We start from the raw sequence: 57549 nt of genomic DNA, 5'->3' as shown, positions 1-57549 counted from the left end.
AAGTATTCGCCGACCGCCTGAATTGGAAGGTCAATGTAAACAACGGCATCGAGTTCGATGAATATGACAACGAGCGCACCACCTACCTGATCGGCACCTGGGAGAGCATTCCCCTGGCCGGCCTGCGGCTGATCAACACCCTGGACCCCTATATGGTCGAAGGGCCGTTCCGTGATTTTTTCCGCTGTGAGCCGCCAAAACATGCGCTGATGGCCGAATCCAGCCGCTTCTTCGTCGACAAGATCCGCTCACGCCACCACGGCCTGGCCCAGGTCCCGCTGACCGAAATGCTGCTTTTGAGCATGCACAACTACGCCGCGGCCAAGGGCCTGGAGTCGATCATCACGGTGGTCAGCAACGCCATGGGGCGGATCGTGCGCAACGCCGGCTGGCACTACGACGTGCTGGACACCGGCGAAGCCTCGCCAGGGGAAAAAGTGCTGCTGCTGGACATGCCGGTCAACGAGCTGAATCGCCAGCGTCTGCTAGCCACTATCGCGCGCAAGCAGCCCCTGTCAGCCGCACAGGCCAGCCTGTGGCCGCACCCGCTGCCGGCTGGCGACAGCCCGCTCGGCGTGCCCGAGCGGGTCAGTGCCTGAGTCAGAGGATGCCTTGGCGCTGAGCCTCATAAACCGCCTGTTTGGCATTGCAGACCTGTAGCTTGCCGGCGATGTTGGACATGTGAAATTTTACCGTCCGCTCGGAAATCGCGCAGATCAGCGCGATTTCCCGGTAGGACTTGCCCATCATCACCCACTTGAGCACCGCCATCTCCTTGGCCGAAAGCGGGCCGCTCTGCAGCTTGGCAAACCACTCATCGACCGTCCGCAGGCTCAGCAGCCGGCGATGAAAGCGGATCAACGCCATCTGGATCTGCGCTTCCTGGTCGGCCATGCGGCGCTCAAAATCGGCTTGCGGCCCTTTGTTGCAAAGGCTCAACGAGCTGAACAGGCCGCAGGGGTCATGCAGGATAAAGGTGGCGCCGGAGCAGATCCGGTGTTGGCTGGAACGGCGAAAAAACTCCCGACTCTTTTCACAGGACGCGCTTTGCACCGCATCGTCCCAGGAAAAGGGCGCACAACTTTTAAGCGCGTGATGAATGATCGGATCGATCAAATGATAGCTGGCGTCCTTATAGGCTTTAAGCCAGGGCAAAGGGTAGTTTGAAACAATAAGCGGGGCCGCCTCACGATTACGAGGAACCGCAAAGTAGGCATAACTTAGCCCTTGCAGCTCCCCCAGCAGCGTTTCAAGTTCAGATTGTAAACAGACGTTTGAATGACCTTCGTCGACGGGGACGAAATCAGCGTATTTGAATTGACTATCCATGTCATGAGCTCATTATCCATCAGGATTAAGCGAACTTTGCTCAAACATTGAAGACAATGCAAGATTTTTCATTACGTTGGGCAAGTACGTACATACCACTGACATACAAGACGTTAAATGCCGGTACAAGCGGACAGACGGTATTCGACCAAGGCCTAATATAAAGCGACGAGACTAACTAGACGGTTTGTTTAGCAAGCGGTTGAAGTAAACACTTGCTTTTAACAACCTTGCTGTTTGAGCTTGAAAAGCGCTGCCTTAATCCAAATCCGGAGCATTGCTGCTCGCGGTTCGGTGATTTTTTCCGAGCTGTTCTGCTCAAGTCGCGCTGGTGATTTTTAACATAAGTTGATCATCTTTGGATCATCTGCCTCACGCCTCCAGCAACAAAAGCCCCATGGCCTTCCTAACAGTCCACACCAGAATATCGGCGATCTCTAGCGCGACCGCCACGGATGCATCCTGCCGGACGGCCCCCGGGTCATGCTGAACACCGCCAGCGCCATGGACATTCGCTGCGACCAACCGCGCCCGGTGCGTCTGGAAGCCGGCCAGCAGACCGATTGCAGCCGCGCCCTCATTTCGCCCGTCGTACCCTGAATAAGACGCGGATGTGTGGCGTTGGACTGCGGGGTGAGCCGCATTTGAGAAACAAGAAACCTGTGGCCGTGGAGAGTTTGGAGGTCTACCTCAGAATGAAGTAGCGATCGCCAGGGCCAATTGTTGGTCGGTCATCAAGGGCGGGGCGTATGTCGAACGGTAATACCGCACTGCTTGCTCAAACTGCGCGCCGCGAATCTCGCCATCAGAACCGACGAACGCAAGTGCGTCGGCTTTTGCAGGTTTGAAATTTTTAGTAGCCAGCTCGGAAAACCCAGTGGTTGCAGAAAGGACCGTGGTTGGGGCTAGCGTTATCATGATCATCGATTTTTCATAGGAATTATCGGTCCGCTCAGTGGCATGAGCGCTGATCGATAACGTGAGGGCGGCGACCATCATCTTCCATGAGTCCATTCTTCGTTGCTTCCATTGCGATCCGAGGTCGCGACGATAGCAAATTAGGGTATCGCCAGAAACAACAAGCCCGCGCAGTGGCGGGCTACAGGACACAGATCGATGGGGCATCAGTCCGATTCCCAGGCCTTCAACCTGGTCAAGCCGAACTTGAGTAGCGGGATAGCGGCTTCTATCGCAATACAGTCAACTTGCTTTGGCCACAAACCAGCGGCTCGAAGTGGTGATGAGTCTCGGCTCCCATGACGAAGCCACAATCCAGCGTCACCCTGGTTCCATTCGGCAAGTTTTCTCCGTCGTCTAACGCGAACTGCACACGATCTGCAGTGACTACATTTCCGATATCGGTCCGAACGGTCTTCTGCTCATCCAGAACCAATGCGGTATATCCAATTTTTGCAGGAGGTTTGATTTGCCCCAGCGGGTCGTTTGCCGCAAGCGTAAAAACGCGTCCTGTAAATTGCATGGGATTTGGTCCCGGCGGCGTAGGTGTCTCAGCTGCTGATACCGCAAGTGAAAACAGCGCCGGAATGAGCAAAAGTGATTTCATATTTTCCCTTCACAGGTCGAAGCCAAGCGGCATGTATCGAATATATGGCTATAAGCCACCTATCGAGTCAATAGCCTGCACCGGAGTTCGCGGTGTGTGGCGGGCACCATCCATGGGTCAGCAAGCTTATCGAGAGCATGCCCGTACGCGTACCTCAAAGCCCTACTGATGCGCCTGCTTAGCTGCAAGGTTCAGTTGGGGGGCATCGTATTGTCCTGCGTTAGCAAAAGCAGATTGCTCTGTGGGCTTGCCAGGTTTGCGTCAGGGCATTTGCCTGCCGACCTTCACGCGCGGTCGCAATAATTAGCATGCCCTCGACTCGGTTGGAAAAAAGGAACACCCAGCGTGCCGATCAAGTCGGGCTGACTTGTTGCGGCATTACATACCCACTAAAAATGCTGTCATTAAGCTGGCATAACCGAGCCAAAGCCACCCATTCAGGCACAAAAAAGGCACTTGCGATAAACGCGAAGTGCCTGATTTGTGTAGCTTGTTTGGTGGAGCCGGGGGGATTTGAACCCCCGTCCGCCAGTACTCCGCTGTCGGTACTACATGCGTAGCCGTGTCTATTAAGTTAACCCTCAGCGACCCGACGGGCAGGGTGCTTTGGGCGAGTTGTGTAAGTTTTAGCCGCTTCGTCCACAACGTACTGCACGGCGATTCTGTTCTATATGACAATCACTTTGGGTTTACAGACATCCCCTGATGATTGCTGGACCCGAAGGTACCAGGAGGGAAGGGCTAAGGCTGCTTACGCAGCGAGAGCGTATTCCCCGTAGGTTTCGTCATTGGCAACTATAGGAAGTTGCAACAGTGGATTTACGAGTTCTGTTACCAACTCGGCATGCACCTAAAGTTTCGCAACCGGCGTCGAATCCTAAACGGCCCCGAACCTGCTGTACGTAACCAGCAGGTCGACACAGTGTACGCCAACCGGGCTCAGAAGGCCAACCCGAAGGTTGACCTTGAGCGGTTGCTTACTGATCGCCCTTGGTGTTGTTCTGGATTTTCTGGATCGCCTGGGTGGTCAGCGAGATGCAATTCTTGGTGCCTTCCTCGGTGCCTTTGGCTTTCTCGGCGGTTGCCTGTTGAACCGACGCGTCGATGTCGTTGCTCAGTTGTTCGCTCATGGCTTCAGTGCTGACTTTGGCGTCGCGGATTTTTTGCAGGTTGATCTGACACAGGTCTTCCTGCGCGGCCGCGAACACCGGGGAGGCCAACATTGCCGCAGTAATGAACAGTCCAGCCAATGCAGAACGCTTCATAAGGTATCTCCTTGAACGATGAGTCTCGGTGCTGCCGATCAATCAGGACAACCTGCCGAGGTCGGTTATAAGCCTCATTCACTGGGGCCTAAGCAGATGACTATAGCCGCGCGCAGGAATTCGGTTTTTTTTGCCCCGGGTATGAAAAAACCAACCGGCTGGTACTGGGGGCACTAAAAAGGGGCAAAAAATGCCCCTTTTCAGTCAGGTTGATGCCTCAGGCCACCTTGGCCCGGGTCACCCTGTCCACCAGGTACACCAGCCCGTGATAGTCGATGCCGCCATGCTGGCTGAGGCCGATTTCACAGGTGCGGCTGGTGGAGATCCCTTCGCTGCAATACTGCACCGCGTCCTTGAGGCTGCGCAGTGAGTGGGCATTGAGTTCGGGGGTGGTGAAGCCCTTGTCGCCGGCGAAACCACAGCAGTGGATACCCTCTGGAATCACCACGTTGCTGCTGCAGCGCCGGGCGAGGTCGATCAGGGCCTGGCTTTCTCCCAGGTGCTGGGTGCTGCAGGTGACATGCACTGCGATAGGCGCTTCCTGGGGGGTGAATTCCAGCCGGTCCATCAGGTGGGTGCGGATGAAACGCACCGGGTCATAGAGGTCCAGGCGCACGTCGCCCAGGTCCTGTACCAGGCGCAGGGTGCACGGGCTGGTGTCGCAGTAGATCGGGTCGAGGCCGCCACGGCTGGCGTGGAGCAGGGCGCCGATCAATTCCTGGCGCTTGTGTTCGGCCTGCTCCGCATAGCCTTTGGAGGCGAACGGCTGGCCACAGCAGAGGCTGTCCGGGTTGTCGGGGATCACCACCTGGAAGCCGGCTTTTTCCAGCAGACCCCGGGTCTTGTCGTAGAGCGACATCTGCTCCTTGTCGCCCGCTGCCGGGCCCATTACCCGCGACACGCACGCCGCCAGGTACACCACCCGCGGGCGTTGATCGCTGACGCTGGGGCTGAAACGGATGGCTTTTTCCGGTTGCGGCATGGCGCTGGTCCATTGCGGGACCTGTCCCTTGGACAGCTTGCTCAAGGACGCCGACAGCCTGGCCAGGCGCGGAGCCCCCAGCAGCATGCGCGCGCCGTTGGCCACGTGCAGGGTAAAGCGCGCGCCCTGCAAGGTGGTCGCGAAGTGATTGCCCAGCCAGTCGGCGGTCTTGCCGTGGGTGGCGTTGCGGCTGCGCAGTTGCTTCACCAGCTCCCCGGTGTTGATGCCCACCGGACAGCGTTGCGCACACAGGCCCGTCGCGGCGCAGGTGTCGATGCCCTGGTACTGATAGGCCTCTTCCAGCTCGCGGGTGTCGACGCCGGCACGTTTTTTCGCCTGGATATCGCGCCAGATGACGATGCGCTGGCGTGGACTCAAGGTCAGCCCCTTGGACGGGCACACCGGTTCGCAGAACCCGCACTCGATGCACTTATCCACAATCTCGTCCGCCGCCGGCAGCGGCTTGAGGTGCTTGAGGTGGATTTGCGGGTCATCGCTGAGCACCACGTCCGGGTTGAGGATGCCGTTGGGGTCGAGCAGACGCTTGAGTTGCCACATCAACTGGTAGGCGTCGCTGCCCCATTCCAGCTCGACAAAGGGCGCCATGTTGCGCCCGGTGCCGTGTTCGGCCTTGAGCGAACCTCCGAACTCCACCGCCACCAACTGCGCCACGTCGTCCATGAACGCCTGGTAACGCGCCACTTCTTCGGCACTGTTGAAGCCCTGGGTGAAGACGAAGTGCAGGTTGCCCTCCAAGGCATGGCCAAACAGGATCGCCTCGTCGTAATGGTGTTTGTCGAACAGCTCGATCAGGCGGTTGACGCCGATCGCCAGCTGTTCGACCGGGAAGGTCACGTCTTCGATGATGACCGTGGTCCCGGTTTTACGCACCGCGCCCACGGCGGGGAAGGTGTCCTTGCGGATTGCCCAGAGCTTGGCGTTTTCCTGCGGGTCTTCGGTGAAGTCCACCTGCTTTTCCACCGGGAAGGCGGCCAGGGAATTCATGATCTGCGCCAGTTGTTCGTGCAGCAGCGACGACGACGCGGCGCGGGACTCGATCAACAGCGCGCAGGCACCGGCCGACAGTTGCTGGACGAAGGCCGGCATCCCGGGTTTGTCCTGCACCGAACGCAGGCTGCGGCGGTCCAGCAGTTCCACGGCCGAGACCGGTTGGCTTTTGAGCACGGTCACGGCGTTGCAGCAGGTTTCCACATCGGGGAACACGATCAGCGCCGACGCCTTGTTCGGGTGGTCGATCACCGTGTCGTAGGTCACTGCGCTGATAAAGCCCAGGGTGCCTTCGGAGCCCACCATCAGATGGCTCAAGATATCCACAGGCTCGTCGTAATCCACCAGGGCATTGAGCGACAGGCCGGTGGTGTTTTTCAGGCGGTATTTATGGCGGATCTTGGCTGCCAGCTCGGCATTGGCCCGGGTCTCGCGGCCCAGGGTTGCCAGGCGCTCCAGCAGTTCGCCGTGGCTGCTGCGGAAGGCGGCCACGCTGTTGGCGTCTTCGGTGTCGAGGCGGCTGCCGTCGGCCAGCACCAGGCGGATCCCGGCCAGGGTGTGATAGGTGTTTTGCGCGGTGCCGCAGCACATACCGCTGGCGTTGTTGGCGACGATACCGCCGATCTTGCAGGCATTGATCGAGGCCGGGTCGGGGCCGATCTTGCGTCCGAACGGTGCCAGCCAGGCATTGGCCTGGGCCCCGATCACCCCCGGTTGCAGGCGGATCTGCATGCCTTGCCCGCGGATCTCTTTCGCGTTCCAGTTATCCCCCAGCACGATCAATACCGAGTCGCTGATGGCCTGCCCCGAAAGGCTGGTGCCGGCGGCGCGGAAGGTCACCGGCACACGGTCGCGCTGGGCCAGTTCGAGCAGGGCGACCACTTCGTCTTCGGACTCGACGCGGATCACCAGCTTGGGGATCAGCCGATAAAAGCTGGCGTCGGTGCCAAAGGCCAGGGTCGAGAGCGGGTCGTCGAAACGGCGCTCCTGGGGAATCAGTTGCTGAGCATCACGCAGGAAAGCGGCCGGTAGGCTCATTGGTCCTCCAGGATCAGTACCACCAGGTCTTTCGGGCCGTGGGCGCCGTACGCCAGGACTTGCTCGATGTCGGCAGTCTTCGACGGGCCGGACACCAGCAGGGCATTGGTCGGCATGCCGGCAGCCCAGTTCATCTGCTGCTGGACCTGATAAAAGTTGTCGCGAATTTCACTGGCCTTGAGCAGGGCAAAATGCACCGGCGGCACCAGGCTCATCAGCCGCGGTTCTTCCCGGGTCGGCCACAGGATCAGGCTGCCGGTGGCGGCAATTGCGCCCAGGGTGGTGGTGAGGCTGGCCGGGGTGTCGTTGAACAACTCGGCTTTCCACTCCTCCACCGGCCGGTCGTAGGCCTTGAGAGTCGGCAGATCCGAGTGCTCCGCCCAGTACGCGGTGACACGCTGGCCGTGGGCCGTGGTGGGGGCGATCAACAAGCTGGGCAATTGCCGGTCCTGGAGCAACCGGGCCAGCAGCTCGGGCCAATCGGTACCGGTGCTGAGGTGGATTTCGGTGTGCACCGCTTCCATCAGTTTGCGCAGCTGCGGGATGCGTTGTTCCGGGCTGTAGGTGTAGGGCTCGGTCACCAGCGCTTCGTCGAAGTTGTCCGCCACCGGGGTGGTGCCGGTCAGGCTGTGGCGCAGCTTGGCGAGGATGTTCTGTTTGGCGCTCATCGACGGTCCTCCTGTTTGGCCAGGTGCTCACGGGCCAGGTCATGCAGGGAGCGGGCGGCAGGTTTCGGCGCGCTGTGGTTTTGCGTCCAGGGCCCGACATTGCTTGGCGTCAGCCCACGCAGGCGAGTGGCGGCCAGGAGAAACAGCCGATAGAGCGTGGGCGAGCTGTTGAGCCGGGCCCAGGCGTTCCAGATGAAGCGTTCCTTGCGCGAGTACTTGCTGCCCTGGCCGCGCATCACCTGATGATGGCTGTCCGGGGCCTTGACGTTTTCTTCGCGCAGGCGCCGCAGCAGCGCCGGGATCGGGATCTTCACCGGGCACACTTCACCGCAGGCGCCACACAGCGACGAGGCGCTGGGGTGATCCGGAACCTTGGCCAGGCCGACCATGTGCGGGGTGATGATTTTACCGATCGGACCGGGGTAGACCTCACCGTAGGCGTGGCCGCCGATGCGGGTGTAGACCGGGCAGTGGTTCATGCAGGCGCCGCAGCGGATGCAGTTCAGGGTCTGGCGCAGCTCGCTGTCTGCAAACGCCTGGCTGCGGCCGTTGTCCAGCAGCACCAGGTGCACTTCCTGCGGGCCGTCGAGCTCGTGCGCCTGGCGTGGCCCGGAGATCATATTGACGTAGGTAGTAATGGGCTGGCCGAGGGCCGAACGGGTCAGCAGCGACAGCAGCGGCACCACGTCGCGCAGGTTTTCGACGACTTTTTCGATGCCGGTGACGGCAATGTGCACCGGCGGCACGGTGGTCGACATGCGCCCGTTGCCTTCGTTTTCCACCAGCAGCAGGGTGCCGGTCTCGGCCACCGCGAAGTTGACGCCGGAGACGCCGATGTCCGCTTCGAAAAACTTCTGCCGCAAGACCTTGCGACCGATCTGAATGAGTTGGTCAACGTCCTTGGTGTACTCCACGCCAAGTTTGTCGTGGAACAAGGACGCGACCTGACCGGCGTTCTTGTGGATCGCCGGCATAATGATGTGTGAAGGCTTCTCGTGGTCGAGCTGGACGATAAATTCGCCCATGTCCGACTCAAGGCATTCAATGCCTTGTTCAGCGAGGACATGGTTCATCTCCATCTCTTCGCTGACCATCGATTTGCCCTTGATCACTTGCCGCGCCTCGTGAGCGCGGATGATCGAGAGGACGATGCCATTGGCCTCGTCCACCGTTTCCGCCCAGTGCACTGTCACACCGTTGCGGGTCAGGTTCTGTTCAAGTTGCTCGAGCAGGTCTGGCAGCTTGGATAACGCACGGGCGCGGACAGCATTGCCCAGCGCTCGCAGATGTTCCCGCTCGTGGGCATCGCTGAACGACGCCGCACGCTTGGTCATCAATGAATCCATCGCACTGCGAAAGTTATTGCGCAGTTGCGTATCACCCAGGGCCTGGTGGGCCCGGGTGCGAAAATCTTCCGACACGGCAACGGTCGGTATCAGCTGCGGCGTGCTCATTGGCCACCCCCGGTACGCTGCCAGAGGAAGCTTGCCAGGTGTTGCCCGCGCAGCGCGGCCTGTTGTTTCTCCAGCGAGCCGTTGATGTTCATCAAGCAGCCACAGTCGGCGCTGAGCACCTTGTGCGCGCCGGATTCTTTCAGCGAGCGGGTCTTGTCCGCCACCATCGCACCGGAGATGTCTGGCATTCGGACGCTGAAAGTCCCGCCGAAGCCACAGCATTCGCTTTCATGGCTGTGTTCGACCCGTTGCACATTGTCCAACTGCGACAGCAATTGGCGGCCATGCAGGTGGGTGTTCATTTCCCGGCGCGCCGAACACGAGGTGTGCAGCGCGACCTTGATCGGCTCGCCGCTGTCCTTGAGTTGCACCTTGCACACAAACAGCAGGAACTCCGCCAGCTCGTAGGTCCGCGCCGCGAGGGCCTGAACCTGTATCAGCATCTGCGGCTCATCCTTGAACAAATCGGCGTAATGCTCGCGCAACATCCCGGCGCAGGAGCCGGACGGCACCACTACCGGATAGTCCCCGGCAAACAGCGCCAGTTGCGCGCGCGCCACGGTCCGTGCCTGCTCGGTGTAGCCCGAGGTGTAGGCCGGTTGTCCGCAGCAGCTTTGTCCTTGCGGGTACTCGACGCGAATGCCTTCGCGCTCCAGCAGATGAATCGCGTCCATCCCGGCCTCGGGATAGAACAGGTCGACCACGCAGGTTCCGAACAGATAGACCTGCTGCGGTTTTTCGCTGGGGTACTGGCGTGGTTCGGCCAGCGGCGGTGCGACGCGGGTCGCATTGGGCACGGCGTTGTAAAAAAGCTCGCTCATCAGGCGTGTCTCCGGGTGGTCCCGGTTATCCGTCCGCTGAGGCTGCTGATAGTAGAGAGGCAAACTTTCAGCAGCCTTGCAGACCCGGTTGTGAATTGCTTGCGCCGGGGGCTGGCCCGGCGCAGGTTCTTGCGTCTACGTGTCGCGCTTAGTGCACCAGCATGCCGGTCAACCAGTAAGCCTGGGCCAGGGTGATGAGACCGACAATAGTGGCAAAAAACAGACTGTGCTTGAGGGTAAAGCGGAACAGGTCGGATTCCTTGCCCACCAGGCCGGTCGCGGCGCAGGCCACGGCGATCGATTGCGGGGAGATCATCTTGCCGGTGACACCGCCACTGGTGTTGGCCGCCACCAGCAGGGTGTCATTGACCCCGATCTGGTGCGCGGTGGTGGCTTGCAGCGAGCTGAACAGGGCGTTGGACGAGGTGTCCGAGCCCGTCAGGAACACACCGAGCCAGCCGAGGAACGGCGAGAAGAACGGGAAGGCCGCGCCGGTGCCGGCCAGGACCAGGGCCATGGTCGAGGACATCCCGGAATAGTTGGTGACAAAGGCGAAGGCCAGCACCATGCCGATCGACAGAATCGGCCAGCGCAGCTCGTAGAAGGTCTCTTTCAAAGTGGTAAGACCAGTTTTGAAATTGATCTTCAGCACCAGCATCGAGATCAGCGCCGAGAAGAAAATCGCGGTGCCGGTGGCGGAAATCGGGTCGAGCTTGAACACCGCCGGAATCGCGGTCGGGTTGGTGACGATCGGGGCGACCTTGATCACCATCTGATCCAGGTGCGGAATCGCGAAGTTGAACACCCAGCTGTACATCGAGCCGCCCGCGGCGAACATGGCCTTGAACGGCTTGAGGGTCCAGATGGTCACCAGCACGGTGAGGATCAGGAACGGCGACCAGGCCTTGAAGATTTCACCCAGGCTGTAAGGCGAGGCCACGGTGCTGCGCGGCAGACCGAAGCCGCCGGCGCTGGCAGTGACTGCGGTACCCGAGGTCGCGCCGGCGATTTGTGCGCCCGCGCTGCGTTTTGGCTGCCAGACCTTGAGGAACAGGGTCAGGGAAATCAGGCTGGCCAGGGCCGAGGTGATGTCCGGCAGTTCCGGGCCGATGAAGTTCGAAGTGAAGTACTGGGTGATGGCAAAGCTCAGGCCGGCGACCAGCGCGGCAGGCCAGGTTTCTTTGACCCCGCGCATGCCGTCCATCATGAACACCAGCCAGAACGGCACGAACAGCGACAGCAGCGGCAACTGGCGACCGGTCATGGCGCCGATCTTGAACGCGTCGATACCCGTCACCTGGCCGGCGACGATGATCGGAATCCCCAACGCACCGAAGGCCACGGGCGCGGTGTTGGCAATCAGGCACAGGCCGGCGGCGTACAGCGGGTTGAAGCCCAGGCCTACCAGCAGCGCGGCGGTGATCGCCACCGGCGCGCCGAAGCCGGCCGCACCTTCGAGGAAGGCACCGAAGCAGAAGCCGATCAGCAGCACTTGCAGGCGTTGGTCGTCGGTGATCGACAGCACCGAGCTGCGGATGACTTCGAACTGGCCGCTTTTTACGGTCAGTTTGTACAAGAAGACAGCGGCGACAATGATCCAGGCGATAGGCCACAGACCGTAGGCAAATCCATAGCCAGCGGCAGCGAGGGCCATGTCGACAGGCATCTGGAAGGCAAAGATCGCCACCAGAATCGACAAGGCCAGGGTAATGCTCCCGGCGACGTGTCCTTTGAGGCGGAACACGGCCAGGGCCAGGAAGAAGAACACGATCGGGATAACGGCGGCGAGGGCGGAAAGGCCGAGGCTGCCAAGCGGACTATAGAGCTGTTGCCAGGTTTGCATATGGGGTGGCCCCTAATTGTTGTTGGTCAGGCACTTCGAGGTGATGCGGTAAATTGGTAAGACCAATTTACAATCACTGTTGGCTAGGGTAAAAGCCTTGTGTGGGATGTGTCAATTTGCCGCCCTAAAACTTTTGTCGAATGCGCTATGTGGCGAGCATCTGATCGGTTCAATCGAGCAGCGTCTGGTAGGTGTGGGCCCGGCCTCAATAGGCCAGAATAGAGAGCCCGGCACATGGTCGGGATGGTGGAGAGTGGGTTATGGGGTTTGATCAGATACGTCAGCGCCGTTTGTCTGACGATATTGTCGAGCGGCTTGAGGGCATGATCCTTGAGGGCACTTTGACGTCAGGTGAACGCTTGCCGGCCGAGCGGGCCTTGGCCGAGCAATTTGGCGTGTCACGTCCGTCATTGCGCGAGGCGATCCAGAAACTGACGGCCAAGGGCTTGCTGATCAGTCGCCAGGGGGGCGGCAACTATGTGGTCGATTCCCTCGGCTCGACCTTCAGCGATCCGCTATTGCACCTGCTGGAAAGCAACCCTGAGGCCCAGCGCGATCTGTTGGAGTTTCGCCACACCCTGGAAGCCTCTTGCGCTTATTACGCGGCCTTGCGCGCCACCGAGGTGGACCGCGAGCGGCTGACGGCAGCGTTTGAGGAACTGCAGGACTGTTACAGCCGGCCAGGCGATAGCAACCGGGTCGAAGAGGGCGCCGCCGATGCCAAGTTTCACCTGGCCATTGCCGAAGCCAGCCATAACGCGGTGTTGCTGCACACCATTCGCGGGCTGTTCGACCTGCTCAAGCGCAACGTTGTGACCAACATCGGCGGCATGTACAAGCAGCGCACGGAAACCCGCGACATGCTGATCAGCCAGCACCGTGATTTGTATCTGGCGATTATCGAAGGGCGTGCGGAACAGGCGCGGGAAGTCTCCAGCCGGCACATTCTGTATGTGCAGGAAGTGCTGGAGGAAGTGCGTCAGGAAGTGCAGCGCATGGCGCGCGCCGAGCGGCGCAAGGGGATGTAGGTGGGATAAACGCCAGCAGCCAGCTCCTGGATCAGGAGCCGGCATGCCGGTGGCGGTGCAGGTCGAGGTCTTACTCTTCCTTGCCCTTGTTGCGCACGGCGCGGTGCAGCTCACGATTGGAGTCGCGTTCGCGCTCGGTGTCACGCTTGTCGTATTCCTTCTTGCCCTTGCCCAGAGCGATTTCGCATTTGATCAAATGCTTGCTCCAGTACAGCGACAGGCAGACACACGCGTAACCCTTCTGCTGCACCGCGGCAAACAGCTTGGCTAGCTCGCGCTGGTTGAGCAGCAGCTTGCGCGTGCGTACCGGGTCGGCAATGACGTGGGTGCTGGCGGTGGTCAGTGGCGTGATATGGCTACCCAGCAGCCAGGCCTCGCCATCCTTGAGCAGCACGTAACTGTCGACCAGTTGCGCCTTGCCCGCCCGCAGACTTTTTACTTCCCAGCCGGCCAGGACCAGACCAGCCTCGAACCGATGTTCGATGAAGTAATCGTGTCGCGCCTTTTTGTTTTGCGCGATGGTCCCTGTTGGGTGTTTCTTCTGATTAGCCATAGGGGCGGCATTATAGGGAGTTGCAAGGCTGTCGGCTACGGTGAAGCTGCGTGCTTGAGCCCTATGAGTGAATCCCGGACAATGCGCCCTCTTTTTTTATCGGTTGGGCGCGTTAACGATGTCGTCAGACAAGGTTTCTGTCCACGGCGGCTGGGCTAGCCGTTGGGTCTTCATACTCGCCGCGACGGGTTCTGCCGTGGGCTTGGGCAGTATCTGGAAGTTTCCCTACATGGTCGGCGTCTACGGTGGCGGTGCCTTTGTCCTGATGTTTCTGCTGTGCATTGCGCTGATCGGTATCCCGGTAATGCTGGCGGAAACCCTGATCGGCCGCCGCGCCCGACAAAGCCCGGCCAATGCCCTTAAAGTGCTGGCGACCGAAGCCGGGCACTCGGCCAAATGGTCTTGGGGCGCCTTTGCCGGAATGATCACGGCGCTGCTGATTCTTTCTTTTTATAGCGTGGTCGGTGGTTGGTCGCTGGACTACATCATTGATATGGGGCGCGGTGATTTCCAGGGTGTGACGGCTGATCAGGTCGGTGCCTACTTCGCTTCGGTCACGGCCGACCCCTGGCGCCTGACGCTGTGGCACAGCTTGTTTATGCTGCTGTCGGCCCTGGTGATCGCCAAAGGCGTGGTCGCGGGGCTGGAGCGCAGCCTGCGGATCATGATGCCGCTGCTATTCGTGATGCTCCTGGTGCTGCTGGGCTACAGCATGACCACCGGGCATTTCATGCAGGGTGTGCACTTCATGTTCGACTTCAACCCGGAAAAGGTACTCGACGGGTTGCTGCCGGCCATGGGGCACGCGTTCTTTTCCCTGAGCGTGGGTGTTGGTTCGATCATGATCTATGGCGCCTACATGCCGAAGCATGCATCGCTGTCCGGTACTGTAGTGGGCGTCGCGCTGCTCGATACTTTTGTGTCGCTGGTGGCTGGCCTGGCGCTGTTTCCGATTGTGTTTGCCGCCGGGCTCAACCCCAGCGAGGGCCCGGGGTTGATGTTCGTCAGCCTGCCATTTGCTTTTGGTAATGTGGCGTTCGGCCAGTTGATGGGCGTAGTGTTTTTTGTCCTGGTGGCCATTGCTGCCTGGAGTTCGGCGATTTCCTTGCTCGAACCCATGGTGGCTTATCTGGTTGAGAGGACTAAAATCCGCCGCGCCTGGGTAACATTCTGGCTGGCCTTCAGCTGTTGGTTCGTGGGATTGGGGACGGTTTTCTCCTTTAACATCTGGCAGCAGGCCAAATTTTTCGTGAACGAAGGCGGGGTTTTTCATCTCTACCAGTGGGGGGCGGCCAGCGGCCTGGACCTCTTTGGAGTGATCGACTTCTTCACCTCGCGGATCATGCTGCCCCTGGGTGGTTTGTGTTTCGTGGTGTTTGCTGGCTGGGTGATGGGGCGCGATGCGGTTCGTGATGAACTGTCGATGCGCAGCCCTGTGTTGTTCGCCCTGACCTTGTTTTTGATGCGCTATGTAGCGCCCATCGGCATTCTTGTAGTGTTTGCCGCCCAGCTGTGGAAATGACGCTGACATGACGACCCATATTCAACGCTCGGCCCTTTTGCCTTATCCGGCACAGTTTCTCTATGAGCTGGTCAATGACGTGGCGCGTTATCCGGAATTCTTGCCCTGGTGCTCATCTGCCGAAGTGCTGGAAAGTAGCGATGAGCATATGCGCGCCAGCCTGGCGGTGGCCAAGGGCGGACTCAGCCAGCATTTTGTAACGCGCAATATTCTGGTCCCGGGGCAGTCGATCGAGATGAACCTGGAGGAGGGGCCGTTCAATCAGTTGCACGGGGTCTGGGTTTTCAAGCCGTTGGGTGAGAAGGCCTGCAAGATCAGCCTGGACCTGTCGTTCGACTATGCCGGGCCGCTGGTACGGGCCACCCTCGGGCCCTTGTTCAACCAGGCGGCGAATACGCTGGTTGATGCATTCTGTCAGCGCGCCAAACAATTGCATGCTTGAGTCAACAATCGAGATCGAGGTGGTGTATGCCGCCGTCGACCGCCAAGTGTTGCTCAAGGTCTCGGTGCCTGCCGGCTCGACCCTGCGCGCGGGGCTGATGGCTTCCGGCATTGCCGCGCAGTTTCCCGAGCTGGATTTGCAGTCTTGCCCTGTGGGGATTTTTGGCAAAGTGATTGCCGATCCTGATCGTCACCTGCTGCAGGCGGGTGAGCGGATTGAAATTTATCGTCCGTTGCTGGCAGATCCGAAAGAGGTCAGGCGTTTGCGCGCGGCCAAGGCAGCGCAGGCCCGTCTGCAGGATTAGCGCTCCTGGCTAGAAAGCACGCAATAAAAAGCCCGGACATGCCGGGCTTTTTTATTTCGACACAACTTATTGTGGCGAAGTGTCCAGTGGCTCCGGTGTCGGAACCGGGACGGCTTTCACACCATCCACGTCTTTCTGGATCTGATCCAGCAGAGAGCCAGGCTTGACTGGTTTCTCCGGTTTTGGCTTCTCGGTGTTCTCGGCCGGTGCGGTCACGGTGGTGCCGCTGTCCTTGCCCAGCAGGGCTTCGTCGCGGCTTACGCCCGGCATGAAGTCGCCCGAAAGGCTGACGAGTTGGTCATTGCCATTGAAGATAACGCTGACGCGTTCCTGTTGGCGCTCACCGCCCCCTGGTTGCAGGCTGTACAAATAATCCCAGCGATCGGCATGGAACGTGTCGGTCAGCAGAGGGTTGCCCATAATAAACCGTACTTGCCGGCGGGTCATTCCCGGGCGTAACTGGTCTATCATGTCCTGCGTGACGACATTGCCCTGCTGGATGTCGATTTTGTAAACCCCGGGGAATGAACAACCGGCGAGTGCGAGCAGTCCCACGAAGGTGAAACTGGTTAGCAAGAGCTTGGTGTTTTGCATCGGTGGGCGACTTCCACTATCTTGGCTGGGACAACGTAAACCCCGATCATACCCGCATTAAGAGAAGCTGCGAAGCAGCATCCGCGAGAAAGCTGACCATGGTTGAAAATAGCGAACTACGTAAAGCCGGCCTTAAAGTGACTCTGCCACGGGTCAAAATTCTACAAATGCTCGATTCCGCCGAGCAGCGACACATGAGCGCCGAAGATGTTTACAAGGCGCTGATGGAAGCTGGCGAGGATGTCGGTCTGGCCACGGTTTACCGTGTACTGACTCAGTTCGAAGCTGCAGGCCTTGTGGTTCGCCACAATTTTGATGGCGGCCACGCTGTATTCGAACTGGCCGACGGCGGCCACCACGACCATATGGTCAACGTGGAGTCTGGCGAAGTGATCGAATTCTTCGACGAAGAAATCGAAAAACTGCAAAAGGCGATCGTCGAGAAGCATGGCTTCGAGTTGGTGGATCACAACTTGGTGCTGTACGTACGCCACAAGAAAAAGTAAGCATGTCGCGCGGGCCATGTCCGCGAAACGAACGAAGGCGACCCTAGGGTCGCCTTCGTGCTTTCTGGCTTTCGAGTAACGAACGCTTAGATTTTTGCGGTCACTACCATCTTTTTCGCATGGGCCAGCGACTCTTTAGTCAGGTCGATGCCGCCCAGCATGCGAGCGACTTCTTCGACCCGCTCGGTCTTGCCCAGTTTGGAGACAGCCGTATGGGTGGCATCGCTGCCGCGCACCTTATGCACAAATAGATGCTGATGCCCCTGCGCGGCCACTTGCGGCAAGTGGGTGACGGTGAGTACCTGGCCTCGTTCGCCCAGTCGGCGCAACAATTGGCCAACGATCTCTGCGGTCGGGCCACCGATACCCACATCCACTTCGTCGAAGACCAGGGTCGGTACGCGGGAGGTTTGCGCGGTGATCACCTGGATCGCCAGGCTGATACGTGACAGTTCGCCCCCGGATGCGACCTTGGCCAGCGCCTTGAGCGGTTGCCCCGGGTTGGCGCTGACCAGCAACTCCACCTGTTCCAGGCCGTAGGGCAGCAACTCATCGCTGGTGTTGGCGTGCAGCTCGATGGTGAAGCGTCCGCCAGGCATGCCCAGGCGCTGGATCTCCTGTTCTACCGCACTGGCCAGGGTGGTAGCGGCTTGCTGACGCAGGCGGCTCAGTTCCTTGGCTTTCTCCTGGTAATGCCGGGCATATGACTTCAACTCGTCGCCAAGGCGTTCGATGGATTCGTCATTGGCGTCCAGCGCTTCGATTTCATCCAGCAGTTGTTGCTGCATGGCTGCCAGCTCGGTTGGCTGGATTCGGTGCTTGCGGGCCAGGGTATAGATGGCGTCGAGGCGCTCCTCCAGTTGTTGCAGGCGTGCCGGGTCGGCATCGAAGTGGTCGAGAAAACGGTTCAGCTCGCCTACGGCTTCCTCGACCTGGATCTGAGCACTGGCCAGCAGGTTGGTGGCTTCGCCCAGGGCGGTCGGCGAGTTGCCGACGCTCGACAGGCGATTGAGGCTGGCGGTCAGGGCATTGAGGACATTGCCGGAATCGCTTTCACTGCATTGCTCGACCACCTGTCGGCAAATGCCGAGCAGGGTTTCGGCGTTGGTCAGGTTTTTGTGTTCCTGCTCCAGTTGTTCCAGTTCGTTGTCGCCCAGGCCCAGGTTTTCCAGCTCTTCCATTTGATAGCTGAGCAGTTGATGACGGGCGCGTTGCTCGTCGCCGGAGTTGGACAGGCGTTCAAGCTCCTGACGCGTCTGGCGCCAGCGTTGCGCGGCAAGCTGAACCTGGCGCGACAGGTCGGTGGCGCCGGCGTACTCGTCGAGCAGGCGCCGATGGGTCTCGGTTTTCAGCAGCGACTGATGTTCGTGCTGGCTGTGGATATCGATCAGCAGTTCGCCGAGGGCCTTGAGATCTCCCAGCGGGCAGGGCGAGCCATTGATGTAGCCGCGCGAGCGGCCCTCGGCCGTGATGACCCGGCGCAAAATGCACGGGCTCTCGCTGTCCAGGTCGCGTTCGGCCAGCCAGGTGCGGGCTTCAGGGATGTCCACAAGGTCGAACGTCGCGAGGATGTCGGCCTTGTCTGCGCCCGGACGCACCACGCCACTGTCGGCGCGATCCCCCAGGGTCAAGCCCAGGGCGTCGAGCATGATCGACTTGCCGGCGCCGGTTTCGCCCGTGATGACGCTCATCCCGCGATCCAGTTCCAGATCGAGATGTTCAACGATGGCGTAGTTGTGTACGGACAGGTGCACCAGCATGACGGCCGCTCCCAGGCTTTAGGTCTGGTTATTTATACAGTGTTTTGTTTCTGGCTGACAATGCCCTCCCTTAGCTCGATTTGCTTGGGTGGAAAACTTTTTTAGCGCAACCAGGAATGTCGAACCCGGGTCTGTTTCCAGTCTTGAAAGGTTTTGCCATGGGTCGAGCCCTTGAACCTGAGAAATGCGACCCCATATACCGGGGCAGAAGCGTGAGTTGAGCTCACGGACGTTATTGAAAGGAGAATTTCATGGCTGACGAACAGACGCTGGATACGCAAAATCTAGACGCCAATCAGGCTCCCGAGACCTCGGGCGAAGACCTGGTGGCTCGTGTAAAAGTGCTCGAAGAGCAGCTGGCCGGCGCTCAGGATCAGGCTTTGCGTGTTGCCGCCGATCTGCAGAACGTCCGCCGCCGTGCCGAGCAGGACGTGGAAAAAGCGCATAAATTCGCGCTGGAGCGCTTTGCTGGTGACCTGTTGCCAGTAATCGACAGCCTCGAGCGTGGCCTGGAGCTGTCCAGCGCGGATGACGAAAGCATTCGTCCTATGCGTGAAGGGATCGAGCTGACCCTGAAGATGTTCCACGACACCCTCAAGCGCTATCAGCTGGAAGCCATCGACCCGCACGGCGAGCCGTTCAACGCCGAGCATCATCAGGCGATGGCCATGCAGGAAAGCGCCGATATGGAACCCAACAGCGTGCTCAAGGTGTTCCAGAAGGGCTATCAGCTCAATGGTCGCCTGCTGCGCCCGGCCATGGTCGTGGTCAGCAAGGCTCCGGCTCCGGTTTCGCCTTCTATTGATGAAAAGGCTTGAAATCAGCCGTAAGGCCCCCATTTAGAAGTCAAGCGTTTAAGTGCTACCGCAGTTGGCCACCACCGCTGCGGCAACAAAATCCAAAGTTTCGGGAGAGTTAACATGGGCAAAATTATCGGTATCGACCTGGGGACTACCAACTCCTGCGTCTCTATTCTTGAAAACGGCAACGTTAAAGTTATCGAAAACGCCGAAGGCGCGCGTACCACGCCGTCGATCGTTGCGTATGCCAACGATGGCGAAATCCTGGTTGGTCAGTCGGCCAAGCGTCAGGCAGTGACCAATCCGCATAACACCCTGTACGCGGTGAAGCGTCTGATCGGTCGTCGCTTCGAAGAAGAAGTGGTACAGAAAGACATCCAGATGGTCCCTTACAAGATCGTCAAGGCTGACAACGCCGACGCCTGGGTTGAAGTGAACGGCCAGAAAATGTCGCCGCCACAGATCTCGGCTGAAATCTTGAAAAAGATGAAGAAGACTGCCGAAGACTACCTCGGCGAGCCAGTGACCGAAGCGGTGATCACCGTTCCGGCCTACTTCAACGACAGCCAGCGTCAAGCCACCAAAGACGCCGGTCGTATTGCTGGCCTGGACGTAAAACGCATCATCAACGAACCAACCGCGGCCGCTCTGGCTTACGGCATGGACAAGGCCAAGGGCGATCACACCGTGATCGTTTATGACCTGGGTGGCGGTACCTTCGACGTTTCGGTGATCGAAATTGCCGAAGTTGATGGCGAGCACCAGTTTGAAGTGTTGGCCACCAACGGTGACACCTTCCTGGGTGGTGAAGACTTTGACATTCGTCTGATCGACTACCTCGTCGACGAATTCAAGAAAGAAAGCGGCATGAACCTCAAGGGTGACCCGCTGGCCATGCAGCGCCTGAAAGAAGCTGCCGAGAAAGCCAAGATCGAGCTGTCCTCGAGCCTGCAGACCGACGTCAACCTGCCGTACATCACTGCAGATGCCACCGGTCCTAAGCACTTGAACGTGAAGATTTCTCGCGCCAAGTTGGAAGCTCTGGTTGAAGACCTGGTTCAGCGCACCATCGAGCCTTGCCGCATCGCTCTGAAAGACTCGGGTATCGAAGTTGGCGCGATCAACGACGTGATCCTGGTCGGTGGTCAGACCCGTATGCCGCTGGTACAGAAGCTGGTGACCGAGTTCTTCGGCAAAGAAGCACGTAAAGACGTCAACCCGGACGAAGCGGTTGCCATGGGTGCTGCTATCCAGGGCGCGGTACTGGCCGGTGACGTGAAAGACGTTCTGCTGCTCGACGTCAGCCCGCTGACCCTGGGTATCGAAACCATGGGTGGCGTGATGACTGCGCTGATCGAGAAAAACACCACGATTCCTACCAAGAAATCGCAAGTGTTCTCGACTGCCGACGACAACCAGGGCGCTGTGACCATTCACGTGCTGCAGGGTGAGCGTAAGCAAGCGGCCCAGAACAAGTCCCTGGGCAAGTTCGACCTGGCCGAGATTCCACCAGCACCACGTGGCGTGCCACAAATTGAAGTGACCTTCGACATCGACGCCAACGGCATTCTGCACGTAGGCGCCAAAGACAAGGCCACCGGCAAGACTCAGTCGATCGTGATCAAGGCCAACTCCGGTCTGTCCGAGGAAGAGATTCAGCAGATGATTCGCGATGCTGAAACCAACGCCGACGAAGACCGCAAGTTCGAAGAGCTGGCCAGCGCGCGTAACCAAGGTGATGCCCTGGTTCACTCGACTCGCAAAATGATCGCTGATGCCGGCGACAAAGTGACCGCTGAAGAGAAAACCGCAATCGAAGCGGCTGTGGTTGCCCTTGAAGCCGCCGTCAAAGGCGACGACAAAGCGGCCATCGACGCCAAGGTTGAAGAGCTGTCCAAAGTCTCGGCTCCGGTTGCTCAGAAGATGTACGCCGAACAGGCCCAGCCTGCAGAAGGCGCGGCTCAGCAAGGCGAGTCGGCTGAAAAAGCTGACGATGTAGTCGACGCTGAGTTCGAAGAAGTAAAAGACCACAAGTAACTGCTTGTTGGTCGGCCGGTTGACTGCCTTTGTGCGGTGGCTGGTAGGATGTCGCCGCGCGGGAGCTTGCTCCCGCGTTGGCGTGTCTGGAGCAAGCGAAATTTTTTACTCGGCGTGACCTGTTGCGCGGGGGTGGCGGTATGGCCGGAAATGCTCCTGCTTTCCGAGCGGGATTACCGCAATGGCCGGCCACTGCTGGCTGGTTTTTTCAAAGACCAGGATCGTTGAATTGACGTGAGTTGGGTCCGGGCCTGTATTGGGGCTCAACGAGTTTGGTGAGGCTCAGGAGAGCTTGGCCGGACGTCCTTAAGAGTGCAAAGACTTATGGCAAAGCGTGACTATTACGAAGTGTTGGGTGTTGAACGAGGCACCAGCGAGGCCGACCTGAAGAAGGCTTACCGGCGCCTGGCGATGAAGCATCACCCGGACCGTAATCCTGACGACAAAGCGTCGGAAGAGCTGTTCAAAGAGGCCAATGAGGCCTACGAAGTACTCTCTGATTCGAGCAAGCGTGCCGCCTATGACCAATACGGTCATGCCGGTGTTGATCCGAGCATGGGTGGCGGCGGTGCTGGCTTCGGTGGTCAGAATTTCTCCGACATCTTCGGCGACGTCTTCAGTGATTTCTTCGGTGGCGGTCGTGGCGGTTCCCGTGGCGGCGCTCAGCGTGGCAGCGATTTGCGCTACACCCTGGAGTTGAACCTGGAAGAGGCGGTGCGCGGTACTACCGTGAATATCCGCGTTCCAACGCTGGTCAATTGCAAACCGTGCGATGGTTCGGGTGCCAAGAAAGGCTCCTCGCCTATCACTTGCCCGACCTGTGGCGGTATTGGCCAGGTGCGCATGCAGCAGGGGTTCTTCTCGGTGCAGCAGACCTGCCCGCGCTGCCATGGCCAGGGCAAGATCATTTCCGATCCGTGCGACTCCTGCCACGGCGAAGGCCGCGTCGAAGAGTACAAGACGCTGTCGGTCAAAGTGCCGGCGGGTGTCGATACCGGCGACCGTATCCGTCTGTCGGGTGAAGGTGAGGCGGGCGCGCAGGGTGGACCTACCGGCGACCTGTACGTGGTGATCAATGTGCGTGAGCACGCGATCTTCCAGCGCGATGGCAAGCACCTTTTCTGTGAAGTGCCAATCAGCTTTGTTGATGCGGCGCTGGGCGGCGAGCTGGAGATTCCGACCCTCGATGGCCGGGTCAAATTGAAGATCCCCGAGGGGACTCAGACCGGCAAGCAGTTCCGCGTACGTGGCAAGGGTGTGGCGCCGGTTCGTGGCGGCGGTGCGGGTGACTTGATGTGCCGCGTTGCGGTGGAGACTCCGGTTAATCTGGGGCGTCGTCAGCGTGAATTGCTGGAAGAGCTGCGCAGCTCCCTGGCCGATGACAATACCCATTCACCGAAAACCACGGGTTGGTTTGAAGGCGTGAAGCGCTTCTTCGGCGATCTGTAAGGAGCGACACATGCGACGTATAGCTGTGATGGGTGCCGCCGGGCGCATGGGCAAGATTCTGGTCGAGGCGGTGCAGCAACGTGCGCCGCTGACCGGCCTTACCGCTGCCATCGTGCGTCCTGGCAGCACGCTGATCGGGGTCGATGCCGGCGAGCTGGCTTCCCTGGGCCGTATCGGCGTGCCGCTATCGGGCCATCTCGAGGGTGTCGCCGATGAATTCGATGTCTTGATCGACTTCACCTTGCCGGAAGTGATGCTGAAAAACCTGGCCTTCTGCCGCAAGGCGGGCAAGGCGATGGTGATCGGCACGACTGGCCTGGATGCTGCGCAGAAGCAGCTGCTGGCCGAGGCGGGCAAGGAGATTCCGATCGTGTTCGCGGCCAACTTCAGTGTCGGCGTCAATCTGTCGCTGAAGCTGCTGGATATGGCGGCCCGGGTGCTGGGTGATGATGCGGATATCGAAATCATCGAGGCCCATCACCGGAACAAGATCGATGCCCCTTCGGGCACGGCCCTGCGCATGGGCGAGGTGATTGCTGATGCGCTGGGGCGTGATCTGCAGAAAGTGGCGGTCTATGGCCGTGAAGGCCATACCGGGGTGCGTGATCGTGAAACCATCGGTTTCGCCACGGTTCGCGGTGGTGATGTGGTGGGCGATCACACGGTCCTGTTCGCGGCAGAGGGTGAGCGCCTTGAGATCACGCACAAGGCCTCCAGCCGCATGACCTTCGCCAAGGGCGCGGTGCGTGCGGCGTTGTGGCTGGACGGTCGTGAGCCAGGTCTTTACGATATGCAGGATGTGCTCGACCTGCGCTGAGATGCATTCAAAGCAGGGTTCAGCCATGTGCCTGAGCCCTGTTTTATCCCGCTAAGCGATGTTCTGTCGCATTCCTCTGCCTTTTAGGCTCATTAGCGGTGGACCAAAAAAGCCTTTTTCTGTAAGCTACAGCTTTAGTGTGTTCACTAAAAGCGCGCAGAATAATTCAGTGAATGAGCGGGGTGACGTGTCCATACGTCACTCCGCTTTTTTACACCTGCGATCGCCCTTTCAGGCTTTATTTACGGGAGGTCTTCTTGACTAAGCCAGCCATACTCGCCCTTGCTGATGGCAGCATTTTTCGCGGCGAAGCAATTGGAGCCGACGGTCAAACCGTTGGTGAGGTGGTGTTTAACACCGCCATGACCGGCTATCAGGAAATCCTTACCGATCCTTCCTACGCCCAGCAGATCGTTACCCTGACTTACCCGCACATTGGCAACACCGGCACCACGCCGCAAGACGCCGAATCCGACCGCGTCTGGTCCGCCGGCCTGGTCATTCGTGACCTGCCACTGGTTGCGAGCAACTGGCGTAACACCATGTCCCTGTCCGATTACCTGAAAGCCAACAATGTTGTGGCAATCGCCGGTATCGACACCCGTCGCCTGACCCGCATCCTGCGTGAGAAAGGCGCACAGAACGGCTGCATCATGGCCGGTGACAACATCTCCGAAGAAGCCGCCATCGCCGCCGCCCAAGGTTTCCCTGGCCTCAAAGGCATGGACCTGGCAAAAGTCGTCAGCACCCAGAAGCAATACGAGTGGCGCTCGACTGTCTGGGACCTGAAAACCGACAGCCACGCGACCATCGATGCCTCCGAGTTGCCGTACCACGTGGTGGCCTACGACTACGGCGTCAAGGTGAACATCCTGCGCATGCTGGTCGAGCGCGGCTGCCGCGTAACCGTGGTGCCTGCACAGACCCCGGCTGCCGACGTCCTGGCCCTGAAACCGGATGGTGTGTTCCTGTCCAACGGTCCTGGCGATCCGGAACCTTGCGACTACGCCATCAAGGCCATCAAGGAAGTGCTGGAAACCGAGATCCCGGTATTCGGTATCTGCCTCGGTCACCAACTGCTGGCCCTGGCCTCCGGTGCCAAGACTCTGAAAATGGGTCACGGTCACCATGGCGCCAACCACCCGGTCCAGGACCTGGACACCGGCGTGGTGATGATCACCAGCCAGAACCACGGTTTTGCGGTAGATGAAGCAACCCTGCCAGCCAACGTCCGGGCGATTCACAAGTCGCTGTTCGACGGCACCCTGCAGGGCATCGAGCGTACCGACAAGAGCGCCTTCAGCTTCCAGGGTCACCCTGAAGCCAGCCCAGGCCCGAACGATGTGGCGCCGCTGTTCGACCGCTTCATCAACGAGATGGCCAAGCGACGCTAAGCGCTCGCCTTGAGAATGTAGCGAGAAGTCGTCCGAGGGCGGCCCCGATCAACCCGGTGGCCCCCTTGGAACTTCAGAAATTGATCAAGACGGCTTGCCGACTGACCTGCGGATTTGAGTGACAAACCCATGCCAAAACGTACAGACATTAAAAGCATCCTGATTCTCGGCGCTGGCCCGATCGTGATCGGCCAGGCCTGCGAATTCGACTACTCCGGCGCCCAGGCCTGCAAAGCCCTGCGCGAGGAGGGTTACCGCGTCATCCTGGTGAACTCCAACCCAGCGACCATCATGACCGACCCGGACATGGCCGACGCCACCTACATCGAGCCGATCAAGTGGCAGACCGTTGCCAAGATCATCGAGAAGGAGCGTCCAGACGCCCTGTTGCCGACCATGGGTGGCCAGACCGCTCTGAACTGCGCCCTGGACCTGGAGCGCGAAGGCGTTCTGGAGAAGTTCGGCGTAGAAATGATCGGTGCCAACGCTGACACCATCGACAAGGCCGAAGACCGTTCGCGCTTTGACAAGGCGATGAAATCCATCGGCCTGGACTGCCCGCGTTCGGGTATCGCCCACAGCATGGAAGAGGCCAATGCGGTCCTCGAGAAGCTTGGCTTCCCGTGCATCATCCGTCCGTCCTTCACCATGGGCGGCACCGGTGGCGGTATCGCGTACAACCGTGAAGAGTTCGAAGAAATCTGCGCTCGCGGCCTGGACCTGTCGCCGACCAAAGAGCTGCTGATCGACGAATCCCTGATCGGCTGGAAAGAGTACGAGATGGAGGTTGTCCGCGATAAGAAGGACAACTGCATCATCGTCTGCTCCATCGAAAACTTCGACCCGATGGGCGTGCACACCGGTGACTCGATCACTGTTGCACCAGCACAGACCCTGACGGACAAGGAATACCAGATCATGCGTAACGCCTCCCTGGCGGTACTGCGTGAGATCGGCGTGGAAACCGGTGGCTCCAACGTCCAGTTCGGCATCTGCCCGAACACCGGTCGCATGGTGGTCATCGAGATGAACCCGCGGGTATCCCGTTCTTCGGCACTGGCATCGAAAGCGACCGGCTTCCCGATTGCGCGCATCGCCGCCAAGCTGGCGATCGGTTACACCCTGGACGAGCTGCAAAACGAAATTACTGGCGGCGCTACGCCGGCGTCCTTCGAGCCGTCGATCGACTATGTCGTGACCAAGCTGCCACGTTTTGCTTTCGAGAAGTTCCCGAAAGCCGACGCGCGCCTGACCACTCAGATGAAGTCTGTCGGTGAAGTCATGGCCATCGGCCGGACCTTCCAGGAATCCCTGCAGAAAGCCCTGCGTGGCCTGGAAGTGGGCGTTTGCGGTCTGGACGAGAAGCTCGACCTGAGCAACCCGGAAAGCATGAGCGTGCTCAAACGCGAGCTGACTGTGCCGGGCGCTGAGCGTATCTGGTACGTGGCCGACGCCTTCCGTGCCGGCATGACCGTCGAAGACATCTTCGGCATGAACATGATCGATCCGTGGTTCCTGGTGCAGATCGAAGATCTGATCAAGGAAGAAGAGAAGGTCAAGACCCTCGGTCTGTCCTCCATCGACCGCGACCTGATGTTCCGCCTCAAGCGCAAGGGTTTCTCCGATCAGCGTTTGGCCAAGCTGCTGGGTGTGACCGAGAAGAACCTGCGCACGCATCGCCACAAGCTGGATATCTTCCCGGTCTACAAGCGTGTTGACACCTGTGCCGCCGAGTTCGCCACCGACACCGCGTACCTGTACTCCACCTACGAGGAGGAGTGCGAAGCTGCGCCGTCGGGCCGCGACAAGATCATTATCCTGGGCGGTGGTCCAAACCGTATCGGCCAGGGCATCGAGTTCGACTACTGCTGCGTACACGCCGCCCTCGCGCTGCGCGAAGACGGGTACGAGACCATCATGGTCAACTGCAACCCGGAAACCGTTTCCACTGACTACGACACTTCCGACCGTCTGTACTTCGAGCCGGTAACGCTGGAAGACGTGCTGGAAATCTGCCGCGTCGAGAAGCCTAAAGGCGTGATCGTCCAGTACGGCGGCCAAACCCCGCTGAAACTGGCGCGTGCCCTGGAAGCTGCTGGCGTGCCAATCATCGGCACCAGCCCTGATGCGATTGACCGTGCTGAAGACCGTGAGCGCTTCCAGCAAATGGTCGAGCGCCTGAACCTGCGTCAGCCGCCAAACGCCACCGTGCGCAGCGAAGACGAAGCGATTCGTGCAGCTGCCAAGATCGGTTACCCGCTGGTGGTGCGTCCGTCCTACGTGCTGGGCGGTCGGGCGATGGAAATCGTCTACGAAGAAGAAGAGCTCAAGCGCTACCTGCGTGATGCGGTGAAAGTGTCCAACGACAGCCCTGTGCTGCTCGACCACTTCCTCAACTGCGCCATCGAAATGGACGTGGATGCGGTTTGCGACGGCACCGATGTGGTGATCGGCGCAATCATGCAGCACATCGAACAGGCCGGTGTTCACTCCGGCGACTCTGCCTGCTCCCTGCCGCCATACTCGCTGCCGGTGCATATCCAGGACGAGATGCGCGAACAGGTCAAGAAAATGGCCCTGGAGCTGGGTGTTGTCGGCCTGATGAACGTACAGTTGGCGCTGCAAGGCGAGGACATCTACGTCATCGAAGTCAATCCGCGCGCCTCCCGTACCGTACCCTTCGTATCCAAGTGCATCGGTGTTTCCCTGGCCATGATCGCGGCTCGCGTGATGGCGGGTAAAACCCTGAAGGAAATCGGTTTCACCAAGGAAATCATTCCGAACTTCTACAGCGTGAAAGAGGCGGTGTTCCCGTTCGCCAAGTTCCCTGGTGTGGACCCGATCCTCGGCCCAGAGATGAAGTCCACCGGTGAAGTGATGGGTGTCGGTGACACCTTCGGCGAAGCCTTCGCCAAGGCCCAGATGGGTGCCAGCGAAGTGTTGCCGACTGGCGGTACCGCGTTCATCAGCGTGCGTGACGATGACAAGCCGCTGGTTGCAGGTGTGGCGCGTGATCTGATCAACTTGGGTTTCGAAGTGGTTGCCACTGCCGGGACTGCCAAGCTGATTGAAGCTGCCGGCCTGAAAGTGCGTCGTGTGAACAAGGTGACCGAAGGTCGTCCGCACGTGGTCGACATGATCAAGAATGACGAAGTCACCCTGATCATCAACACCACGGAAGGTCGCCAGTCGATCGCCGATTCCTACTCCATTCGTCGTAATGCCTTGCAGCACAAGATCTACTGCACCACGACCATTGCTGCTGGCGAAGCCATCTGCGAAGCGTTGAAGTTCGGTCCCGAGAAGACCGTGCGCCGCTTGCAGGATCTACACGCAGGATTGAAGGCATGATCAAATACCCGATGACTGTCCAGGGCGCCAAGGCCCTGGAAGAAGAGCACGCTCACCTGACCAAGGTCGTTCGTCCGAAGCTTAGCCAGGACATCGGAACGGCCCGCGAGTTGGGTGACCTTAAAGAGAACGCCGAATACCATGCTGCCCGCGAGCAGCAAGGTATGGTCGAGGCGCGGATTCGCGATATCGAAGGCCGCATGCAGAATGCGGTGATCATCGATGTCACGACCATCCCTCACACCGGTAAAGTGATTTTCGGTACCACGGTCGAGATCGCCAACGTCGAAACTGACGAAAGCGTGACCTATCAAATCGTGGGCGAGGATGAAGCTGACTTCAAGCTCGGCAAGATATCCGTCGGCTCGCCATTGGCTCGTGCCTTGATTGCCAAGGAAGAGGGTGATGTGGTCGCCGTCAAAACGCCTGGTGGCGTTATCGAGTACGAGATTGTCGAAGTTCGTCACATCTGAAAGACGGCACCCGCTTCGCGCGGGTGCCATGCTTTGGCAGCTGGCCCAGATGCTTTGGGTCGGCGGCCTGTGGCTTCTGCACATCGGTTTGCTGCCGGTGCTCGGGCAAATAGGCCTGGCACCGCTGCTGATCGACGATATTGGCAAAATGCTGGGTGCGTTGCTGGTGGGCTTTTCGGCGGCGTGTCTGGTGTTGCAGGTGCTGATATTGATTCAGTCCGAGGGACTGGCAAGCGTGTGGCGGGATATTCGCGGGCAGCTGCTGCTGATGGGACTTTATGCGTGTGCGATGTATTTCGTGGTGCGCATGCTGTTGCCTGAGGCGCAACGCTGGCAATTGTTCAGCTATCTCGTGCTTGGGTTTTCCGGCTTGGTGCTGGTGCTGCAGCCAGTGCCTGGATGGGGTGGCAGGGTACGCGAAGCGCACCCTTGACCCGTGTCGACGTCAGTTGAAGCGATGGACGTTCGACAGTTGCTTGTTTACCTTGGCGTTTTTGCGGTAAATCAACGCCATTTTGCCGATGACTTGCACCAAGTCAGCCTTGCCCGCCTTGCACAGCTCGGCGATGACCGCCAGGCGAGACTCGCGCTCGAGGATGTTGAGCTTGATCTTGATCAGCTCATGATCGCTCAAGGCGCGTTCAAGTTCGGCTAATACACCTTCGGTCAAACCGTTGTCAGCCACAGTCAATACTGGTTTCAGATGGTGGCCAATGGATTTGTACTGTTTCTTCTGCTCTTGAGTGAGCGGCATAATCTGACCCCTGCGTCTGATCTTGTAAAAAGCGGCGGCCAGTTTACCCGAGCGAGTCCGGGACCGCCCAGTTAATCACTACCCGTTTTATTTGAGGTGGCCCGTGGCCCGTTCCAAGACAAGCCTTAAGTGGCTGCAAAGACATGTCAATGATCCCTATGTGAAGCAGGCGCAGAAGGATGGTTACCGCTCGCGTGCGAGTTACAAGCTTCTGGAGGTCCAGGAGAAATACAAACTGATCCGTCCAGGTATGAGTGTTGTCGACCTGGGAGCGGCGCCCGGTGGCTGGTCGCAGGTCACGAGTCGGCTGATCGGTGGTCAGGGGCGTCTGATCGCCTCGGACATCCTGGAGATGGACAGCATTCCGGACGTGACCTTCATCCAGGGTGACTTCACCCGGGACGACGTGCTCGCTCAGATCCTTGAAGCCGTTGGTAATTCGCAGGTGGACCTTGTGATTTCCGATATGGCCCCCAATATGAGTGGTACGCCTGAGGTGGACATGCCGAAAGCCATGTTTCTATGTGAGCTGGCTCTTGATCTGGCGGCTCGGATACTCAAGCCGGGTGGTAATTTCGTGATCAAGGTGTTTCAGGGCGAAGGGTTTGATGCTTACGTGAAGGACGCTCGTCAGAAATTCGACAAGGTCCAGATGATCAAGCCGGACTCTTCCCGTGGCAGTTCCCGCGAGCAATACATGCTGGCTTGGGGTTACCGCGGCCGTAGTGAGTAAATCGAGGTTTTTAGCGGGGCCGATAGGTTTTTCGTATTTCGCCCCGTGAGCATTAGCGAATACTGTGTAGGAAGTGTTTCACAAAGGGTTACAGACAGCGCCTGCCAGAGCTGTAGGTAATGTAGTAAGTTAGGCCGGTGAATATCATGCGAAGCGCGCGCCAGTAGCGGAGCTTGCTTCAGAGGGTAGTTAATTGAACGATATGGCAAAGAATCTGATCCTGTGGTTGATCATTGCGGCTGTCCTGGTGACGGTAATGAACAACTTCTCCAGCCCTAACGAGCCGCAGACCCTTAACTATTCCGACTTCATCCAGCAAGTTAAGGATGGCAAGGTCGAGCGCGTAGCGGTTGACGGCTACGTGATCACCGGCAAACGCAACGATGGCGACAGCTTCAAGACCATCCGTCCTGCTATCCAGGACAATGGCCTGATCGGTGACCTGGTGGATAACCACGTGGTTGTCGAAGGCAAGCAGCCTGAGCAGCAAAGCATCTGGACCCAGCTTCTGGTCGCCAGCTTCCCGATTTTGGTCATCATTGCCGTGTTCATGTTCTTCATGCGGCAGATGCAGGGCGGTGCAGGTGGCAAGGGCGGCCCCATGAGCTTCGGCAAGAGCAAGGCGCGCCTGCTCTCTGAAGATCAGGTGAAAACCACCCTGGGTGACGTTGCAGGTTGCGACGAAGCCAAGGAAGAAGTAGGCGAGCTGGTCGAGTTCCTGCGTGATCCAGGCAAGTTCCAGCGTCTGGGTGGCCGCATTCCTCGTGGTGTGCTGATGGTTGGCCCTCCAGGTACCGGTAAAACCCTGCTGGCCAAGGCTATTGCCGGCGAAGCAAAAGTCCCGTTCTTCACCATTTCCGGTTCCGATTTCGTCGAAATGTTCGTCGGTGTGGGCGCTAGTCGTGTTCGTGACATGTTCGAGCAAGCCAAGAAACACGCCCCTTGCATCATTTTCATCGACGAAATTGATGCCGTCGGTCGCCATCGTGGCGCTGGCATGGGTGGTGGTCACGATGAGCGCGAGCAGACGCTTAACCAGTTGCTGGTTGAGATGGACGGCTTCGAAATGAATGACGGCATCATCGTCATCGCCGCAACCAACCGTCCGGACGTACTGGACCCGGCGTTGCTGCGTCCGGGCCGTTTCGACCGTCAGGTCGTGGTAGGTCTGCCGGATATTCGTGGTCGCGAGCAGATTCTCAAGGTTCACATGCGCAAAGTGCCTATGGGTGATGATGTCGCCCCGGCCGTGATCGCTCGTGGTACCCCTGGCTTCTCTGGCGCCGACCTGGCCAACCTGGTCAACGAAGCGTCGTTGTTTGCGGCTCGTACCGGCAAACGCATCGTTGAAATGAAAGAGTTTGAGCTGGCCAAAGACAAGATCATGATGGGCGCCGAGCGCAAATCCATGGTCATGTCCGAGAAAGAAAAGCAGAACACCGCTTATCACGAGGCGGGCCACGCTATCGTCGGCCGTGTTGTGCCTGAGCATGACCCGGTTTACAAAGTGTCGATCATCCCGCGCGGTCGTGCGCTGGGTGTGACCATGTTCCTGCCGGAAGAAGATCGTTACAGCTTGTCCAAGCGTGCCCTGATCAGCCAGATCTGCTCCCTGTACGGCGGCCGTATTGCTGAAGAGATGACCTTGGGTTTCGACGGTGTGACCACCGGCGCCTCCAACGACATCATGCGGGCGAGTCAGATCGCACGGAACATGGTGACCAAGTGGGGCCTGTCCGAGAAGCTTGGCCCGTTGATGTATGCCGAAGAAGAGGGTGAAGTATTCCTCGGTCGCGGCGGTGGCGGTCAAAGCGCAAGTTTCTCGGGTGAGACAGCCAAGCTGATCGACTCCGAAGTGCGCAGCATCATTGATCAATGTTATGGCACGGCGAAGCAGATCCTGATGGATAACCGTGACAAGCTGGATGCCATGGCCGATGCCTTGATGAAGTACGAAACCATTGATGCCGAGCAGATCGACGACATCATGGCGGGCCGTACTCCGCGTGAACCACGGGATTGGGAAGGTGGCTCGGGCACTACTCCACCTGTTGTGCAGAATGAGCGTCCAGAAACCCCGATCGGCGGCCCAGCTGCTGACCATTAAGGTTTGAAATGACTTCTGTGTCGTTCTCAACCCGGTTGCCTTGCGGCAACCGGGTTCTTGATTTGGCCCATACGCATGTTATGGGCATTCTTAATGTCACTCCTGACTCTTTCTCCGATGGCGGTCGTTTCAGTCAGCTTGATGCTGCCTTACGGCATGCCGAGGCAATGGTTGCGGCCGGTGCTACGCTGATCGATGTTGGCGGTGAGTCGACTAGGCCTGGCGCACGAGCGGTTTCTCCCCTGGAGGAGCTGGAACGAGTGGCGCCGATTGTCGAGCGGATTCATCGCGAACTGGATGTGATCATCTCTGTAGACACTTCCACGCCTGCGGTCATGCGAGAGACTGCGCGCCTGGGGGCTGGCCTCATCAACGATGTGCGCTCCCTTCAGCGTGATGGTGCGCTGGACGCAGCTGCGGCTACCGGCTTGCCGGTGTGTCTGATGCACATGCTGGGTGAGCCTGGCGATATGCAGAATGATCCGCACTATCGCAACGTGACTGAGGAAGTGTGTGCGTTTTTGGCTGAGCGCATGGCTCAATGTGCGGCGGTCGGCATCGCAGCCGAGCGGATCGTGCTTGATCCGGGGTTTGGTTTCGCCAAGACCCTGCAGCATAACTTGAGCCTGTTCAAGCATATGGAGGCCTTGAATGTCTTCGGGCGCCCCCTGCTGGTAGGGGTTTCCCGCAAGAGCATGATAGGTCACACCCTGAATCGTCCGGTGGGAGAGCGCCTCTATGGAGGGCTGGCTCTCGCTGCGCTGGCCATGGGCAAGGGTGCGCGGATTTTGCGCGTCCATGATGTGGCAGAGACGGTGGATGTGGTGCGGATGATCACGGCAGTGGAAATGGCCGAATAAGAATGATGGAGCACTTATGACTAAAAAATACTTTGGCACCGACGGCATTCGCGGTCGTGTGGGCGTGTACCCGATTACCCCCGATTTTATGCTCAAGCTCGGTTGGGCGGCTGGTATGGCCTTCCGTAGCATGGGCGCTTGTCGTGTTCTGGTGGGTAAGGACACGCGAATTTCCGGGTACATGTTCGAATCTGCCCTGGAGGCCGGTCTTTCCGCCGCAGGTGCCGATGTTTTGCTGCTGGGGCCTATGCCGACGCCGGCCATTGCCTACCTGACGCGGACGTTCCACGCCGAGGCCGGGATTGTGATCAGTGCGTCGCACAATCCGCACGATGATAACGGCATCAAGTTCTTCTCCGGTGAGGGCACCAAGCTTCCGGATGAAGTGGAATTGATGATCGAAGAGCTGCTGGACGCCCCCATGACCGTGGTGGAGTCGAGCAAGCTGGGCAAAGTGTCGCGGATCAATGACGCCTCTGGTCGTTACATTGAGTTTTGCAAAAGCAGCGTACCTTCCAGCACCAGTTTTGCAGGTCTGAAAATCGTCCTCGACTGTGCTCATGGCGCTACCTACAAGGTAGCTCCAAGCGTGTTCCGCGAGTTGGGTGCTGACGTCACTGTGCTGTCGGCGCAGCCCAACGGTTTGAACATCAACGACAATTGCGGTTCGACCCATATGTCGCAGTTACAGGTCGCGGTATTGGCTGAGCATGCCGACCTTGGGATTGCCTTCGACGGCGACGGTGACCGGGTGCTGATGGTCGATCACACCGGGGCGATTGTCGACGGCGACGAGCTGCTGTTTATCATTTCCCGTGATCTGCATGAGCGTGATCGTCTGCAGGGCGGCGTTGTAGGGACCTTGATGAGCAACCTGGGGCTCGAACTGGCCCTGGCTGATCTGGGGATTCCCTTCGTGCGTGCCAATGTTGGCGACCGCTACGTGATTGCCGAGCTGATCGAGCGCAAATGGCAGGTGGGCGGCGAAAATTCGGGGCATATCGTGTGTTTCCGGCATGCCACCACGGGTGACGCTATCATCGCCGCGCTGCAGGTGTTGATGGCGCTCAAGACGCGTAACGAGAGTTTGGCTCAGTCCCGTCAGGCGCTGCGCAAATGCCCGCAGGTCCTGGTCAATGTGCGCTTTTCCGGCGGCAAGAACCCGGTCGAGCATCCGGCGGTCAAGGAAGCGTGTGAGCGCGTTACGGCTGCCATGGCGGGGCGTGGCCGTGTGTTGCTGCGCAAGTCGGGTACCGAGCCTTTGGTGCGTGTCATGGTCGAAGGTGACGACGAGGCTGTGGTTCGTGGCTACGCCGATGAGCTGGCAAAACTGGTTGCTGAAGTTTCTGCCTGATTTCGGCTTGCCAGTGTTAACGCGGTTGGGTAACATCTGCGCCCACTTTGACCGACGAGGTACAGCATGCGTCGCCCTATGGTAGCTGGTAACTGGAAGATGCACGGTACCCGCGCCAGCGTCGCTGAGCTGATCAATGGCCTTCGTCATCTGGCCTTGCCAAGCGGTGTTGATGTCGCGGTATTCCCTCCTTGCCTGTACATCAATCAAGTGATTGATGGCCTGAAAGGAAAGTCGATTTCGGTCGGCGCGCAGAATTCTGCGGTGGAATCCATGCAAGGTGCGCTGACGGGTGAGATTGCTCCCAGTCAGCTGGTGGACGCAGGTTGTTCCCTGGTGCTGGTTGGGCACTCTGAACGCCGTCTGATCATGGGCGAGCGTGATGTGACTCTCAACCGCAAGTTCGCAGCAGCACAGGCATGTGGCTTGAAGCCGATCCTGTGTGTGGGGGAGACCCTGGAGCAGCGCGAAGCCGGTAAGACCCTGGAAGTTGTCGGGCGTCAACTGGGCAGCATCATCGAAGAGCTGGGTGTTGGTGCTTTCGCCAATGCGGTCATCGCTTACGAGCCGGTCTGGGCTATTGGCACCGGGCTGACTGCTTCACCGCAACAGGCGCAGGATGTGCACGCAGCCATTCGCGCGCAGTTGGCGGCAGAGAATTCTGAGGTCGCACGAGGTGTGCGGCTTCTATACGGCGGCAGCGTGAAGGCGGCCAATGCGGTCGAACTGTTCGGCATGCCGGATATCGATGGGGGGCTCATTGGTGGAGCTTCCCTGAATGCAGATGAGTTCGGTGCGATTTGTCGCGCCGCGGGAAACTGAAAAAATGCTGGAAACAGTCGTAGTCGTTTTTCATCTGCTGGGCGCTCTGGGCGTAGTTGCTCTGGTTTTGCTGCAGCAGGGTAAAGGTGCGGATGCTGGTGCGTCTTTCGGTGCAGGTGCTTCAAATACTGTGTTCGGAAGCCAAGGTTCCTCTACCTTTCTTAGTAAGTTTACTGCTATACTTGCCGCAGGTTTCTTCATAACCAGCTTGGGGTTAGGTTACTTTGCTAAAGAGAAAGCTCATGAGCTGACTCAAGTAGGTTTGCCAAACCCAGCAGTGTTGGAAGTTCCAAAGCAAAAGCCGGCTTCTGATGATGTACCGGTGCTTCAAGAGCAAAAGTCGGCAAACAGTGCGACTGACGTACCTCCAGCTCAAGAGCAAAAGTAAGAAGGGTTTCACGCAGTAACGCAGTATTTGCCGAGGTGGTGGAATTGGTAGACACGCAACCTTGAGGTGGTTGTGCCCATAGGGTGTAGGGGTTCGAGTCCCCTTCTCGGTACCAATTATCAGGAGAGCCCGCTGTTGCGGGCTTTCTTGTAGGTGGAAGGTTACATTGACCCTTAAGGGGATCGGTCGTATACTTCCGCCCCAGCTTTGTCGCGGGGTGGAGCAGTCTGGTAGCTCGTCGGGCTCATAACCCGAAGGTCGTCGGTTCAAATCCGGCCCCCGCAACCAGTTTTAGCGGAGCCCCTTTTCAGGGGCTTTTTGTTAGCTGGACACTTTATAACGCCGCTATTCAACGGCGTTTCCGGGATGGGCGCTTCGCCCATTTTTTATTTGCACAAGCATGCACGAGGGGGTTCAGGTGTCGAGCAAGCTAGAACAGTTGCAGGCCTTGTTGGCCCCGGTGGTCGTGGCCCTTGGCTATGAATGCTGGGGTATCGAGTTTTCAGCTCAAGGCCGCCACTCACTGTTGCGCGTTTATATTGATAAAGAAGGCGGTGTGCTGGTGGACGATTGCGCCATCGTCAGCCGTCAGATCAGCGGTGTTCTGGATGTCGAAGATCCAATCACTGTTGAGTACACCCTTGAAGTTTCCTCTCCTGGCATGGAACGCCCGCTGTTCACTCTTGAACAGTTTGCCAAGTATGTCGGTGAACAAGTGAAGATCAAGCTGCGCTCGCCTTTCGAAGGTCGGCGTAATTTTCAGGGCCTTCTCCGCGGGATAGAGGAGCAGGACATCGTGGTGCAGGTAGAAGACCATGAGTTCCTGTTGCCGATCGATATGATCGACAAGGCCAACATAATTCCCAGTTTTGACTGAGACGCGGATCCCGCGGATCCAATGGCTTGCGAAAGGCGAGGCGTACGATGAGCAAAGAAGTACTGCTGGTTGTTGAGTCGGTATCCAATGAAAAGGGTGTACCGGCAAGCGTGATTTTTGAAGCGCTGGAGCTGGCTTTGGCCACGGCTACCAAAAAGCGTTTTGAAGACGAAGTTGACCTGCGTGTGGAAATCAACCGCCACACCGGTGCCTACGAGACTTTCCGTCGCTGGACTGTCGTCGAGGAAGCCGACCTGGACGATCCTGCGATCGAAACCTGGCCGAGCAAGGTTGCTGAAACGCACCCTGGCGCCAAGGTTGGCGACGTCGTTGAAGAAAAGATCGACTCCATCGAGTTCGGCCGCATCGCTGCACAGACTGCCAAGCAAGTCATCGTGCAGAAGGTTCGCGAAGCTGAGCGTGCTCAAGTCGTCGATGCCTACCGCGAGCGCCTGGGTGAAATCATCTCCGGCACCGTGAAAAAAGTAACCCGCGACAATGTGATCGTCGACCTGGGTAACAACGCAGAAGCGTTGCTGGCCCGTGAAGACATCATTTCTCGCGAGACTTTCCGGGTTGGCGTGCGCCTGCGTGCGCTGCTCAAGGAAATCCGCACCGAGAACCGCGGCCCTCAGCTGATCCTGTCGCGTACCGCGCCGGAAATGCTGATCGAGCTGTTCCGTATCGAAGTGCCGGAAATCGCTGAAGGCCTGATCGAAGTAATGGCTGCGTCCCGTGACCCGGGTTCGCGCGCCAAGATCGCGGTTCGCTCCAAAGACAAGCGCATCGACCCGCAAGGCGCGTGCATTGGTATGCGCGGTTCGCGTGTCCAGGCCGTATCCGGTGAGTTGGGTGGCGAGCGTGTGGATATCGTCCTGTGGGATGACAACCCGGCGCAGTTCGTGATCAACGCCATGTCCCCGGCTGAAGTCGCGGCAATTATCGTTGACGAAGATGCCCATGCCATGGACATCGCCGTTGGCGCAGACAATCTGGCCCAGGCCATCGGTCGTGGTGGTCAGAACGTGCGTCTGGCCAGCCAGTTGACTGGCTGGACCCTGAACGTCATGACCGAATCGGACATCCAGGCTAAGCAGCAAGCAGAAACCGGCGACATCCTGCGCAACTTCATCGACGAGCTGGAAGTCGACGAAGACCTGGCGCAGGTGCTGGTAGATGAAGGCTTTACCAGCCTGGAAGAGATTGCCTACGTACCGTTGGAAGAAATGCTCAACATCGACGGCTTTGACGAAGACACCGTCAACGAGCTTCGCGCTCGGGCCAAGGATCGCTTGTTGACTAAAGCCATCGCTACTGAGGAAAAGCTGGCAGACGCCCATCCGGCCGAAGACCTGCTCTCGCTTGAGGGTATGGACAAGGATTTGGCGATGGAACTGGCGGTGCGCGGCGTAATTACCCGCGAAGACCTGGCCGAGCAGTCTATTGACGACCTGCTCGACATCGACGGCATTGACGATGATCGTGCCGGCAAGTTGATCATGGCCGCCCGAGCCCATTGGTTCGAGTAATTAGGCGCGGCCTGAGGAGAGAAGTGCATGACGCAAGTCACGGTGAAACAACTGGCCGATGAGGTCAAAACACCGGTAGAGCGCCTGTTGCAGCAGATGCGTGAGGCAGGTCTGCCGCACACCGCCGCCGAGGAACATGTGAGCGACAGTGAGAAGCAGTCGTTGCTGACTCACTTGAAAAGCAGCCACAAGGCGAAAGTGGAAGAACCGCGCAAGATCACTTTGCAGCGTAAAACCACCAGCACCCTGCGTGTTGCTGGCAGCAAAAGCATCAGCGTTGAAGTACGCAAGAAGAAAGTCTTCGTACAGCGCAGCCCGGAAGAAATCGAAGCCGAGCGCAAACGCGAACTGGAAGAACGTCGCGCAGTAGAAAATGCTGCACGTCAGAAGGCTGAAGAAGAAGCCAAGCGTCGCGCCGAAGAAGAAGCGCGTCGCCAGCCTGCTGCTGCGCAAACCACGACTACCGAAGTTGCTGCAGCTCCTGCCGCAGTTGCCGAGCCTGTGCGTGAAAGCGCACCGGTCGTGGCCGCTGCTCCAGCCCCTGCTGTCGACACTCGCAAGCGTGAAGAACAGCGTCGTCCTGACAAACCACGTGCCGACGATAACAATCGTCGTGGCAGTGGCGATGGTGAGCGCAAAAACGCTCCGCATCGCGCTTCGGTCAAGGAAAAGGCGCCGGCACCTCGCGTTGCCCCACGTACTACCGACGAAGAAAGCGATGGCTTCCGTCGTGGTGGTCGCGGCAAGGCCAAGCTGAAAAAACGCAACGCCCACGGTTTCCAGAGCCCAACCGGCCCTGTCGTGCGTGAAGTGAAGATCGGCGAGACCATCACTGTGGGCGATCTCGCTCAACAGATGTCGGTCAAGGCAGCTGAAATCATCAAGTTCATGTTCAAGCTGGGCACTCCGGCCACCATCAACCAGGTACTGGATCAGGAAACTGCCCAACTGGTTGCTGAAGAGCTGGGCCACAAAGTGACCCTGGTCAGCGACACCGCCCTGGAAGATTCCCTGGCCGAGTCCCTGAAGTTTGAAGGCGAGACCTTCTCCCGTGCGCCAGTCGTGACCGTAATGGGCCACGTTGACCACGGTAAGACCTCGCTGCTCGACTACATCCGTCGTGCCAAGGTAGCCGCTGGCGAAGCCGGTGGTATCACCCAGCACATCGGTGCGTACCACGTTGAAACCGAACGCGGCATGGTCACCTTCCTCGACACCCCAGGTCACGCCGCGTTTACCGCAATGCGTGCCCGTGGTGCCAAGGCGACTGACATCGTGATCCTGGTGGTTGCAGCGGACGACGGCGTGATGCCGCAGACCATTGAAGCTGTCCAGCACGCCAAGGCGGCCGGTGTTCCTCTGGTTGTGGCTGTGAACAAAATCGACAAGCCGGGCGCCGATCTCGATCGCATCCGTAGCGAACTGTCGGTTCACGGCGTGACCTCGGAAGAGTGGGGCGGCGACACCCCGTTCGTATCGGTTTCGGCGAAAGTCGGTACGGGTGTGGACGAGTTGCTCGAAGCTGTTCTGCTGCAGGCTGAAGTCCTGGAACTGAAAGCGACTCCTTCGGCTCCTGGCCGTGGCGTCGTGGTTGAATCGCGTCTCGACAAAGGTCGTGGCCCGGTTGCTACCGTTCTGGTTCAAGACGGTACCCTGCGCCAAGGCGACATGGTGCTGGTCGGTTCGAACTATGGCCGCGTTCGCGCCATGCTCGACGAGAACGGCAAGCCAATCAAGGAAGCCGGTCCTTCCATCCCTGTCGAGATCCTCGGCCTGGACGGTACCCCGGACGCTGGCGACGAGATGAGCGTGGTTGCCGACGAGAAGAAAGCCCGTGAAGTGGCTCTGTTCCGTCAAGGCAAGTTCCGCGAAGTCAAGCTGGCCCGTGCTCACGCCGGCAAGCTTGAAAACATCTTCGAGAACATGGGTCAGGAAGAGAAGAAGACGCTCAACATTGTCCTCAAATCCGATGTCCGTGGTTCGCTGGAAGCGTTGAACGGTGCCTTGAACGGCCTGGGTAACGACGAAGTGCAAGTGCGTGTTGTGGGTGGCGGTGTCGGTGGTATCACCGAGTCCGACGCCAACCTGGCACTGGCCTCCAACGCTGTACTGTTCGGCTTCAACGTGCGTGCCGATGCTGGCGCTCGCAAGATCGTCGAGCAGGAAGGTCTGGATATGCGTTACTACAACGTGATCTACGACATCATCGAAGACGTCAAGAAAGCCCTCACCGGTATGCTTGGCAGCGACGTGCGGGAGAACATCCTGGGTGTTGCTGAAGTCCGCGACGTGTTCCGTTCGCCGAAGTTTGGCGCGATCGCCGGTTGCATGGTTATCGAAGGTGTTGTGCACCGTAACCGTCCAATCCGTGTACTGCGTGAAGACATCGTTATCTTCGAAGGCGAGCTGGAATCCCTGCGCCGCTTCAAGGATGACGCTTCCGAAGTACGTGCCGGCATGGAATGCGGTATCGGCGTGAAGAGCTACAACGACGTCAAAGTCGGTGACAAGATCGAAGTCTTCGAGAAGGTTCAGGTTGCTCGCAGCCTCTAACTCGCGCACTTCAAGGGCCGCCATGGGCTGCAGCATGAAACATGCTCGGACCATCGCAGGACTCTAAACGCAACGCCCGGTCTGGCTTCTGTCAGGCCGGGCGTTTGCCGCTTTCAGACCATGCGGGTTTCACCGCAGGGCAGTAACAGGTAACAAGACATGGCAAAAGAATATAGCCGTACCCAACGTATCGGCGATCAGATGCAGCGTGAGCTGGCACAGCTGATCCGTCGTGAAGTGAAAGACCCGCGCGTCGGCCTGGTGACTATCACCGCCGTGGAAGTCAGTCGTGACGTCGGTCACGCCAAGATTTTCATCACCGTGATGGGCCAGGACAGCGCTGAAGAAATCGCTCAAAGCATCAAGGTGCTGAACTCGGCGGCAGGCTTCCTGCGCATGCAGTTGGCCCGTGAGATGAAGTTGCGCAGCGTTCCGCAGTTGCACTTTCACTACGACGAGAGCGTTGTGCGTGGTGCCCACCTGTCGGCCCTGATCGAACGTGCCGTGGCTGAGGACAATCAGCACCCGGTTGCGGCAGAACCCGAAGACACCAAGGAGTAATCGGTGGCTCAGGTCAAACGTATCCGTCGTAACGTCAGCGGCATCATCCTGCTCGACAAGCCGTTGGGGTTCACCTCCAACGCTGCCTTGCAGAAGGTGCGCTGGCTGCTGAATGCTGAAAAGGCCGGGCATACCGGTAGCCTCGACCCGCTGGCCACTGGCGTATTGCCGCTGTGCTTCGGTGAGGCGACCAAGTTCTCCCAGTACCTGCTCGACTCCGACAAGAGTTACGAAACCCTGGCGCAACTGGGCAAGACCACCACCACGGCGGACGCCGAGGGCGAGGTTTTGCAGGAGCGTCCGGTGACCGTTGGTCGCACCGATGTCGAGGCGGCGTTGCCCAGATTTCGTGGGCAAATCAGTCAGATACCGCCGATGTACTCGGCCCTCAAGCGTGATGGGCAGCCGCTGTACAAGCTGGCTCGTGCAGGCGAAGTAGTGGAGCGCGAAGCGCGTTCTGTTACTATTGCGCGCTTGGAATTACTGGCCTTCGAAAGCGATACTGCGCGGCTTGCGGTGGATTGCAGCAAAGGCACCTATATCCGCACCCTGGTGGAGGATATTGGTGAAGAGCTCGGTTGTGGCGCTTACGTTGCTGAACTGCGACGTACCCAGGCCGGACCTTTCACCCTGGCGCAGACGGTCACGCTGGAAGAGTTGGAAGCAGTACATGCCGAAGGCGGCAACGAAGCGGTCGACCGCTTCCTGATGCCATCGGACAGCGGCCTGCTGGATTGGCCGCTGTTGCAGTTCTCGGAGCACAGCTCGTTCTACTGGCTCAACGGCCAGCCAGTACGAGCCCCGGATGCCCCGAAGTTCGGCATGGTACGGGTACAGGATCACAACGGTCGTTTCATCGGTATCGGTGAAGTGAGCGAAGACGGGCGCATCGCGCCGCGTCGATTGATTCGGTCAGAATGACCGGACGAGGGTGGCTGTTAATAGGCATGGTCACTTCTCATTTTAAAATACGAGGGTTTGCCCTCGGCCTATTGAAGCGGTTCTCGCGAATCGTTTCCTTATAAAAGGATTGCCTCATGGCTCTCGACGTTCAAGAAAAAGCTCAAATCGTAGCTGACTACCAGCAAGCTGTTGGTGACACTGGTTCGCCAGAAGTGCAAGTTGCACTGCTGACCCACAACATCAACAAACTGCAAGGTCACTTCAAGGCCAACGGTAAAGATCACCACTCCCGTCGTGGTCTGATCCGCATGGTAAACCAGCGCCGTAAGCTGCTGGACTACCTGAAAGGCAAGGACGTGAGCCGTTACAGCTCGCTGATCGCTCGCCTGGGTCTGCGTCGCTAATAAGCGATTGCGCTAGAGGTTGGTTGTTTGCTGTGCGTCAGCGGGTTTCCCGCAGGCGCATGGCAGGCTCCCAGCCTCAAGTTTTATCTGGACAATAGTTTTACCTGGACAATGACAGCTGGGCCGACTCCCGGTGTTGCCCAAGAATTTCGCAAGAAGACAAGTTCCCCAAGAGCCACAAAGAAGGTAGGACACCGTGAACCCGGTAATCAAAAAATTCCAGTTCGGTCAGTCGACCGTTACCCTCGAGACTGGCCGTATCGCCCGTCAGGCCTCCGGCGCAGTATTGGTCACCGTTGACGACGACGTCAGCGTATTGGTGACCGTAGTCGGTGCCAAGCAAGCCGATCCAGGCAAGGGCTTCTTCCCTCTGTCCGTTCACTACCAGGAAAAGACTTACGCTGCCGGTAAGATCCCTGGCGGTTTCTTCAAGCGTGAAGGCCGTCCTTCCGAGAAAGAAACCCTGACCTCGCGTCTGATCGACCGTCCGATCCGCCCTCTGTTCCCAGAAGGCTTCATGAACGAAGTGCAGGTTGTCTGCACCGTGCTGTCCACCAGCAAGAAAACCGATCCGGACGTCGCTGCGATGATCGGTACCTCGGCTGCGCTGGCGATCTCCGGTATCCCATTCGACGGCCCGATCGGCGCCGCTCGCGTGGCTTTCCATGAAAGCACCGGCTACCTGCTGAACCCGACTTACGAGCAACTGAAAGCATCGAGCCTGGACATGGTCGTTGCCGGTACTTCGGAAGCCGTGTTGATGGTTGAATCGGAAGCCAAAGAGCTGACCGAAGACCAGATGCTGGGCGCCGTACTGTTCGCCCACGACGAGTTCCAGGTGGTGATCAACGCCGTCAAGGAACTGGCCGCCGAAGCCGCCAAGCCAACCTGGACCTGGGCTCCACAGCCAGAAGCCACCGCACTGCTGGGCGCTATCCGCTCCGAGTTCGGCGAAGCGATCTCCCAGGCTTACACCATCACCATCAAGGCTGACCGCTATGCGCGCCTGGGTGAGCTAAAAGACCAGGTAGTTGCCAAACTGTCCGGTGAAGAAGGCCAGCCGACTTCCAGCGAAGTCAAAGCTGCCTTCGGCGAAATCGAATACCGCACCGTTCGCGAAAACATCGTCAACGGCAAGCCACGTATCGACGGCCGCGACACCAAGACCGTACGTCCGCTGAACATCGAAGTCGGCGTTCTGCCAAAGACCCACGGTTCGGCGTTGTTCACCCGTGGCGAAACCCAGGCCCTGGTTGTAGCAACACTGGGCACCGCCCGTGACGCACAGCTGCTGGACACCCTGGAAGGCGAGAAAAAAGACCCGTTCATGCTGCACTACAACTTCCCGCCGTTCTCGGTAGGTGAGTGTGGTCGCATGGGTGGCGCCGGTCGCCGCGAAATCGGTCACGGTCGTCTGGCTCGTCGTTCGGTTCAGGCCATGCTGCCTGCTGCCGACGTGTTCCCGTACACCATCCGTGTGGTATCGGAAATCACCGAGTCCAACGGTTCCAGCTCCATGGCTTCGGTCTGCGGCGCTTCCCTGGCCCTGATGGACGCTGGTGTGCCGATGAAGGCACCGGTTGCCGGTATCGCCATGGGTCTGGTTAAAGAAGGCGAGAAGTTCGCCATCCTGACCGACATCCTGGGTGACGAAGACCACCTGGGCGACATGGACTTCAAAGTAGCCGGTACCGCCAAAGGTGTGACCGCGCTGCAGATGGACATCAAGATCAAAGGCATCACCGAAGAAATCATGGAGATCGCCCTGGGCCAAGCCCTGGACGCGCGCCTGAACATCCTCGGCCAGATGAACCAGATCATTGGTCAGTCGCGTAACGAGCTGTCGGAAAACGCTCCGACCATGATCGCGATGAAAATCGACACCGACAAAATCCGTGATGTCATCGGTAAAGGCGGCGCGACCATCCGTGCGATCTGCGAAGAGACCAAGGCTTCGATCGACATCGAAGACGACGGCTCGATCAAGATCTTCGGCGAAACCAAGGAAGCCGCAGAAGCCGCGCGTCAGCGCGTTCTGGGCATCACCGCGGAAGCCGAGATCGGCAAGATCTACGTCGGCAAGGTTGAGCGCATCGTCGACTTCGGCGCATTCGTCAACATCCTGCCTGGCAAGGACGGTCTGGTTCACATCTCGATGCTGAGCGACGCTCGCGTAGAGAAAGTGACCGACATCCTGAAAGAAGGCCAGGAAGTGGAAGTACTGGTACTGGACGTGGACAACCGCGGCCGTATCAAGCTGTCCATCAAAGACGTGGCAGCGGCCAAGGCTTCGGGCGTTTAATCGCACCCACGCCTGACGCTTCAGCGTTATGAAAATGCCCCGCAGTGAAAGCTGCGGGGCATTTTTTTGTCCGCCAGTTATCGAGTCGGTGACGGCGGTGGACGCGGATCAAAGCTGTGCTAGGTTTAGCTCACTGCCCGTGTAGCTCAGTCGGTAGAGCAGCGCACTCGTAACGCGAAGGTCGCAGGTTCGATTCCTGTCTCGGGCACCAACGCCCTCCCATCACTTCACTTTTCTGCTCAACTCCTCGATCGTGCGCTTGAGCTGGTCGAGGGCGCGGTCCTGGTCGCTGACTTCACGCTTGAGGCTGGACAAGTCGCTGGCGCTCGAACTGGAGCTGGAGCCAGCGCTGCGCTTGAGATCGTCCACTTGCTTGCCGAGGTTCTTCAGGTCGCTTTCCTGCTCGCGATCGGTGCGTTTGAGGTCGGACAGTTCATTGGCGCTTGAACTGGAACTCGAGCCGTTGTTGCGCTTGAGCTCTTCGATAAGGCGCGCCTGGTCCTTGATGGTTTTATTCAGGTTTTCGATTTCAACCGAGTTGCTCTTGACCGTGCTCTGCAGCTTTTCCATCTCCTCAATACTGAAGTCGCTTCGGACCAAGACGTCTTTGCCGAACGCGTTGTGCACAGCAGCCAGTTTGTCGGAGTACGAAGGGTGGTCGGAGCTGAGTTCAACCCCCGCCTGAGCCGCATTGGGCAGCACCATGCTGCCGAGCAGCAGGGCCGCCATGCCAGTTGCAACCAGGGTGGCCGGGAGCTTCGAAAAATTGCGCATCACCTGAATTCCTTGTGAAGTGCCTAGATGGCACATCGCTATGACTTTGCGCTGTGGAGCTTGTTCCCGTGCCCCTGCACATATGCTCGGTACCTGATGGCGTCGGCTTATTTGTAGATTTGATGTAACGACTCGTATAAATCGTCCGCCAAAGGTCCTATATTCGGACCTTGCACGAACACCCCCGTAGCAGTTTTCAGATGATCCCCGAATGGTTCTGAAGGCCAGACAAACCGGGCTTGTCACGGTTTTTTGCGTCAGAGAGATCCTTGATGATCCAGACCCATCTTCCATTCCCCAGATCAACGAGAACGACATGACCGCTAAAGAATTGACCCAAGAAGCCAGACACGAAGAAGCACTCAAGCAGTACCTGCTGGACTCGCCGCAGTTGGCGGAAGAGATCAAGGACCTGAGTGCCGACGATCAGAAAGACCAGATCCAATGGGCGTTCGAGGATGAGGCAGAAGCCCAGGGCTTGCAGCCGTGGGAACTGACGCTGAAGTACACCTCGACCCCGGAAGAGTTCGAGGCGGCGCGCCTGGTTCTGCACAAGGAGGCGGCAGAGGTATTGGGCGTGGACTGGGAAGAGTACTGCGAGATGAACAATCTGGTGGTTTAAAAGCAGCTGCAAGCTGCAAGCCGAGGCAGATCAGCTTGCGGCTTGCAGCTTGTGTCTGCCGCTTAGATGCTGAGCCGCATCGACAGATCCACCGCTTTCACATCCTTGGTCATGGCACCAATCGAAATGTAATCCACACCCGTCTCGGCGATTGTGCGCAAGGTGCTTTCGTTGATCCCGCCGCTGGCTTCGAGCTTGGCTTTGCCGGCATTCAGGCGCACCGCTTCGCGCATGTCATCCAGGCTCAACTCGTCGAGCATGATGATGTCCGCCCCGGCTGCCAGGGCTTCCTGCAGTTCTGCCAGGCTTTCCACTTCGATTTCGACCGGCTTGCCCGGGGCGATCTTGTGGGCGGCCTTGATGGCTTCAGGGATGCCGCCGCAGGCAGCGATATGGTTTTCCTTGATCAGGAAGGCGTCGTACAGGCCAATGCGGTGGTTATGGCAGCTGCCGCAGGTCACGGCGTACTTTTGTGCCAAGCGTAGCCCTGGAAGCGTTTTGCGCGTGTCCAGCAGCTTGACCGGGGTGTCGGCGACGAAGTCGGCATAGTACTGCGCGCGGGTGGCGACGCCGGACAACAGTTGCAGGAAGTTCAGCGCGCAGCGCTCGCCGCTGAGCAGGGAGCGTGCCGGGCCTTCGAGGTGGAACAGCGCCTGGTTGGGGCTGACCCGGTCGCCATCGCGAACCTGCCAATGCACGGCAACCCGCGGATCCAGCTGCCGGAACACCGCATCGACCCAGGCCGTGCCACTGATGACCGCCGCCTCACGGGTAATGATGGTGGCTTTGGCCAGGCGCTCGGCCGGGATCAGTTGCGCGGTGATGTCGCCGCTGCCGATGTCTTCGAGCAACGCACGGCGCACGTTGGCTTCGATTTCGGCGGTCAAATCGGCGAGACGTAGATTCGGCATAACGGGCTCCACTGACAAAGTGGGGCCGATTATAGGGCCATGCCGTGAGTGAACCCAAGGCGCGAGCACGGCACTTATCGCGGGTGTCGTCGCCTTTTGTCGCATCAATCGAGTCATTTGCCGTTATTGAAGGTCATAAATTGCGGGCTATTTCATAGGATCAGCAGAGTCTGCTGGCACTCGGAACGCTTTTTGCCAGATAATCCGCCTTGTAATTGGCGTCATGGCTTTGACGTCCTCTGGTTTCCCCTGAAAATCCCCATGCCGTGAGTGCCAGCAGGTACTCGACTGTGAGCGGTCGGCGCCCGCCATTTTCACCTTGAAGCACAGCGACACCTTTCTGGAGGCTTGGATGCACAACGACGGGAATGTAGTGCCTTTGCACAAGGCGGCTACCGATCAGGCGACCGCGTCGCCGCTCGCCCGCCTGCCTGTGATTCTGCTTCAGGTGCGTGACAAGGCCGCACAGCAGCTGCGCCATGGCTTGCAGGAGTTGTTCGATAACGCGGACGACACGCTGTTTGAAATGGCCGACAGGGCGCAAAACAATGTCGACCAGAACACCTTCTTTGAGGCCATGCGCGACCTGCGCCTCAAGCGCAAAAGCATCGAACGCGGTTTTCTTGAAATGTTCTTCGAGGCCTTTGTCGGCCTTGCGCAGTACGACCCCACCGCGGCGGCGCACCAGGCCGTGAGCTACGACCCCGCCGCGCAGTCGAGCCGCGACGATCTGGAGCGGACCGTGGCCGTCGACGCCATGGTGGCCAAGGTGCTCAATCGCGATGGCCTGGCCCTGGGCCAGTTGAATGCACGCCTGGCTGCGCTGCTTGGCAAGCACCTGGATCAACGCCGCAACCCCCTGGGGCCGACACTGCTCTGCGAGTACTTTATGCAGGCGGGGCGCAACCTGGGGGTGGAGATCAAGGTCAAGCTGATCATCCTCAAGCTGTTCGAGCGTTACGTGCTCAGCGAAGTCCACCAGTTGTACGCCGAAGCCAACCAGCTGTTGATTGCCACCGGGGTCTTGCCTGAACTGATGCCCACGCCGGCCCGTCGCAGCACCGACCGCAGCGCCCCCGACACCCATGCCAGCGCCAGCCAGGCGGCAGTCAAAGCGGGTGGGACGCAGATCGACGACAGCGTCCAGGAAGTGTTTGCCGCCTTGCAGGAGCTGTTGTTCCACGTGCGTGGCAGCGTTGCTCCGACCCTCGAGGCCAGCGCCGAAACCCAGCCGATCTCGACCCGCGACTTGCTGCGCCTGCTTTCGCACCTGCAACAATATGTGCCGGCCGGCGCCCAGGATGACTTCGACCTGCGCAATCAGCTTGAGCAATTGCTCACCCGGGTCAGCGTCAAGAGTGGTAAGTCGCGGGTGGTCGGCGTGGCCGATGAGGATGTGATCAACCTGATCGCCATGCTCTTCGAGTTCATTCTCGATGACCGCACCGTGCCCGACTCGCTCAAGGCATTGATCGGCCGCCTGCAGATCCCGATGCTCAAGGTCGCGGTGCTGGATAAAAGCTTCTTCAGCCGTGGCTCTCATCCGGCCCGGCGCCTGCTCAATGAAATTGCCGCGGCCGCCCTGGGCTGGGGCGCCTGTGACGATCACCAGCGCGACAGCCTGTACCTGCGGATCGAGCAGGTGGTGCAACGGCTGCTGAATGATTTTGTCGATGACCCGGCGATCTTCTCCGAGTTGCTCGCGGACTTCCTGGCCTTTACCGCCGATGAGCGGCGCCGCAGTGAACTGCTCGAACAGCGCACCCGCGATGCCGAGGAAGGGCGGGCCAAGGCCGAGCTGGCCCGGCGGCGCGTCGAGCAGGTACTGAACCACGGCTTGCTGGGCAAGGTATTGCCCCAGGTGGTGGTGGAATTTGTGCAGCAGGCCTGGAGCAAGGTGCTGTTGCTGACTTGCCTCAAGCACGGCGAACAGTCGGCCGAGTGGCAAGCCGCCGTGCAGACCATGGAAGAACTGGTGTGGAGCGTTGAGCGCCACGACCAGCCGGATGCCGCCCTGCAACTGCTGAACCTGGTGCCGGGGCTGCTCAAGGGCCTGCGGGAGGGGTTGAGCAGCGCCGCATTCGATCCTTTTGCCACCAGTGAGTTTTTCAGTCAGTTGGAAGTCTTGCACCTGCAGGTGTTCGAGCGCCTGGCCCAGGACCCCGAGCCCCGGGTTGTGGCCCTCGAGACCCAGGCGCCAGCGATGGTTGCAGTGCAGCAGGAAATAGTCCTGGCCTCGGCCGAAGAGGGGCCCCTGGAAGCCGCGCCCGTGGCCCTGGCCGCCAACGACGCCAGCCTGCTGCTGGTGGACCAGTTGCGCCTGGGCGCCTGGGTCGAGTTCCAGGAAGACGAGGAAAACACCGTGCGTTGCAAACTGGCGGCCATCGTCCAGCCCGGCGCCAAGTACATCTTCGTCAATCGCACCGGGATGAAGGTCCTGGAACGCACTCGCATGGGCCTGGCCCTGGAGTTCCACCGCGCCGCCGTGCGCACCCTCGACGACACCTTGCTGTTCGACCGGGCCCTGGAGTCGGTGATCGACAACCTGCAGCGACTCAATCGCGGCAAGTGATCGCAACCTGGGCCTGGATCGCGGCATACTGAGCCACCCAAGGCTCTAGTTGAAGGAATCTGTATGCAGTTGGACCCTGCCAGTGGTTGGTGTCACGGCGTGCGCCATTGCCCGTCGCCCAACTTCAATCTGCGCCCTTGCGATGAAATTTCCCTGCTGGTGATTCACAACATCAGCCTGCCTCCAGGGCAGTTTGCTACCGGCAAAGTGCAGGAATTCTTTCAAAACCGTCTGGATGTCACCGAACACCCTTATTTTTCCGGGATCGCCGAGCTGCGGGTGTCTGCGCATTTCCTGATCGAGCGTGATGGCAGCGTGACCCAGTTTGTCTCGTGCCGGGATCGCGCCTGGCATGCCGGAGTGTCCTGTTTCGAGGGGCGTGAGACCTGCAATGACTTTTCCCTGGGCATTGAATTGGAAGGCACCGACGAGTTGCCGTTCACCGATGCCCAGTACCACTCGCTGATTGCCCTGACCCGGCAGTTACAGGCTGTATACAGCGCTATCACCGTGCAGCGGATTTGCGGTCATAGCGACATCGCCCCGGGACGCAAGACCGACCCGGGACCAGGTTTTGACTGGGCGCGCTATCGCGCAGCCCTGGAAAAGGGGGACGCACAATGAGTTTTCTGGTGTTGCTGCTGGCTGTCTGGGTCGAGAAGTTTTCCGCCCTGCGGCATCGCGTGCAGCGCGACGGTATCTGGCTCGGGGAGTTGGCCCGGTTGCAAGCCAGCCCGCGGCTGGGCAATCGGCCCTGGTTGATCCTGACGCTGCTGGTGCTGTTGCCGGCAATCCTGCTGGGCTTGCTGCTGTGGGTGCTGGAGCCGGTGGCCTATGGCTTGCTGGCGCTGCCGGTGCATTTGCTGGTGGTGATCTACAGCCTGGGGCGTGGCGATCTGCTGGGGGGGCTCGGACCGTTTCGCGATGCCTGGCGTCGCGAAGACCTGCAGGCCGCCGCCCACGTCGCCCAGCGTGACCTGGGGATCTGCGCCGACAGCGGTGAGCAGCTGCTGGAGCGGGTGCAAGGGCATTTGCTGTGGCAGGCCTATCAAAGCTTCTTCGCGGTGATTTTCTGGTACTTCCTGCTGGGGCCGGTGGCGGCCTTGAGTTATCGCCTGCTGGCCCTGGCCGCCGAGCACGGCACGGCGCCGGCGCTGGTGGAACGCGCCGGGCAACTGCGGCATGCCTTCGACTGGCTTCCGGTGCGTTTGCTGGCGGCGAGCTTCGCCCTGGTCGGCAACTTTGTCGCGGTCAGCCGGGTGATGCTGCATGAGCTGCTGAACTGGAACATCAGCGCCGCCCAGTTGGTGGAAAAGGTCGGCCTGGTGGCCGGCGAAATTCCCGCTCCGGTGGCGGGCGCCGATGGCATCAACAGCCTGGACCAGCTCTGGGAGTTGCTGCTGCGCGCGGCGCTGCTGTGGTACGCAGGCTTTGCCCTGTGGACCGTGCTGGGCTGATTGACCCGGGTCGGGGCTGCCCGCCAGCCCTGACCCGATCCCCGCGCCTCAAACCCTTCTCGTATCCCCCCGTACCCGTGCAGGTTTCCCGCGCGCGGTTAACTTTAAGTTACAAACCCTTTCGCCGATTTGAGCTATACAGACGTGACGCTCAATAGTGGCACTCTGACCCTTTTGCGCGGCTGCCCATAACAATAAAAAGCCCGAAGGGAGACTACTTTTGAAGAGTTTGCTCTATCCCGCCGTCGCACTGATGAACCGCCTGAGCTTCGGCATGAAGTTCAGCCTGATCAGCGTGTTGTTTTTCCTGCCGATGCTGGTCACCAACTTCTACCTGGTGCGCGATTCCTATCGAGAGTTCCAGGGCACCCAGGTCGAACTGCAAAGCCTCGACCTGCTGGGCAGCAGCCTGACCCTGCGCCGCGACCTGGAAACCCTGAACAACCTGGTGCAGATCAACGCCACCCTCGGCCAGTCCGCCAAGGGCGGCGATACCGAGAGCAAGATCAGCGCCCTGGAGCGCAGCGTGCTCGAACGCCTGCAAGGCTTGCGTGCGGTGGCGGTCGACCCGGAGCAGATCGGCGTGTTCGACGCCAAGCGCGATGAAATGATTGCCGCCTTCAAGGCCCAGCAAAGCGAGAGCTCGCTGCAGAGTAAAAGTGCGCTGATCGGCAAGCTGCTGGGCAGTGCGCAGATCTTCAGCCAGATCATCGCCAGCCAATCGGGCCTGAGCCGGGATGGGCAGAGTGATATCCGCCAATTGAGCGAACTGGTGACTGGCGTCACCCCGCAAATCACCCAGACCCTGGGCGAAGGTCGGGCGATGGGCGCCTACTCCCTGGGCCAGGGCTTTCTCAACTCCTCGGCCAGCACCCGCTTCGACGAGTTGCTGGTGCAGATCGAAAAACTCCAGGCCGAGTACGGCCTCAAGCTGCAAGACGCCCTGGGGTCGAGCAAGGCCGCCCACGGCGCGCTGGACGGCCTGGCCAGCGCCAGTAAAAGCAGCCTGAAACAGGCCAGTGAGCTGTTCGAGGAAAAAGTGGTGATGGCCGACACCCTCGACACGCCGTGGCAGGGTTTTTACGACCAGGTCAGCGGCCTGATGGATCAGACCTACCAGCTCAACGAGGCGACCCTGAAGTTTCTCGGGGTCGAACTGCAACAGCGCCTGGGGCAGAACCGCAGCCACATGGTGCTGCTGGTGGCGGCCCTGGCCGGGGTGTTTTTGCTGATCGTCTACCTGTACGGCGGTTTCTACGCCTCGACCCGGACCACCCTCAGGCGCCTGGGGGCGGTGATGGACAAGGTGGCGGCGGGGGACATGACGGTCAGTTTCACCGCCCACAGCCGCGATGAACTGGGGGAGCTGGGCAAAGTGTTCAACGGCACCGTGGCCAAGATTCACGACCTGATCGAGCTGGTGGGGCAGACCGTGGGCGAAGTCGAGCGCCAGGCCGGGCAAGTCGAGAGCGTGTCGGCGCAAAGCAACCAGGCGGTGGCCGGGCAGCGCAGCCAGATCGAACAGGTGGCCACGGCCATGAACCAGATGTCGGCCACCGCCCAGGAAGTGGCCCGCAGCGCAGCGGCGGCGGTCAGCAGTGCCCATAGCGTCAACGACGAGACCATCAACGGTCGAGGCCTGGTGGAGTCGCAGCAGGACAGCATCGCCCTGCTTGCGGGGGAGATCGACCAGTCCGTGCGGGTAATCAACCAGCTGGCCAGTGACAGCCAGTCCATCAGCCGGGTCCTGGAAGTGATCAAGAGCATCGCCGAACAGACCAACCTGCTGGCGCTCAATGCCGCCATCGAGGCGGCCCGGGCCGGCGAGCAGGGCCGTGGTTTTGCGGTGGTGGCCGATGAGGTGCGGACCCTGGCCAAGCGCACCCAGCAATCCACCGAAGAAATCGACCAGATGATCGCCAAGCTGCATGGTGGCGTGGGCGCGGCGGTCAAGGCCATGGGCGTCAGCCATGAAATGGCCAGCGGCACCGTGGGGCAGTCGGAAAAGGTCCAGCAAGCCCTGGAGAACATTCTTGGCGCGGTGGGCATGATCGTCGACCAGAACCAGCAGATTGCCGCCGCGGTTGAGCAGCAGACCGCCGTGGCCCACGACATCGATCAGAACATCGTCGAGATCAACCGGGCCGGTGAGCGCACCGCCGAGGGCGCGCACCAGACCGAAGACGCCAGCCGCCGGTTGTCGGCGCAGGTGGTGCAGCTAAAGCAACTGATCAGCGCGTTTCGCGTCTGACGGCCGCTACCGCCGGTCACTTCAGGCGGGCGGCCAGTTGAACAGCTCGCAGGCGTTGGCCGTGCTGGCAGCGGCCAGTTGTTCGGCGCTCAGGCCCATGATCGGCGCCAGGGCGGCGCAAATGGCCGGCAGGTGCTGCGGGCTGTTGCGTTGGCCGGGGTACATGGCCGGCGCCATGTCCGGTGAGTCGGTCTCCAGCACCACCGCTTCTCGCGGCAAGTCGGCCAGCACCTTGTGCATGCGCAGGGCCTGGGGCCAGGTCGCGGCGCCGCCGAGGCCCAACTTGAACCCCAGCTTGATGTATTCCCGGGCTTCCTCGCGGCTGCCGGCGAACGCGTGGATGATCCCCGCGCGCTGGAGCTTGAAGCGCTTGAGCGTGGCGATCACCGCGGCGTGGCTGCGCCGGACATGGAGCAGGGCCGGGAGCTGGAAGTCGGCCGCCAGTTGCAGTTGCGCCTCGAACAGCTGCTGCTGACGCGGGCGGTCCAGGTGTTGAAGAAAGTAATCCAGGCCGATCTCACCCACTGCACACACCTGCCGATGGCCGGCCAGGCGTGTCAGCCAGTCGCCGAGTTCGGTGAGGTCGGCGGGCTGGTGCTGATCGAGGTACACCGGGTGCAGGCCGAAGGCGGCGTACAGCTCGCGGTCGCCTTGCACCAGGTCCCAGATCCGCTGCCAGTTGTCCCGGTACACCCCCAGCAGCACCATGCGCCGCACCCCGAGGGCGCGGCTGTCAGCGAGCAACGCCGTACGGTCGGGGTCGAAGTCCGGGAAGTCGAGGTGGGTGTGGGTGTCGATCAGCTCCACGTTCAGGCCTCGTGAATACGCTGCTTGAAGGTCCGGGGGATGGCGTGCACGCCGGGCTGGTAATGGGCTTGCTCGACGGCGGCCAGGGCCAGTTGCAGGGCCTGGTCGGCAATCAGCTGATGCTGCTGGGCCATGGCATTCACCGGCAGTGGCAGAAAGTCCAGCAACTGGGTGTCGCCGAAGGTCCCCAGGCGCAGCGGCCGTGATTTGAGTGGGAAGTCATGCAGGGCATCGAACACCCCCTGCAACAGCACATAAGAAGTCGTGACCAGCGCATCCGGCAGATGCCCCAGGCGCTGCAGCAGCTCTTGCATCAATTGCCGGCCGCAATCGCGGCTGAAGGCCTCGCCATGCTCCTCCAGCACCTCGCCGTCGAAGCCCGCCAGCGCCTGCTGGAAGCCCGCGCGACGGTCCTGGCTGATGCTCAGCTCGGGGCGCGCGCCGATCAGCACGATCTGCTTGGGCTGGGGCTGCAACAGGCTGCGGGTCAATTGCAGGCTGGCCTGCTGGTCGTCGCTGATCACCGAGCAGAACAGCTCGGGCTGCATCACCCGGTCGATGGCGATGATCGGCAGGCCCTGGGCTTGCAGGGTGCGGTAGCTGTCATCGTCGGCGGGCAGGCAACTGGCGACGAACAGGGCGTCGCAACGCCGTGCGCGAAACAGTTGCAGCAGTTGCCGCTCGCTGTCCGGGGCATCGTCGGAGCTGGCGATCAGCAACTGATAACCACGGGCGCGGGCGCCTTGTTCCAGCAGCTTGGCGATCCGGGCGTAACTGGGGTTTTCCAGGTCCGGCAGGATAAACCCGAGGGTGCGCGTGCGTCGGCTGCGCAGCCCGGCGGCCTGGGGGTTGGGGGTAAAGCCATGCTCTTCGACCACCGCGCGCACCCGCTCGACGGTGGCGTTGCTGATGCGTTGCTGTTCGGCTTTGCCGTTGATGACGTAGCTGGCGGTTGTCACCGACACACCGGCCAGCCTGGCTATATCACTGAGTTTCAACCCGGGATTTCCTTGTTTTTTTGGTGCTTGCCGGACATTTTCGTCAATCCTACCCGATAAGGGCAGGCGACCATTGTCGCAACATGCATTCGACCGGTAGGGCTTCAAGGATGAGAGATTATCGAGTAACGTGCCAAACATTCTAGATTAAACGTTTCAGCAAGCGTATTTTCTAGGCTTGAAGAAACGGCTGGAGGGCCTGCCAAGCACCCTCGGCCGTTTGCGACAGCAAACACGCCTAAGCTTTGATTCATTCAAAACAATACCTAGCGCCGCCCCCCTGCGCTAAATAGGAGAAAGCATGCTCGAGCTCACCATAGAGCAGATATCCATGGGCCAGTCGGCTGTGGATAAGTCCGCGGCGCTGCAGCTGCTCGCCGACAAACTGGTTGCCGACGGCCTGGTGGCCGAGGGTTACCTCGCTGGCCTCAACGCGCGCGAGGCCCAGGGCTCGACCTTTCTTGGCCAGGGTATTGCCATCCCCCACGGCACGCCGCAGACCCGCGACCAGGTGTTTGCCACCGGCGTGCGCCTGCTGCAATTTCCCGAGGGCGTTGACTGGGGCGATGGCCAGATCGTCTACCTGGCGATCGGCATTGCCGCCAAATCCGATGAGCACCTGCGCCTGCTGCAACTGCTGACCCGGGCCCTGGGCGAGACCGACCTGGGCCAGGCCCTGCGGCGTGCCAGCTCGGCCGAAGCCCTGCTGAAACTGCTGCAGGGCGCGCCACAAGAGCTGGCGCTGGATGCACAGATGATCGGCCTGGGCGTGGCCGCAGAAGATTTCGAAGAACTGGTCTGGCGTGGCGCGCGGCTGTTGCGCCAGGCGGACTGCGTGAGCAACGGCTTTGCCGCGGTGTTGCAGCAAGTCGACGCACTGCCCCTGGGCGATGGCCTGTGGTGGCTGCACAGCGAACAGACGGTCAAGCGCCCGGGGCTGGCCTTCGTCACCCCGGACAAACCCATCCGCTACCTCGGCCAACCGCTGAGCGGGCTGTTCTGCCTGGCCAGCCTCGGTGAAGCGCACCAGGCGTTGCTCGAACGCCTGTGCGCGCTGCTGATCGAAGGCCGGGGCCACGAACTGGGGCGCGCCACCAGCAGCCGCGCGGTATTGGAAGTGCTCGGCGGCGAACTGCCGGCCGACTGGCCCAGCGCCCGCATCGCCCTGGCCAACGCCCACGGCCTGCACGCGCGCCCGGCCAAGGTCCTGGCGCAACTGGCGAAGAGTTTCGAGGGTGAGATCCGCATCCGCATTCTCGACAGCCAGGGTGCCTCGGTGTCGATGAAAAGCCTGAGCAAGCTGCTCAGCCTCGGCGCCCGGCGCGGCCAGGTACTGGAACTGATCGCCGAGCCGACCATCGCCGCCGATGCCTTGCCGGCCTTGCTCGCAGCCATTGAGCAGGGCCTGGGTGAAGAGGTCGAGCCACTGCCAGCGGTCAGCGAAACCCCGGCCGCCGCCGAAGAAATCATAGTGCCCCTCAGCGCCCCGGCTTCCGGCAGCCTGGTGCAGGCGATTGCCGCCGCCCCGGGGATCGCCATCGGCCCGGCACATATCCAGGTGCAACAGTCCATCGATTACCCGCTGCGCGGCGAGTCCACCGCCACCGAGCGCCAGCGCCTGCAACAGGCGCTGGCGCAGGTGCGCGGCGATATCGAAGGGCTGATCCAGCGCAGCCAGGCCAAGGCCATTCGCGAGATTTTCATCACCCACCAGGAGATGCTCGACGACCCGGAGCTGACCGATGAAGTCGACACCCGTCTCAAGCAGGGCGAAAGCGCCGAAGCTGCGTGGATGGCCGTGATCGAGGCCGCCGCCCGCCAGCAGGAGTCGTTGCAGGACGCCCTGCTCGCCGAGCGCGCTGCCGACCTGCGGGACATTGGCCGCCGCGTGCTGGCCCAACTGTGCGGCATCGAGACCCCGGCCGAGCCGGAGCAACCCTACATTCTGGTGATGGACGAAGTCGGCCCGTCGGACGTGGCGCGCCTGGACCCGGCGCGGGTGGCCGGG

50 protein-coding genes, 3 tRNA genes, 1 other RNA gene and 1 pseudogene (1 of these 55 only partly in view) are annotated in these 57549 nt (G+C 59.8%); 37 read left to right on the top strand and 18 right to left on the bottom strand.

Annotated elements, in window-relative coordinates; all coding sequences use genetic code 11:
* Positions 1-599: the 3' portion of an acyl-homoserine-lactone synthase gene (locus CF161_RS27715; RefSeq protein ID WP_020299945.1), read on the top strand. It extends 82 nt beyond the left edge of the window; the window shows 599 of its 681 coding nt (coding positions 83-681); its start codon lies beyond the left edge, outside the window; its stop codon occupies positions 597-599.
* 1 nt (position 600) lies between these two features.
* Here CF161_RS27715 and CF161_RS27710 read toward each other — a convergent pair whose 3' ends face one another.
* The 10 genes from CF161_RS27710 to CF161_RS27675 all read right to left on the bottom strand — a co-directional run bounded on the left by CF161_RS27710 (position 601) and on the right by CF161_RS27675 (position 11972).
* Positions 601-1329 (bottom strand): LuxR family transcriptional regulator, encoded by a 729-nt coding sequence (locus CF161_RS27710; RefSeq protein ID WP_084471762.1) that lies wholly within the window; start codon positions 1327-1329, stop codon positions 601-603.
* Positions 1330-2019: 690 nt separating this feature from the next.
* Positions 2020-2343 (bottom strand): DUF2388 domain-containing protein, encoded by a 324-nt coding sequence (locus CF161_RS27705; protein ID WP_020299942.1) that lies wholly within the window; start codon positions 2341-2343, stop codon positions 2020-2022.
* A gap of 172 nt (positions 2344-2515) precedes the next feature.
* The gene (locus CF161_RS32940; protein WP_153050199.1) at positions 2516-2893 is read right to left on the bottom strand and encodes a hypothetical protein; all 378 of its coding nucleotides are present in this window, start codon (positions 2891-2893) and stop codon (positions 2516-2518) included.
* A gap of 495 nt (positions 2894-3388) precedes the next feature.
* Positions 3389-3782, bottom strand: a transfer-messenger RNA (tmRNA) gene (gene ssrA, locus CF161_RS32550).
* Between the two features lie 88 nt (positions 3783-3870).
* Entirely contained in the window at positions 3871-4158 is a 288-nt protein-coding gene (locus CF161_RS27700) for a hypothetical protein (protein WP_020299941.1), read from the bottom strand.
* A gap of 217 nt (positions 4159-4375) precedes the next feature.
* On the bottom strand, positions 4376-7186 hold the full coding sequence (locus tag CF161_RS27695; protein ID WP_020299940.1) for an FAD-binding and (Fe-S)-binding domain-containing protein: 2811 nt from the start codon (positions 7184-7186) through the stop codon (positions 4376-4378).
* Complete coding sequence (locus tag CF161_RS27690) at positions 7183-7854, bottom strand: lactate utilization protein (protein ID WP_020299939.1); 672 nt, start codon at positions 7852-7854, stop codon at positions 7183-7185. The genes CF161_RS27695 and CF161_RS27690 overlap by 4 nt, the downstream gene beginning before the upstream one ends.
* Complete coding sequence (locus CF161_RS27685; RefSeq protein WP_020299938.1) at positions 7851-9308, bottom strand: LutB/LldF family L-lactate oxidation iron-sulfur protein; 1458 nt, start codon at positions 9306-9308, stop codon at positions 7851-7853. Before CF161_RS27685 ends, CF161_RS27690 begins: the two co-directional genes overlap by 4 nt.
* The gene (locus tag CF161_RS27680; protein ID WP_020299937.1) at positions 9305-10129 is read right to left on the bottom strand and encodes a (Fe-S)-binding protein; all 825 of its coding nucleotides are present in this window, start codon (positions 10127-10129) and stop codon (positions 9305-9307) included. The genes CF161_RS27685 and CF161_RS27680 overlap by 4 nt, the downstream gene beginning before the upstream one ends.
* A gap of 148 nt (positions 10130-10277) precedes the next feature.
* A complete protein-coding gene (locus CF161_RS27675) occupies positions 10278-11972 on the bottom strand; it encodes a lactate permease LctP family transporter (RefSeq protein ID WP_020299936.1) in 1695 nt (564 codons plus the stop codon).
* A gap of 260 nt (positions 11973-12232) precedes the next feature.
* On the opposite strand from CF161_RS27675, the gene CF161_RS27670 reads away from it, so the two are divergent.
* Complete coding sequence (locus CF161_RS27670) at positions 12233-13000, top strand: FCD domain-containing protein (RefSeq protein WP_020299935.1); 768 nt, start codon at positions 12233-12235, stop codon at positions 12998-13000.
* A gap of 70 nt (positions 13001-13070) precedes the next feature.
* Here the strand turns inward: CF161_RS27670 and smpB are convergent, their stop codons facing one another.
* Positions 13071-13553 carry an SsrA-binding protein SmpB gene (gene smpB, locus CF161_RS27665; protein WP_020299934.1) on the bottom strand — a complete coding sequence of 161 codons (483 nt, stop codon included), beginning with the start codon at positions 13551-13553 and terminating at the stop codon, positions 13071-13073.
* A 118-nt stretch (positions 13554-13671) separates the two neighbouring features.
* Between smpB and CF161_RS27660 the strand changes: the two genes are divergently transcribed.
* Genes CF161_RS27660 through CF161_RS27650 form a run of 3 tightly spaced genes read left to right on the top strand, consistent with a single transcriptional unit; the run spans position 13672 to position 15821 of the window.
* Positions 13672-15075 carry a sodium-dependent transporter gene (locus CF161_RS27660; RefSeq protein ID WP_043230570.1) on the top strand — a complete coding sequence of 468 codons (1404 nt, stop codon included), beginning with the start codon at positions 13672-13674 and terminating at the stop codon, positions 15073-15075.
* A gap of 7 nt (positions 15076-15082) precedes the next feature.
* Complete coding sequence (locus tag CF161_RS27655; protein WP_020299932.1) at positions 15083-15517, top strand: type II toxin-antitoxin system RatA family toxin; 435 nt, start codon at positions 15083-15085, stop codon at positions 15515-15517.
* Entirely contained in the window at positions 15510-15821 is a 312-nt protein-coding gene (locus tag CF161_RS27650) for an RnfH family protein (protein WP_020299931.1), read from the top strand. The genes CF161_RS27655 and CF161_RS27650 overlap by 8 nt, the downstream gene beginning before the upstream one ends.
* A 66-nt stretch (positions 15822-15887) precedes the next feature.
* On the opposite strand, the gene CF161_RS27645 is transcribed toward CF161_RS27650, so the two are convergent.
* Entirely contained in the window at positions 15888-16415 is a 528-nt protein-coding gene (locus tag CF161_RS27645) for an outer membrane protein assembly factor BamE (RefSeq protein WP_020299930.1), read from the bottom strand.
* A gap of 98 nt (positions 16416-16513) precedes the next feature.
* On the opposite strand from CF161_RS27645, the gene fur reads away from it, so the two are divergent.
* A complete protein-coding gene (gene fur, locus CF161_RS27640) occupies positions 16514-16921 on the top strand; it encodes a ferric iron uptake transcriptional regulator (RefSeq protein ID WP_020299929.1) in 408 nt (135 codons plus the stop codon).
* Between the two features lie 86 nt (positions 16922-17007).
* Here fur and recN read toward each other — a convergent pair whose 3' ends face one another.
* Positions 17008-18681, bottom strand: a complete 1674-nt coding sequence (gene recN / locus CF161_RS27635) for a DNA repair protein RecN (RefSeq protein WP_020299928.1) — start codon at positions 18679-18681, stop codon at positions 17008-17010.
* A gap of 251 nt (positions 18682-18932) precedes the next feature.
* On the opposite strand from recN, the gene grpE reads away from it, so the two are divergent.
* From grpE to CF161_RS27595, 8 genes are all read left to right on the top strand, one after another.
* The gene (grpE, locus tag CF161_RS27630) at positions 18933-19499 is read left to right on the top strand and encodes a nucleotide exchange factor GrpE (RefSeq protein ID WP_020299927.1); all 567 of its coding nucleotides are present in this window, start codon (positions 18933-18935) and stop codon (positions 19497-19499) included.
* Positions 19500-19601: 102 nt separating this feature from the next.
* A complete protein-coding gene (gene dnaK / locus CF161_RS27625; RefSeq protein WP_020299926.1) occupies positions 19602-21518 on the top strand; it encodes a molecular chaperone DnaK in 1917 nt (638 codons plus the stop codon).
* A 324-nt stretch (positions 21519-21842) separates the two neighbouring features.
* On the top strand, positions 21843-22967 hold the full coding sequence (gene dnaJ / locus CF161_RS27620; RefSeq protein ID WP_020299925.1) for a molecular chaperone DnaJ: 1125 nt from the start codon (positions 21843-21845) through the stop codon (positions 22965-22967).
* A 10-nt stretch (positions 22968-22977) separates the two neighbouring features.
* A complete protein-coding gene (gene dapB / locus CF161_RS27615) occupies positions 22978-23784 on the top strand; it encodes a 4-hydroxy-tetrahydrodipicolinate reductase (protein WP_020299924.1) in 807 nt (268 codons plus the stop codon).
* A gap of 257 nt (positions 23785-24041) precedes the next feature.
* Positions 24042-25178, top strand: coding sequence for a glutamine-hydrolyzing carbamoyl-phosphate synthase small subunit (gene carA / locus CF161_RS27610; RefSeq protein ID WP_020299923.1), 1137 nt, complete (start codon positions 24042-24044; stop codon positions 25176-25178).
* Positions 25179-25307: 129 nt separating this feature from the next.
* The gene (gene carB / locus CF161_RS27605) at positions 25308-28529 is read left to right on the top strand and encodes a carbamoyl-phosphate synthase large subunit (protein WP_020299922.1); all 3222 of its coding nucleotides are present in this window, start codon (positions 25308-25310) and stop codon (positions 28527-28529) included.
* Positions 28526-29002, top strand: coding sequence for a transcription elongation factor GreA (gene greA / locus CF161_RS27600; RefSeq protein WP_020299921.1), 477 nt, complete (start codon positions 28526-28528; stop codon positions 29000-29002). Before carB ends, greA begins: the two co-directional genes overlap by 4 nt.
* Before the next feature lie 28 nt (positions 29003-29030).
* Positions 29031-29435, top strand: coding sequence for a hypothetical protein (locus tag CF161_RS27595; RefSeq protein WP_020299920.1), 405 nt, complete (start codon positions 29031-29033; stop codon positions 29433-29435).
* Positions 29436-29447: 12 nt separating this feature from the next.
* On the opposite strand, the gene yhbY is transcribed toward CF161_RS27595, so the two are convergent.
* Entirely contained in the window at positions 29448-29756 is a 309-nt protein-coding gene (gene yhbY / locus CF161_RS27590) for a ribosome assembly RNA-binding protein YhbY (RefSeq protein ID WP_020299919.1), read from the bottom strand.
* A gap of 103 nt (positions 29757-29859) precedes the next feature.
* Between yhbY and rlmE the strand changes: the two genes are divergently transcribed.
* From rlmE to CF161_RS27515, 16 genes are all read left to right on the top strand, one after another.
* Positions 29860-30489, top strand: coding sequence for a 23S rRNA (uridine(2552)-2'-O)-methyltransferase RlmE (gene rlmE, locus CF161_RS27585; RefSeq protein WP_020299918.1), 630 nt, complete (start codon positions 29860-29862; stop codon positions 30487-30489).
* Positions 30490-30691: 202 nt separating this feature from the next.
* On the top strand, positions 30692-32596 hold the full coding sequence (gene ftsH, locus CF161_RS27580; protein WP_020299917.1) for an ATP-dependent zinc metalloprotease FtsH: 1905 nt from the start codon (positions 30692-30694) through the stop codon (positions 32594-32596).
* Positions 32597-32604: 8 nt separating this feature from the next.
* Entirely contained in the window at positions 32605-33456 is an 852-nt protein-coding gene (gene folP / locus CF161_RS27575; RefSeq protein WP_020299916.1) for a dihydropteroate synthase, read from the top strand.
* A gap of 16 nt (positions 33457-33472) precedes the next feature.
* Complete coding sequence (glmM, locus tag CF161_RS27570) at positions 33473-34810, top strand: phosphoglucosamine mutase (protein WP_020299915.1); 1338 nt, start codon at positions 33473-33475, stop codon at positions 34808-34810.
* 66 nt (positions 34811-34876) lie between these two features.
* Complete coding sequence (gene tpiA / locus CF161_RS27565) at positions 34877-35632, top strand: triose-phosphate isomerase (RefSeq protein ID WP_020299914.1); 756 nt, start codon at positions 34877-34879, stop codon at positions 35630-35632.
* Between the two features lie 4 nt (positions 35633-35636).
* Positions 35637-36020 carry a preprotein translocase subunit SecG gene (secG, locus tag CF161_RS32545; protein ID WP_084471761.1) on the top strand — a complete coding sequence of 128 codons (384 nt, stop codon included), beginning with the start codon at positions 35637-35639 and terminating at the stop codon, positions 36018-36020.
* A gap of 29 nt (positions 36021-36049) precedes the next feature.
* Positions 36050-36135 (top strand) — tRNA-Leu (locus tag CF161_RS27560).
* Positions 36136-36231: 96 nt separating this feature from the next.
* Positions 36232-36308 (top strand) — tRNA-Met (locus CF161_RS27555).
* A gap of 130 nt (positions 36309-36438) precedes the next feature.
* Complete coding sequence (gene rimP / locus CF161_RS27550) at positions 36439-36897, top strand: ribosome maturation factor RimP (protein ID WP_020299912.1); 459 nt, start codon at positions 36439-36441, stop codon at positions 36895-36897.
* A gap of 47 nt (positions 36898-36944) precedes the next feature.
* Positions 36945-38426 carry a transcription termination factor NusA gene (nusA, locus tag CF161_RS27545; protein WP_020299911.1) on the top strand — a complete coding sequence of 494 codons (1482 nt, stop codon included), beginning with the start codon at positions 36945-36947 and terminating at the stop codon, positions 38424-38426.
* Positions 38427-38453: 27 nt separating this feature from the next.
* The gene (gene infB / locus CF161_RS27540; protein ID WP_020299910.1) at positions 38454-40979 is read left to right on the top strand and encodes a translation initiation factor IF-2; all 2526 of its coding nucleotides are present in this window, start codon (positions 38454-38456) and stop codon (positions 40977-40979) included.
* A gap of 159 nt (positions 40980-41138) precedes the next feature.
* A complete protein-coding gene (rbfA, locus tag CF161_RS27535) occupies positions 41139-41540 on the top strand; it encodes a 30S ribosome-binding factor RbfA (RefSeq protein WP_020299909.1) in 402 nt (133 codons plus the stop codon).
* Positions 41541-41543: 3 nt separating this feature from the next.
* Positions 41544-42461 (top strand): tRNA pseudouridine(55) synthase TruB, encoded by a 918-nt coding sequence (truB, locus tag CF161_RS27530; RefSeq protein ID WP_020299908.1) that lies wholly within the window; start codon positions 41544-41546, stop codon positions 42459-42461.
* A 116-nt stretch (positions 42462-42577) separates the two neighbouring features.
* Positions 42578-42847: a 30S ribosomal protein S15 gene (rpsO, locus tag CF161_RS27525; RefSeq protein ID WP_020299907.1), complete on the top strand. Its 270-nt coding sequence runs from the start codon at positions 42578-42580 to the stop codon at positions 42845-42847.
* A 196-nt stretch (positions 42848-43043) separates the two neighbouring features.
* Positions 43044-45149, top strand: a complete 2106-nt coding sequence (pnp, locus tag CF161_RS27520) for a polyribonucleotide nucleotidyltransferase (protein ID WP_020299906.1) — start codon at positions 43044-43046, stop codon at positions 45147-45149.
* A gap of 135 nt (positions 45150-45284) precedes the next feature.
* Positions 45285-45360, top strand: a tRNA-Thr gene (locus tag CF161_RS27515).
* An 11-nt stretch (positions 45361-45371) separates the two neighbouring features.
* Here the strand turns inward: CF161_RS27515 and CF161_RS27510 are convergent.
* Positions 45372-45923 (bottom strand): hypothetical protein, encoded by a 552-nt coding sequence (locus CF161_RS27510; RefSeq protein ID WP_020299905.1) that lies wholly within the window; start codon positions 45921-45923, stop codon positions 45372-45374.
* 316 nt (positions 45924-46239) lie between these two features.
* On the opposite strand from CF161_RS27510, the gene CF161_RS27505 reads away from it, so the two are divergent.
* On the top strand, positions 46240-46545 hold the full coding sequence (locus CF161_RS27505; RefSeq protein ID WP_020299904.1) for a DUF6388 family protein: 306 nt from the start codon (positions 46240-46242) through the stop codon (positions 46543-46545).
* Positions 46546-46607: 62 nt separating this feature from the next.
* Here the strand turns inward: CF161_RS27505 and nadC are convergent, their stop codons facing one another.
* On the bottom strand, positions 46608-47456 hold the full coding sequence (nadC, locus tag CF161_RS27500; RefSeq protein WP_020299903.1) for a carboxylating nicotinate-nucleotide diphosphorylase: 849 nt from the start codon (positions 47454-47456) through the stop codon (positions 46608-46610).
* 352 nt (positions 47457-47808) lie between these two features.
* Between nadC and CF161_RS27495 the strand changes: the two genes are divergently transcribed.
* The 5 genes and pseudogenes from CF161_RS27495 to CF161_RS33800 all read left to right on the top strand — a co-directional run bounded on the left by CF161_RS27495 (position 47809) and on the right by CF161_RS33800 (position 53736).
* The gene (locus tag CF161_RS27495) at positions 47809-50028 is read left to right on the top strand and encodes a DUF1631 domain-containing protein (protein WP_020299902.1); all 2220 of its coding nucleotides are present in this window, start codon (positions 47809-47811) and stop codon (positions 50026-50028) included.
* A gap of 63 nt (positions 50029-50091) precedes the next feature.
* Positions 50092-50652 (top strand): 1,6-anhydro-N-acetylmuramyl-L-alanine amidase AmpD, encoded by a 561-nt coding sequence (gene ampD / locus CF161_RS27490; protein WP_020299901.1) that lies wholly within the window; start codon positions 50092-50094, stop codon positions 50650-50652.
* Positions 50649-51485 carry a regulatory signaling modulator protein AmpE gene (gene ampE, locus CF161_RS27485; RefSeq protein ID WP_020299900.1) on the top strand — a complete coding sequence of 279 codons (837 nt, stop codon included), beginning with the start codon at positions 50649-50651 and terminating at the stop codon, positions 51483-51485. Before ampD ends, ampE begins: the two co-directional genes overlap by 4 nt.
* 253 nt (positions 51486-51738) lie before the next feature.
* A pseudogene (locus tag CF161_RS33805) lies at positions 51739-52830 on the top strand (methyl-accepting chemotaxis protein); the annotation flags it as partial.
* Positions 52807-53736 (top strand): methyl-accepting chemotaxis protein, encoded by a 930-nt coding sequence (locus CF161_RS33800; RefSeq protein ID WP_371106557.1) that lies wholly within the window; start codon positions 52807-52809, stop codon positions 53734-53736. The pseudogene CF161_RS33805 and the gene CF161_RS33800, both read left to right, overlap by 24 nt.
* 21 nt (positions 53737-53757) lie before the next feature.
* Here the strand turns inward: CF161_RS33800 and CF161_RS27475 are convergent, their stop codons facing one another.
* On the bottom strand, positions 53758-54543 hold the full coding sequence (locus tag CF161_RS27475) for a TatD family hydrolase (protein ID WP_020299898.1): 786 nt from the start codon (positions 54541-54543) through the stop codon (positions 53758-53760).
* Positions 54544-54545: 2 nt separating this feature from the next.
* Positions 54546-55541, bottom strand: coding sequence for a catabolite repressor/activator (cra, locus tag CF161_RS27470; RefSeq protein ID WP_020299897.1), 996 nt, complete (start codon positions 55539-55541; stop codon positions 54546-54548).
* Between the two features lie 301 nt (positions 55542-55842).
* On the opposite strand from cra, the gene fruB reads away from it, so the two are divergent.
* Positions 55843-57549, top strand: a 1707-nt coding sequence (gene fruB, locus CF161_RS27465) for a fused PTS fructose transporter subunit IIA/HPr protein (RefSeq protein WP_043230611.1), incomplete at its 3' end; no start/stop codon positions are given.

Source organism: Pseudomonas sp. CF161 (assembly GCF_000416215.1).
Taxonomy (GTDB): domain Bacteria; phylum Pseudomonadota; class Gammaproteobacteria; order Pseudomonadales; family Pseudomonadaceae; genus Aquipseudomonas.
The sequence above is the reverse complement of the archived record's forward strand: the minus strand, read 5'-3'. Positions and strand labels throughout refer to the sequence as shown.

Excerpts from the sequence above, each read along its gene's own strand:
- CF161_RS27595 (WP_020299920.1), top strand. The coding sequence starts at position 29,031 with ATGCTTTGGCAGCTGGCCCAGATGCTTTGGGTCGGCGGCCTGTGGCTT.
- smpB (WP_020299934.1), bottom strand. The coding sequence starts at position 13,553 with ATGGCTAATCAGAAGAAACACCCAACAGGGACCATCGCGCAAAACAAA.
- CF161_RS27705 (WP_020299942.1), bottom strand. The coding sequence starts at position 2,343 with ATGGACTCATGGAAGATGATGGTCGCCGCCCTCACGTTATCGATCAGC.
- CF161_RS27670 (WP_020299935.1), top strand. The coding sequence starts at position 12,233 with ATGGGGTTTGATCAGATACGTCAGCGCCGTTTGTCTGACGATATTGTC.
- rbfA (WP_020299909.1), top strand. The coding sequence starts at position 41,139 with ATGGCAAAAGAATATAGCCGTACCCAACGTATCGGCGATCAGATGCAG.
- fur (WP_020299929.1), top strand. The coding sequence starts at position 16,514 with ATGGTTGAAAATAGCGAACTACGTAAAGCCGGCCTTAAAGTGACTCTG.
- dnaJ (WP_020299925.1), top strand. The coding sequence starts at position 21,843 with ATGGCAAAGCGTGACTATTACGAAGTGTTGGGTGTTGAACGAGGCACC.
- CF161_RS27700 (WP_020299941.1), bottom strand. The coding sequence starts at position 4,158 with ATGAAGCGTTCTGCATTGGCTGGACTGTTCATTACTGCGGCAATGTTG.
- glmM (WP_020299915.1), top strand. The coding sequence starts at position 33,473 with ATGACTAAAAAATACTTTGGCACCGACGGCATTCGCGGTCGTGTGGGC.
- CF161_RS27675 (WP_020299936.1), bottom strand. The coding sequence starts at position 11,972 with ATGCAAACCTGGCAACAGCTCTATAGTCCGCTTGGCAGCCTCGGCCTT.
- CF161_RS27510 (WP_020299905.1), bottom strand. The coding sequence starts at position 45,923 with ATGCGCAATTTTTCGAAGCTCCCGGCCACCCTGGTTGCAACTGGCATG.
- CF161_RS27690 (WP_020299939.1), bottom strand. The coding sequence starts at position 7,854 with ATGAGCGCCAAACAGAACATCCTCGCCAAGCTGCGCCACAGCCTGACC.
- ampE (WP_020299900.1), top strand. The coding sequence starts at position 50,649 with ATGAGTTTTCTGGTGTTGCTGCTGGCTGTCTGGGTCGAGAAGTTTTCC.
- recN (WP_020299928.1), bottom strand. The coding sequence starts at position 18,681 with ATGCTGGTGCACCTGTCCGTACACAACTACGCCATCGTTGAACATCTC.
- CF161_RS27655 (WP_020299932.1), top strand. The coding sequence starts at position 15,083 with ATGACGACCCATATTCAACGCTCGGCCCTTTTGCCTTATCCGGCACAG.
- CF161_RS27645 (WP_020299930.1), bottom strand. The coding sequence starts at position 16,415 with ATGCAAAACACCAAGCTCTTGCTAACCAGTTTCACCTTCGTGGGACTG.
- CF161_RS27680 (WP_020299937.1), bottom strand. The coding sequence starts at position 10,129 with ATGAGCGAGCTTTTTTACAACGCCGTGCCCAATGCGACCCGCGTCGCA.
- ampD (WP_020299901.1), top strand. The coding sequence starts at position 50,092 with ATGCAGTTGGACCCTGCCAGTGGTTGGTGTCACGGCGTGCGCCATTGC.
- CF161_RS33800 (WP_371106557.1), top strand. The coding sequence starts at position 52,807 with ATGACGGTCAGTTTCACCGCCCACAGCCGCGATGAACTGGGGGAGCTG.
- infB (WP_020299910.1), top strand. The coding sequence starts at position 38,454 with ATGACGCAAGTCACGGTGAAACAACTGGCCGATGAGGTCAAAACACCG.
- CF161_RS27660 (WP_043230570.1), top strand. The coding sequence starts at position 13,672 with ATGTCGTCAGACAAGGTTTCTGTCCACGGCGGCTGGGCTAGCCGTTGG.
- tpiA (WP_020299914.1), top strand. The coding sequence starts at position 34,877 with ATGCGTCGCCCTATGGTAGCTGGTAACTGGAAGATGCACGGTACCCGC.
- nadC (WP_020299903.1), bottom strand. The coding sequence starts at position 47,456 with ATGCCGAATCTACGTCTCGCCGATTTGACCGCCGAAATCGAAGCCAAC.
- CF161_RS27650 (WP_020299931.1), top strand. The coding sequence starts at position 15,510 with ATGCTTGAGTCAACAATCGAGATCGAGGTGGTGTATGCCGCCGTCGAC.
- CF161_RS27685 (WP_020299938.1), bottom strand. The coding sequence starts at position 9,308 with ATGAGCACGCCGCAGCTGATACCGACCGTTGCCGTGTCGGAAGATTTT.
- dapB (WP_020299924.1), top strand. The coding sequence starts at position 22,978 with ATGCGACGTATAGCTGTGATGGGTGCCGCCGGGCGCATGGGCAAGATT.
- nusA (WP_020299911.1), top strand. The coding sequence starts at position 36,945 with ATGAGCAAAGAAGTACTGCTGGTTGTTGAGTCGGTATCCAATGAAAAG.
- carB (WP_020299922.1), top strand. The coding sequence starts at position 25,308 with ATGCCAAAACGTACAGACATTAAAAGCATCCTGATTCTCGGCGCTGGC.
- yhbY (WP_020299919.1), bottom strand. The coding sequence starts at position 29,756 with ATGCCGCTCACTCAAGAGCAGAAGAAACAGTACAAATCCATTGGCCAC.
- secG (WP_084471761.1), top strand. The coding sequence starts at position 35,637 with ATGCTGGAAACAGTCGTAGTCGTTTTTCATCTGCTGGGCGCTCTGGGC.
- CF161_RS32940 (WP_153050199.1), bottom strand. The coding sequence starts at position 2,893 with ATGAAATCACTTTTGCTCATTCCGGCGCTGTTTTCACTTGCGGTATCA.
- ftsH (WP_020299917.1), top strand. The coding sequence starts at position 30,692 with ATGGCAAAGAATCTGATCCTGTGGTTGATCATTGCGGCTGTCCTGGTG.
- CF161_RS27695 (WP_020299940.1), bottom strand. The coding sequence starts at position 7,186 with ATGAGCCTACCGGCCGCTTTCCTGCGTGATGCTCAGCAACTGATTCCC.
- greA (WP_020299921.1), top strand. The coding sequence starts at position 28,526 with ATGATCAAATACCCGATGACTGTCCAGGGCGCCAAGGCCCTGGAAGAA.
- rpsO (WP_020299907.1), top strand. The coding sequence starts at position 42,578 with ATGGCTCTCGACGTTCAAGAAAAAGCTCAAATCGTAGCTGACTACCAG.
- CF161_RS27495 (WP_020299902.1), top strand. The coding sequence starts at position 47,809 with ATGCACAACGACGGGAATGTAGTGCCTTTGCACAAGGCGGCTACCGAT.
- grpE (WP_020299927.1), top strand. The coding sequence starts at position 18,933 with ATGGCTGACGAACAGACGCTGGATACGCAAAATCTAGACGCCAATCAG.
- dnaK (WP_020299926.1), top strand. The coding sequence starts at position 19,602 with ATGGGCAAAATTATCGGTATCGACCTGGGGACTACCAACTCCTGCGTC.
- CF161_RS27505 (WP_020299904.1), top strand. The coding sequence starts at position 46,240 with ATGACCGCTAAAGAATTGACCCAAGAAGCCAGACACGAAGAAGCACTC.
- folP (WP_020299916.1), top strand. The coding sequence starts at position 32,605 with ATGACTTCTGTGTCGTTCTCAACCCGGTTGCCTTGCGGCAACCGGGTT.
- CF161_RS27710 (WP_084471762.1), bottom strand. The coding sequence starts at position 1,329 with ATGGATAGTCAATTCAAATACGCTGATTTCGTCCCCGTCGACGAAGGT.